This window comes from Barnesiella sp. WM24 (assembly GCF_004570975.1).
Lineage (GTDB): Bacteria > Bacteroidota > Bacteroidia > Bacteroidales > Muribaculaceae > Muribaculum.
Genome location: NZ_SPPC01000018.1, coordinates 1 through 43,453, shown reverse-complemented (window position 1 = coordinate 43,453; position 43,453 = coordinate 1). Strand labels below are relative to the sequence as shown.

Sequence of the window (43,453 nt, the reverse complement as noted above, 5' to 3'; positions counted from 1 at the left end):
TTCATCACCAATGCCTTGAGTGCTATCGCTGCTTACTGTTTTTTTCCAAAGAAACCGTCTATCTCTTTGGAGTTTGTGACAGATAACCAGCTAACTTTGTTCTGATTGCTTATATCGAACTCACGTTAATTAAGATGTATTGTGGGCTATGCCATAATAAGTACAACTATGACACAGCCCATTTTTTTAGTTACGGGGGGTATTGATGACAGCTTTATAGGCATCAATAAGGCCATAGCCATATTTAATATTCCATGTTCCATAAATTTTATTGGTGCTGTAAGGAATACTGCCGACCTTTTTCGTATTCTTAGCAATAATCTCACGGACTTTCTTTGCCGTCAGTGATGGGTTCCGTTCAAGAATCAATGCAGCTAATCCTGCAACGTGAGGACATGCCATGGAAGTTCCACTAAGTTTCCCGATTTTATTATCAGGCAATGTAGATAATATATTAGTACCCGGTGCGGCGACAAGTAGATTTGGACCATAACAAGAAGTAGTTGAAAGACTTCCATTCTCAGTCATATTGGATACAGCGATAACATCAGGACTATAATCTCCAGGGTAAGATATATCATAGGTTGGATGTAATCTTGTATAATTGCCAGCAGACTTAACGAATACACAGCCCTTGCCTTCACGTCCTTTTGTAACTGCGTTATCAATTGCTTCTTCCAACAATTCGTTCTTTTCACACCACCATGAGCAGGAAATGACATCCGCACTGTTTTCCCATGCCCAATTAATTCCATTTGCCAGATTGGATTCCAAATTAGAGGTCAAAGATAAGCTATTGCTGACAGACATGAGTTTAGCATCCGGCGCGACACCGGCAACTTGAATTCCATTGTTTCTTACAGCAGCTATAATACCTGCACAATGGGTTCCATGATAGTCATATAATTTGCTGGGAGATGTTTTTGTCTCTGTGTCGTAACTCAGTGGGTAGATATTGTCACGCAGATCCTGATGATTCAAGTCGATTCCCTGATCGATGACAGCGACCTTTATTCCTCTTCCTGTGGCGTAACTCCACGCCTGACTTAATGAAATATCCAGATCTTCGTATTGGGAATTATACAATCCCCATTGTTCGTATACGTTTGGGTCGTAGGAGATTTCAAGAGCGTCAAACGTAAAGCTTGGAAATGCTGAGGCGAATTTTCCTGTTTCGTATATCGCATTGGCGATTTCAACCGAATTATGTCCGGGAGCATTCTTAACCCGCAGATTATACCATAAGGGCATAAAGGGGTTCTGCTCTATGATTTCGCAGCCATTCTGTTGCGCTATAGTCTGAAGATTTGAATAATCTGTAGCTGATTTAAGCTTTACATTGATGTACCCGTTGGGGATAAGTTCATTCCCGCTTACTGACTTATAACAGGGCAGAATGTTTACCGATGCAGATGGATTTGTTGCAATGGCACGCTTGATTGTGGTGGATGAAGACAGTTCATACACCTTGATAAGACTGCGTGTGTCCGAAATTGTTTTGACAAGCGTGAACCCGTTTGACTGAGAGAGGGATACATTTTCTGTTTTTGGAGCAATCGATACAATCTTGGTCGCATCCTCGCTCAACGGCATTTTTGTGCCATGATAGTAGTAGAAACTATCCTGTGCAGAGATTGATAACGACAGACAGAATGCTGCTACCATGAAAGTGATGAACTTCTTCATGATGTGATTTATTTGATTGTTATTTTTTGAGTTGTTATTCTATTTCCTTTATCAGCATACGAAATGATATATATACCGTCTGCCAGTTTAGGCAACAGACAAGTGCCGTCCACGACGGAATCCGAGAAGGTCATTCTCCCGGAAAGGTCAAATACCTTTATCATTCCTTGGGAATGGTTTCCTGAGACATGAATACAACCATTATGGTAGGCTAAACGGACTTTATCATTCTCGGAAACTATATTGTCAATACCCGCCTCTTTAGGATTGACCACCGCACGGATGTTGAGACCGTAAGCTTTTTGGGACGAATGCCCTGAAGAAAATCCGGCTAAATCCACCAACATAGACATTCCTACATTGCTGGGTTCAATTGGTCTGCCGTTATAACCGTACTCCGGCATTTCAACCCCTGTCCAATAGGCTGCGTCGGTATTATGAAATGGATCCTGTTCGCCATTCCATAAACCGCCCCCACATATCGGCAAGAATATGCTGTGTTCATTTGGTCCATATATCCTTACGCCTCGGACGCCATTTTCTTCAGAAAGTCCGTTGCTCCAGCATAACATCTGCAACTCATAGCGTTCCTGTTCATTGGGAAGCCTCCAGCCGCTGCCCCACTGATAACGCGCCGCATCATATTCGGTTCCGCATATGTCAGCACCGATATTCTCAAGAACAACCCATTCGCCATTATTCGGGTCCACTTCATATCCTTCAAAGAACTTATAGCTTTCCCAAGAGAAATCTTCGCGAGGCTCCACTTCCCCCCATGCGAAGTAATGTCCCTTTTCATAAGGGGAAGTCGCTCCTACATTATAAGTAGCCCATAGTGTACCGCTTGGAAGCCCCAGATTCACATATTCATGTCCTCCGATGATTCCGTCCGGTTCGCTTGGAGCCGGTGGTTGCGGCTCCTCAGCAAAACAATTTATTGCCAGACTACAGATTAAAGGAGTAATTAAATACTTCATAAGCATTATTTTACGTAGTAGAGAGGCATTATATCTCATGCCCCACTACTACAATTCATTATTATTTAATAGCTACTTTCTTTGATATTACACCATTTGATGTCTCAACGCTTATGACATAGATTCCCGGATGATTTATATTAAGGGAGGATGTCGGTATAATCGCACAGGATTCATTACAGTTGACAGAACCAATGCGATTACCTGCCAATCCATATATCGAAACTTTATGAATAATCTCAGTCGTATTGATTGAGAACGAGTCATTTATATTCGCAGGGACGGCAATCTGTACAGATTCGTCTGTGATTGACATCTCAGTTACACCGGCAGTATTAGCGGCTTTGGCTCTTGCCTTAGCCACGGACTGCGCAGCCCCCTCTGATATTCGGGCTACTATATTACAGCGTGAAGTAGGCTTTGATGAACTGTAGTTGCTGACACTTATGCCGGATGTCTTCATGAAGTACTTCTGAGAAATGTAGGAATCCCATGTAGACAGATTGTATTGTTCTCTTTGTGCACTTGGCGCATCGTCATTGAAGCCTACGATTTTATCGACATCAGCTCCGTGGATGAACAGGTACGGATCATCTGTACCGAAGTTATTGCAGCAAGTAAATGTAGCGTAATAATTACCATCGGCCGGAATAACACATGATTTATATGACAAGGTTATAGGTGTGTTTTCATAATAGTACGCACCGTTTACATTGACATCAGCCAAAGCGGAGCCACCATTTACAGCATGACGTACTCGTACAAGATATTGACCGGATTTAGTAATTCTCATTTTTGCAGTAGCTACCTGCATTGATGAATTCAGGGTTTTCTGAGAAGGAAAGACCCAACTCAATCCCTGCATTTCCTCAGAAGTGGCCGGAGTATATAGAACTCGAAATTTTACATATGGTCGAATTATAACAGAACTCTCAGCCAATGGATTCAAACTTGTCAGATTGATAACGCCAGGATTAAGAATGCCAGAATTAATCGGCGTAATAATCGGATTGGTCGGACCAATGAGTCCAGAACTTTTAGGCTCAGAGCCGTAATATACTACATCAATCTTGTGTGCGGCTGAACTTGAGGAAGTGATGAAGATTTCCTGTCCCTTTGTGAAGCTGAAGGTCTTGTAGAATGTATAGTTCAGAGGTACATTTGAAAAATGCGCCGGTCCCACTCCCGTTGCATCACTTGCATACACCGTCATACCATCATCTTCTGGAATATCATAAGTGACACCAGCAGCAGCGTCATCAAGATATTCTTCGTAGGCCTCTGAGGAGAATGTTGCATCAGCATCATTCAAGGACACTTTGAGAGTCTCGACTTCTGGAAACTCAGGCGCCAGAGTTGCGATGGTGATTACATTTGTACCTTCTGTCATATCGAAGGTCTCATGTCCATCAACACGTACTGCCTGCCAGTTGCCGACAGTTGGAGTTATGGAGCCGATGTAATTGTCGTTCACGTAAATCATAAACGACGAATAGCTGTTGTTGGCATACTTGGATGGCAGAAGCCAGAATTCCGTGTAGTACGAACCCGCCTCGGAAGCCTCGACCTCGAAACTCTTGAAGTTGTAGTTGCCATCCGTAGATTCGGATACTCCCGTTATGGGGAGGACTGATGTTGGAGAGATTTCGATTCCCGCAACTTCTTGCGCCGCAGTTGTCGGCACATTCGCTGTTGCAAGCACTATGCCGGCAGCAATCATGAGTAGGCATTTCTTTCTCATTGTGTTTGTGTTTAAGGTTATTATTATGGTTTATTCTCAAAATACACACTTACAATCATTCCTTCTATGCGCGGCAAATGATGGTGTATTCATTCGTCATAGAGGTATCAGTCAATGATTTTTCCCGTAGCTACCCAATCCGCACCATCGATGCGTATTATGATTAGTCCATTATAGTTACTCGGAATATCCAACACCACATTGACACATGGAGAGTAGTCTAATGTATTACCGTTTTCATCACAGAGGTATATTTGTGCAATCATATCCTCATTACCGGCAACTTCTATCTGTCGTGCCACATTGTCGTAGAAAACATCAATTGGGAGTCGCATCGGAGAACGATGGACAGTTGTGTTTTTATCTACATGACCTTTTCGGTAAATGGTCATGAACACCCCGCTTTTGGCAGCGGTAGCCTGAATGGCAATGGAGATTAAGACTCCAATCAGAAGAAGATACTTTTTCATATCGTGCTTTTTTATTGGTTTATCTATAGCAAAATTACTGCTGAAAAAGTTTTCATGCAAGAAGAAAAGTTTGACGGTTGATATTTTTAACACATTAGTATTTAACTTATTACAACTATGGAGGTGCTTCTTTTCTGCTTTGGGAAGCCAAAAGTTTGACGGCAATAGTCCATGAGCCACATACATTGGGTTTCGTAGCTTGGTAATTATTCTTTTGCATTATCCAATCTTCTAAAATAATATATGCTGGAGTATGCTTTCCCCATTAGAACCCGGATATTGGGAAAAACACACTAACAAAAGAACCGTAAAAAATGAGACAAGCAAAAGCAATGTTCGCCAACTGATATAAGATATGCCCTTACATTTTATCATGTAGGTGTTTTTTCTGAAAAATGAAGTAATATTCATCATAACGTTATTTGTTGTTCATAAGTAAACACAAAATTACAATGGCCGTTATTTGCATTCAAGAATAAAAGTTTGACACAAGCCTACTGTATCCCTCTAAATAACAAGCAGATGTCTATTGTCTTAAATGGGCTTTCCGCGTGGTCAAGGTCAAAGTTTGACACACTGGATTTTAATGGGGCAAAATGAAGAAAACAGATAAAAAGACAGTCCATTTGCCTAACAAGGCAATGGACTGTCTTAATGAATGGGGTTAAAAGGAAGCCCAGCTGATTTATAATTGTTTCATCAGCTTTCGAATGTAGATTCCAATATTGGTCTGATGCTCGTCAATACCCAGTTTCTTGCGAACATCGCTACTAATATGATAATGTCGTTTCAACTGCATATATTCACCGGCTTCTTTTCCCCGAAGACCAATGGCATAAAGACAGACATAGTTGATTTCAGATTCAGTCAGTCCGTGAGCTTCCAGATATTCTATAAATTTGGGATGTGAAGCTTTGAACGCAAGACGAGTAGTATTCATAAACTCATCTTTGTCCTGAATGAGTTGGTCTCTCCAAGCCCCATAGGGTTTAGCATATGAATCATTTTCTGTAATCTTGGTGGCTAATAACCCGTTCAGCATCTCCATCCTTATCTTGATTGCATCTGCTATTGGTTTGGCAAGGTCTTTTCGCTTCTCCAAAATCTCTTTAAGAGAAGCACTCTCATCCTCCAACTGTTCAATTTTAAGATGAAGATTCTCTGCGACCAATGATTGACGCTCACAATCCAATTCGGCCGCTTGTTTTTCAAGAATTGCATTATGCCTTTCCAGCTCAAGCTTTTCATTAGCCTGTTGAAGATTCTGCCTTTCCAGTTCTGCCTGATGGTTTCTCAGTTCAAGATTCTCGTTTTCCTTTTTGAGATTGTCTTGCTCAAGTCGCAACCTTTTTTTCTCCTGATCATCCAATAAGCCTTTCGCTTTTCCCAATCTGTAATGATAGTAAATATATCCTGTAATACAAAGCAACACCAGAGCCATACAGAGACACAGCCATATTATTTTATCTCTCTTTTGCATCTTCTGCATATTGCATCTCTCCATCTCGTGGCGTTCTTTGGCAAACAGCAAATCGTGAGAAAAGATATTCAAGTGTATGGAGTCTATAGTAGTTAAAAAGTCTCGGTAGGCCGATAAAGCTCCTGCAAAATCACCATTTAGTTCAAGGATATCAGGCTTGATTGCCAAAAGTTTCAGAGATTTTGTCAAGTCTGAAACTGAATCTATTGAGTCTATAAAACGTTTGGCGTTATATGAATCTCCAATTTTACAATATGCCTCTGCAATATCTATTTTAACAGCATCGTCAATAGAATCCAATGAGTTACAATAATCAAGAAGTTCAATTATATCATCTTTATCTCCGAAATTAACTGCATAAGATAAAAGATATGGAGAAAATAAAGATCCCAACTCCTCATTTTCACTGACCCTCTGCTGAGCCACAAATAGGACGCTGTCTGCGAGTTGTTTGTTATTAGTAATTATACCTCCGTCCAATACATTGGCAAGGCATGACATTTCGTAGCCATCTTTACCAATACCCCTATACAACTTGGCTGCGTAAAGATTGTCATGAATGTAATCGTCGAATTTATATGTAGTATATAGAATCGTAGCTTTGGCTACCATAAGGTTTGCCATAGTAATAGAATCTTCTGATTGTCCAAAATACTCTCTACCGCGCATAAAACTTTGTATCGCTGAATCATTGTCTCCCTGATTTTGGTATATGCGACCTTGATAGTAGTAGGTCTTCAGTTTTTCGTCAGGGGAACCGTGTTTTAGATAGTAGTCTATAGCTGGTTGAAGGATGTCAAATGTTGTCGTGTCAATATAATTTTTATCCAAAGCTATGGATTTGAGCAAGGCATACCGTGCAACTTCCTCATTGCTGATAAAATCGGAAACTTTGACTCTGTCCAGCAACACAAGGGCAGAATCTGGTTTTGTCTCCATAAGTTGTTCTACCACATCCAGTTTTTCCCATACTTCGCTGTGTCCGACACAACCAACCGCTGTTATAATAATAGATAACAGCAGTACACAAACATAAAATTTTATTGGGCGTTTACTCATAAAAAGTTCATTATTCTACATTGGTCTGATATAGTCGTACAAGTTCTTCATCATAAAGGCTCATTACCTCTAAATCAAGAAGATGTGCGATTTTCAATAAGGTAAGGATATCTGGCTGAGAAGAGTTGGTACACCATTTGGAGACTGTGGTCGGATTCACCTCCAACTGGTTGGCAAGCCATTTGCTTGTCACTCCCTTTTCGTTCAGAACGGTCTTTAGCTTGTTGATTTTAGACATTATGATGATTTTTGGTTGCAAGTTTAATGAAAATATTTCATCTAAGCTAATTTTTCAGCCCATAAAACACATGATTAGTAGTGATTTGACCGGCAAAATCCTGCTCTAAACGGGCAAATGCAAAATTACCCGATTCGTAATGAACCGGGTAATTTGTAGGGTGTGTCGGGGTCTGAATTTCGGTGTGGCGATTATCTCGGTAGGGTGGAGTAATCGCGGGAATATCGCAACATCTGCGGGATATAATCCTCGCTGTAATCGACAGTCACGTCGGTCACATTGCCGTCGGCATCCTTTACAAGAGTGTAGACCGGGTTTACAAATCCCTTATAGGGAGCTATGTCAAGATGAGAATAGCGGTCGAGCACCTCCTTGTGGATTGCGGGGTCAACCTTTACCGCATATTTCTCCACCAGGTCACGGCCTGCCTCGTAATCGCCCTCGCTCTTGATGCGCTGTATCTCTCCGAGCAGCTGACCGAAGAGGTCGCGAAGTTTGCGATAGTCGTTGATTTTGATGAATGTCTTGCCATCTTTTTTCACATATTCCACTACATTGTCGGCTTTACCGTGTTCATATGCCCACTCTGCGATGAGCTTGCGGTTGCGCATGTGGGCTTCTTCGACATCTTTGCCCGGCTCTATGCGCATCAACTGGGTCATGAGTCCGTTGAGCATGTATTTGTAATATTCTGCCTTGTAGGCATCGGGATTGTCGAGCAGACCGAGCTCAAGCAGCTTCGGGTCGGCAAGATAGTATAGCGCAAACAGGTCGGCACGAGCCTCCTCAAGAGTTGAGCCGTGGGCTTTCAACGCATCCTGGTCAACACCGGGCAGCAGGCGGCCGGAGGCGTGTCCGAGACACTCGTGGAGGTCGGTGTGTAGATTATCTGTGATAAACAGATAGTCGTTTAGCAGCTGACGTGTAGGCTCGTCGATTACAAACTCTTCGTTGAATCCGTCGCCGTGGGATGCCTCGTCGTAAGCCTGGGTGATATTTTCCAGCGTAACTGATTTTGAGCCGTGGGCGGCACGAATCCAGTTGGCGTTAGGCAGGTTTATGCCGATAGGGGTAGCGGGATACGCGTCACCGGCAAGTATCGCCGCGGTGATTACCTTTGCAGAGACACCTTTCACCTCGTCTTTACGGAATGAGGGATTTACGGGGCTGTGGCTTTCAAACCACTGCGCGTTGCCGCTTAACGTCTCGGTGCGCGCCGACGCTTCTTTGTTTTTGAAATTGACGATAGACTCCCATGAGCCGGTCATGCCCAGCGGGTCGTCATATGACTCGATGAATCCATTTATGAAGTCGACCTGTGAGTCGGTTTCTTCCGACCACAATATCGAGTATTCATCAAATGTTTTCAGGTCGCCGGTGGTGTAAAACTCGATAAGTTTGTCGATATAAGCCTTCTGCGCCGGGTTTTCAGCATATTCCGCAGCCAGTCCGAGCTCTTTGACAATGCGCTTGATGGCATCGGAGTAGAGTCCGCCTACCTTGTAAGGCTGCTCCACTACTTTTCCGTCGATTTTTATCTTTCGGGTATTGAGTCCGTAAGATATCGGAGTGAGGTTGGTAGTGTCTTTGATTGCTGCATAATAAGCCTCTACTTCAGGCTGGGTAACGCCTTCATATATATTTGTCGCAGAGGTGAGAATAAGGTCTTCGCCTTCAGCCTGGTTTACTTTCTTGGGCTTGACAGCAGGGTCAAAGATAAGGGCGAGAAGTGTCTCCTGATTGGCAGGGCGCTTTTCCTGAGGGAGAAGATTGATCTGTGACACCAGAAACTCTTTGCTGAATCCTGGCGTGAACTTGTCCATCGAATAGTGATGGTGAAGACCGTTGGCAAACCAGATCTGTTTAAGATATTTCTCAAATTCCTTGTACTCACCGGAGTTTTTGTCGCCCTTATAGTTCAGATAAATGTTTTCCATAAGGTCGCGGACGGCAAGATTGTCTTTGCCGTTCTGATCCCAGAGGATGTCACGTCCGGCAAGCGCTGCTTCGGTAAGATGGTATATGAGGAGTTTCTGCTGCAGAGAAAGATTTTCAAAGTCGGGGACTTTGTATCTCAACACCTCGATGTCAGCGAAGCGGTCGGTAACATATTGGAACTGGTCTTTGTCTTTAGCCATTGCATTGATGCTTGTAGCCATTGTGAGCAGGGCCACGCCGGCGGTTTTTATCTTATTAATCATTATAGGTATAGGGTACTTCTTATTCGACATATAATATAAGCCCTTTCAGGTATTCACCTTCGGGATGATAGATGTTGACCGGATGGTCGGCAGGCTGAGTCAGCTGATGCAGGATGCGCACCTTCCTGCGGCTCTGCGCGGCAGCCGAAAACACTGCGAGCCTGAACTGTTCGCGGCTTACCGCCTGCGAGCATGAGAAGGTGAACAGGATGCCTCCCGGGGCAATCTTCTCAAAAGCCTTCGCATTAAGCTTGCGATAGCCTATAAGCGCGTTTTTCAGTGCGCTACGGTGCTTGGCAAACGCCGGAGGGTCAAGGATGATGAGGTCGTAGGGGGTGTCCATCGCCGATAGAAACTTGAACGCGTCTTCGGCATAAGAGCTGTGGCGGGTGTCATCGGGGAAGTTAAGCCTTACATTGTCATCGGTCAGGGCAATGGCCTTTGCCGAACTGTCGACAGAGTGGACAAGTTCCGCGCCGCCACGCAAGGCATATACAGAGAATCCGCCCGTGTAGCAGAACATGTTGAGCACCTTGCGGTTATGGGAATACTTCTCAAGCAATGCACGGTTGTCGCGCTGGTCGACAAAAAATCCGGTCTTCTGACCTTTCAGCCAGTCGACATGAAATTTGAGCCCGTTTTCCTCGGCGACGTTGGTTGAAAATTGTCCGATTATATACTGGTTCTGCGGGTCGAGATGAGCCTTGTAAGGTAAAGTCGTCTCCGACTTGTAGTAGACATTCTTTATGCCTGCGTCAGGGAGGTTCACGAGTTCGGCGGCTATGATGTCGCGCGCAAAGTGCATTCCCGGAGAGTGGGCCTGCAACACAGCCGTGTCGCCATACACGTCGACGACAAGTCCCGGCAGGAAGTCGCCTTCTCCATGAACAAGCCTGTAGGCGTTGTTGTGGCGGTTTATGAGCTTCAGGGCGCGACGCAGCTCATAGGCGGCGTTAAGGCGCTCGCCGTAAAGGGCGGCATCGACCGCCGCGTCGCCCCAGGCAAGTATCCTTACGGTTATGCTGCCTATCTGATAGTGTCCGGTGCCGATTACCTTGCCGGTAGATGACACTACTTTTACCGTGTCACCCTCCTCGACTGTTTCGGGCAGGTGTGCGACAGCACCTGAAAACACCCATGGGTGCAGGCGTTCGAGCGATTGCTCCTTGCCTTTTCTCAATACTATTTCAGGATAGTCCATATCGTTGTTTTATCGGAATATAAATCGGTAGATGTCATTGCCGTTGGCATAAAGCAGAAGCAGGATAAGGAATGCCATGCCCGCAATCTGGGCATATTCCATAAACTTCTCGCTTGGCTTGCGGCGAGTGATAATCTCGTAAAGAAGAAACATTATGTGGCCTCCGTCAAGCGCGGGAATCGGGAGTATGTTCATGAATGCGAGTGCGACTGACAGGAAAGCGGTGATTTCCCAGAATGCAAGCCAGCTCCACTTTTCAGGGAACATGTTTCCAATCGCCCCGAATCCGCCAAGGCTCTTCGCTCCTTCGGCGGTGGCTACATATTTCATCGAGCCGACGTAGGCCGACAGTTTGCCCGTGCCGATTTCCCATCCCTTGGGTATCGACTGGAGCAAGTTATAATGGCGGGTTACCACGGGATATATGTCGGTAATCGGCTTCAGCTGTATGCCGATTTTTCCTGCCGCCGTAGGCTTTACCGGCACAGTGATAGTGTCACCGTCGCGCACTACTCTCATCCCTATTGTCTCTTCGGGATGATTGGCAAGCTCGGCGGTAAATTCGGTGTAGGATGGTGTCGGCGCATCGCCTACGGCGACTATGTGGTCGCCTGCGAGCAGTCCGGCTTCCTTTGCCGGCTCGCCGTTTACCACACTTTGCACATAGACAGGCAGCCTGTAGTTAAGAAATCCCTTGTCATCGTTCAGCCGGAATATGAAGTTTTCGGGGATGGCTATGTCTACGGTGTCTTTATGGTTGCGCAGTACGGTGATTTTCTTAGCCTCCACCATTTTCATGAGGTGGTCACCGGTGGAGATGTCAATTTTCTCGCCGTCCACGAGCAATGGTATGTCACCGTTTTTAAAGCCTATCTTCTGCGCCGCCGGCACATAGTCAAAACCTTCATATGCCTGGTCGAAGGGGATATATTTTTCTCCCCAGTACCATGCGATGCCGGCGTAGATAAGGATTGCGAGAACAAAATTCATCAACACTCCGGCAACCATGACCAGAAGACGCTGATAAGCGGGCTTTGACCTGAATTCCCAAGGTTTTGCCGGCTGAGCCATCTGCTCTTTGTCCATTGACTCGTCAATCATTCCGGCGATTTTCACATATCCGCCCAGTGGCAGCCATCCGATACCATATTCGGTGTCTCTCCATGTGGCACGCTCGTTGCCGTCGGCGTCGGTCACGGCTTTCTGCTTTTTCGGCTTCCATTTCAATAGGGAAAACCAGGGGTCGAAAAACAGATAGAACTTTTCAACCTTTATGCCAAACATGCGGGCAAATATATAGTGTCCGAACTCATGGATTATTACCAGAAGTCCGAGCGCAAGGATGAGCTGTAGCGCTTTTATCAAAAATGTTTCCATTGTTAATAAGTGATTGTAGATATTTACGTTTTGAGTTGCTTATAAGAGAGATGAGGCATAGGCGCGAGTCTCGGCGTTGGTAGCCACGTAGTCGTCATATGACGGGGTCGCGATATAGGGTATCGCCTCAAGTGATTTCTCGATTATGCCGCGTATGCCGAGGAATGGAATCTGCCCTTTCAGGAAGGCGGCGACTGCTATCTCGTTTGCCGCGTTTACCACACACGCCACATTGCCGCCCTTTTCAAGCGAATGGTAGGCGAGGCGCAGCAACGGGAACCGCTCGAAGTCAGGCTCGAAAAATTCAAGCGACGCGTAGTCGGCTATCGTGAGTCCGGGGCGTTCCGATGGCAATCGGTTGCCGCAGCCGAGCGCGTAGCGTATGGGCAGGTGCATGTCGGGCAAGCCGAGCTGGGCTTTTATGGAGCCGTCGACAAATTCCACCATTGAGTGAATGATCGATTGCGGATGCACGACTGCATTGATTTTTTCAGCTGGAACATCAAACAGCCACCGCGCCTCGATGATTTCAAACGCCTTGTTGATCATAGTCGCCGAGTCAATGGTGATTTTTGCCCCCATCGACCAGTTGGGGTGGGCAAGGGCGTCTTTCACGGTCACGTGTTCCATCTCTTTGAGCGACATTTTGCGGAACGGGCCGCCCGAGGCCGTTATCAACAGCCGGCGTATCGACTCAGGGGTCTCGCCGGTGAGCGACTGATATATCGCGGAATGTTCGGAGTCGATGGGCATGATTGTCGAGCGCGATTTCGCGAGCCGACCTGTCACCAGCTCTCCCGCCACTACAAGTGTCTCCTTGTTGGCGAGCGCTATCTCTTTGCCATGCTCAATGGCTTTGAGCGTGGGCTCAAGTCCGCTGTAGCCTACCGTGGCTATCACGGCAGTGTCGATTCCGTCGACCGATACCGCTGCCTCAGCCACTGCCTTGCTGCCCGCCTCTACCTGTATGCCGAGCGGCGAGAGCGAGTCGCGCAGTCGTTCGTAGCCGCTTTCGTCGGCTATCACCACTTTGTCGGGGCGGTGTTCGATAGCTTGCTTTTCAAGCAATTCGACATTAGAGCCTCCGGCAAGCACCGATGCGCGGAACAATTCAGGGTATTCTGAGATTATATCAAGTGTCTGTACGCCAATCGAACCTGTACTTCCGATTATAGCGAGTTGTTTCTGTTTCATTATATATATTAATGTGTCTGCAAATTTACGGCAATTTCATTTAACATAAAAGCGAATAGGCTAAAAAACGATATATTCGCGCGGATTGAGCGCAGCGCCTTTATTCCACAGCTCAAATGTCACAGTCGTCTCTTGTCCCGACTCTTTGGGCGAGGTGATGCCTATCACCGCTCCCTTGGCTATTTTTTCGCCTGTCCTGGCAAAGGGTGTGTGTATGCCGGAATATTTTGACACAAAGCCGTTGGGATGCTGCAGGATAATGGTGTTGCGGCTTCCGCGTGTCATGTAAGAGTCCACGACAGTGCCTGCGTATATGGCACATACGGTTGATGACGGTGGTGCTGTCAGTGTTATGGAAAATTCATTCTGCCCTTCGGCGTTAAGCTCCGTGGCGCCGCTTACCGGAGGGTAAAACGAGATGCCGTCGGCGGCTATCGGCGACAGCACGTTGAGGTTGAACCGCTCGTTTTCCTCAAATTGTCTGACAAACTGGCGCTCGTTTTCCGACGCGGGCAGCAGTGAGTCGGGCGACATGGGCTCTCCATGCTGCACAGTGGCGGCGGATGGCAGCGAGTCGGCTGGGTTGGCGAGCAGCGACTCAAGATTGGAGATGTAGGCGTTGTTGATGTTGACGCGGGTTGTAAGCGAGTCGATGCGCATGGAGTTGACTATATTTTCCTGCCTCTGTCCTTCTTTAAGATAGCCGGGCAGGAGAGTGCGTATAGGCGACATGACGATTATGGTCGCCGCGAGGCAGCTTAATGCCGCCACGAGCAATATGCTGGCGATTACAATCTCCGTGCGTGTGAATTTCATTGTCCACACCTCATTAAACCGGTTTTCGTTAATAAACGATAGCCTGAACCGGCTTTTGGTCTTGAATGAATGTTTATGTTTCTTAATGTCGTCTTGTCGGTCAGCCATGTCTTGTCGGTTATTATGCAGAAAAATAGATTACAAATATAAGCATATTTTTCCGGTATTTAATATAACGTTAAATTTGCAAACCGATTGTGCTATCGCTAAATAACATGAAAATTAGCACATAAAGTAGTGTGAACTTTAACAATCACGTGTTAAATTGTGTCCAAAAAAGTTGCATGATATTCAACAAAACTATACCTTTGTGAAAAATTTTATTGAACAAAGCGAAATGTCTTTGTGTTAATATACCAAAACTTGTGATACCGACCGCTAATGAAAAGAGAGCCGGTTGAATGGTTAGAGACAATGAAGGGTTTAAAATAATTTGTATAAATTAAAATTAAAGAAGAATGAAAAAGAACATCCTTTTTGGTTTTGCTGCAGCGGGAGCTATGCTTCTTTCAGCAAACGAAGCTAAAGCTCAAGAGGCTATAGTAATTGAGGAAGCTACATTCAGCGAAGTAGAATGTGCTGACCACTACTATTCTGGAAAGAAGGATAACTGGTTTATCCAGATTGGTGCCGGTATGGAATTCCCTATCGTAGAACACGCTCCTCACGCTGCTAAGCGTCACATCACTGCTGCTTATGGTGCAGGATTCGGTAAATGGTTTACTCCCTATCTGGGATGGCGTATCAGCGCACAGGGTGGTGCTTACCACTTCAACGCATCAGGCGCTTACCGTAAGGCTAAGTTTGTTAACGCTAACCTCGACTTGATGTGGGATATGTTTAACAGCTTCAAGGTAAATGACAACCGTGTATTCAGCATCGTGCCTTTCGTCGGTGTCGGTGGTTCTTACTCTTGGGATTTTACCGGTCCTTACAACGCTTACGCTCCTGAAAACCACGGTCGCTACAAGACTAAGGTATGGCAGATCCCCGTATCAGTAGGTATGCAGTTCCGTTTCCGTCTTTGCGAGTATGTTGACTTCTTCGCTGAAGGTCGTTACTCATTCTACGGTGACCAGTTTGACGGCATCACTTACGGAACCAACTCTATCGACATGAACCTTACCGCAATGGGTGGTTTCACTTTCAACCTCGGTGGCAAGAAGTTCAAGTCATTCAACCCCTGCTCTTATCTTGGCTACATCAGCCAGCTTAACGGTCAGATTAACGACCTCCGCGGCGAGCTCGCCAACACCGGCGCACGTCTTGCAGCTGCTGAGGCTCAGCTCCCCTGCCCCGAAGTTGTAGCTGTTGAATGTCCTGAAGTAGGCGCTCCGTTGATGTCAACTGTACGCTTCACTATCAACTCTGCCAAGATTTCTTCTATGGAAGCAGTTAACGTATACAACATCGCTCAGTGGATGAAGGCTAATCCCGACACTAAGGTTGTCATCAAGGGTTACGCTGACAAGGATACCGGTACTGCTGACTACAACCTCAAGCTCTCTGAGCGTCGTGCACAGAACGTATTCAACATGCTTACCAAGGAATACGGTATCGCCGCTGATCGCTTGACAGTTAAGGCTGAGGGTAGCGCATCACAGGTATACGACACCAACAACTGGAACCGTATCGTAATCTTTTCACAGGACTAATTAAGGTAAAACCTGAATAAACCCTTTGCCTCCGCCCCTTTACGGGCGGAGGCTTTTTTTTGCCTGTACCTTGGCGGAGGCTTTTTATACACGTTGCCGTGCATTACATCTTTTTAATATAAGTTTGGCATAAGTTTTGCTATATTGATTGTTATAATTGCACATTAACAGTTACTTAGTTATATGATACAGCATTCAACAGGCGATCTGCCTGCCAAGATAGAGAATTATGTCATGCAGAAGCGTCTGCGCGACGCGTTTGGCTTGCTTCGCAGTTATAGCGCTTCTTTAGGCGACTGGCGCATAACCGACCGCATCGACCACCTTGAGCAATCTTACTCGATGATGCTCCGATATGCCGTAGAGGGTGTAGACGATCCTTCGCGCGATGAGATTTACCACTCGATTGTAAGAGGCATATTTGAGATTCTTGACAGGGTGTCGCGTGAGCTGCGCCGCCCTAAGTCGCCTGAGATATATTTCAACACTCTCCGCTATGAGAGCATGCAAAGCGACTCGTTAAAGTCGCTCTCCGACCGTTACGTAGCCTTGCTCTCCGACCTGTCGCTCTATAACATCGCCGCGGGCAATGCTAAGGCTGATGCCGGTGTTAAGGAGAAGGAGGAGACGGAGCGCCGTCTCTTCAACCGTCTGTGGGTGTCCTATCCGCTCTCTGCCGATGATGCGGCGGTTGTGTCATCCCTGATGTCGGGCGATGAGATTCCCCTCTATTTTAAGGAGATGCTTGTGTCGGCTCTGTTGCTCGGCTTGCTGCAGTATTATGACGAGCCCCGTCTTGACATGCTGCTTGACATCTATCAGTCGTCGCCGTCAAGAAGCATTTCTGTGCGTGCGCTCGTTGCGGCGCTGCTTGCCATGTATGTCAACCGGTCGAGGGTAGCGTCGTCGAAGCTGGCGCGGAGGATTGACGCCTTGCGTGACACCACGTCATGGCACGACGATGTGAAGGAAGTGTTTCTTGAGTTTATCCGTACGCGTGACACAGAGCGCATCAACCGCAAGATGCAGGAAGAGCTGCTGCCTTCAATGCTAAAGCTGCGCCCCGACATAGCCCGGCGCATGAAGGATAGCGTCGCCGATATTGCCGACATTGAGGAAAACCCAGAGTGGCAGGAGCTCCTCGATAAGTCGGGCATAACCGACAAACTCAAAGAGCTTACCAAGATGCAGGAGGATGGCGGCGATGTGTTCATGATGACATTTTCCAACCTCAAGTATTTCCCGTTTTTCTCTGATGTGGCTAACTGGTTCATCCCGTTTCACATGGATCACTCTGCCGTCAAGGATGCGCTCGGCAAGGACCTGTCGACAATAGGTGACATGGTGGCGTCATCACCGTTTTTCTGCGACGGTGACAAGTATTCGTTTGTACTCGCCCTGGCTTCGGTGCCCGCCGCTCAGAAACATATGATGCTGTCGCAGTTTGACTCTCAGCGCATCAATGAGCTTGAGCTGCAGGCTGCCGCTGTCTCTTCAGGCTCGATGTCGGCGGGGCGTATAGCTAACAAATATGTGCAGGACTTGTATCGCTTCTTCAAGCTGTTCCGTAGGAAGGGCGATTTTAAGGACCCGTTCATGCGCCCTGTCAATCTGCTCCAGTTGCCATTTCTTGCCGCCGACCTTACTGACGTTGAGACTCTCCCGGTAGTGAGCGAGTTTTATTTCCGGCGCGGTTATTATGAGGATGCCGCCCATGTGTTCGGGTTGCTTGCCGGCTCCATGCCTCCCGATGCGCAGCTTTACCAGAAACTCGGCTATTGTCACGCCAAGCTCGGTGACATGGCGCAGGCTCTCGACTATTACAAGCAGGCGGAGCTGCTTAACGGCGACAGCCTGTGGACACTGCGCCGCATTGCCAATTGCTACAAGGAGCTTGACAATCCCGCGATGGCGCTAGAATATTACCGTCGTGTCGAGGAGAAGAAACCCGATGACCTCGGCGTGGCGTTGAGCATTGGACACTGCTATCTTGAACTCGACCGTTACAACGACGCGTTGCGCTATTATTTCAAGGTGGAGTTTCTTGACGACAAGTCGACTCGTGCATGGCGTCCTATCGCCTGGACCTCTTTTGTGGCGGGCGATTTCAGCCAGAGCCGCAGTTATTATGAGAAGGTGCTCACTGACCGCCCTGACGCGTCAGACTATCTCAACATGGGGCATCTTTATCTTGCCTGCGGTGATATAAAGGAGGCGTTGAATTTCTACGGACTGTCGGTCGACAATGAGAGTGGGGGTGTCGAGGCATTCATTAAGGGCTTTAAGGCCGATGTCCCGAGGCTTCTTGCCGCCGGCGTGCAGGAGTCGCTGTTGCCGCTTGTCATCGACGCTCTGTTATATTCACGAGATTAAGACCCCGTTTATGGCAATGTGTCAGGATTTTTCCGTAAATTTGTGTGATTAATCGAAACAATATGACGAGCTTATGAGAAAAATAGCCCTGACTTTTTTAATTTTATGTATTAACATGATTCACGCAGAGCAAAAAGTAGAAGATATTTCAAACCCGTTTTTTACGGAGTTTGAGACAGTACATAACACAATCCCGTTTGACCGGATTTCCAACAAGGACTACGAGCCGGCTATCGACCGTGGCATGCAGTTGCAGAACAGCGAGATTGACGCTATTGTCAATTCTCCTGAAGAGCCTACGTTTGAAAACACCATCGTTGCCCTTGAACGCTCCGGCTCCGACCTTAACCGGGTGCTAAATGCGTTTTTCCCCATTCTCTCGGCGTTGAGCGACGATGAGATGATGGAGATTTCGCTACGTGTATCTGCCAAGCTGTCGCAGCACTCTACCGGCATAAGCCTTAACGAGGGCTTGTGGAAGCGCATCAAGGCTGTATATGACAAAAAAGACGGCCTCTCACTCTCTCCTGAAGACGAGATGCTGCTCTCTACGACCTACGACAGTTTTGCTCGCCAGGGTGCGGAGCTGCAGGGAGAGAAGCGAGATGCTTATCGCAAGCTTTCGGCTCAGCTTTCCGACCTTACCACCAAATTCGGACAAAATGTGTTGAAAGAGCTTAACACCTATGAGATATGGCTCACCGCCGACGACCTTGCCGGACTCCCTGCAAGCTCTGTAGAGGCTGCCGCTCTTGCCGCCCGTGAAAAAGGCAGAGACGGGGAATACCTCTTCACGCTTGCTCAGCCTGTCTACACGGCGTTTATGAAATATAGCGACCGTCGCGACCTGCGCGAGAAGTTTTACAAGCTATACAGCAGCCGCAATACAAAAGGCGAATACTCCAACATGGAGATTATGACCTCTATTGCCGACACCCGCCGTCAGATTGCCAATCTTTTCGGTAAATCGACTTATGCCGACTATAAGCTTGAAAAGACAATGGCGGAGACCCCGGAAAATGTCAATAAGCTCTTGCAGCAGCTTGCCGAGGCTTATCGTCCCGCCCAGTTGCGCGAGTTTGAGGAGATTGTGAATTTTGCTTCCGCGCGTGAGGGTGCCCCGGTCAAGCTTATGCCGTGGGATTACAGCTACTATGCCAATAAGCTGAAGGAAGAGAAGTATAAATATGACGAAGAAGAGCTTCGCCCCTACTTTGAACTTAACAATGTGATTGACGGTGTGTTCGGGCTCGCGACCCGTCTTTACGGACTCACATTCGAGCATAATCCCGCTGTCTCTGTCTATCACCCCGATGTAAAGGCTTATGATGTAAAGGATGCCGACGGTAGCTTTGTCGGTGTAATCTATACCGACTTCTTCCCCCGTGAAAGCAAGCGTCCCGGCGCCTGGATGACCAATTTCCGCGAAGAGTGGATTACTGCCGGGGGCGACTCCGTGCGTCCCCATGTGTCAATTGTCATGAACTTCACCAAGCCTACAGGCTCAAAGCCCTCGCTGCTTACACCCTATGAGGTGGAGACATTCCTCCATGAGTTCGGTCATGCGCTCCACGGGCTTCTCGCAGCCACTAAATACAGCTCGCTCTCCGGCACTAACGTCTATCGTGACTTTGTGGAGCTGCCTTCCCAGTTCAATGAAAATTATCTTACACAAAAGGAATTTCTTGACGGTTTTGCCCGTCATTACCTGACCGGCGAACCGATTCCTCAGAATCTTGTCGACAAGATTGTCAATACTTCCCAGTTTGGCGCCGGATATGCCTGCCTTCGTCAGCTCGCGTTTGGCTTGACCGATATGGCATGGCACATGACCACTGCTCCTGTCGCTGATCCTGTGGCGTTTGAAAATGAGGCTATGGCGCCTGTAAGCATGTTTGACGAGGTGGAAGGCTGCCTTTTCAGCCCGCAGTTCAGCCACATTTTCTCAGGTGGATATGCGGCAGGATATTACAGCTACAAGTGGGCTGAAGTGCTCGATGCCGACGCATTCTCGGTCTTCCTCAAAAACGGTCTGTTTGACAAGGCTACCGCTGACTCTTTCCGTGAAAACGTATTGACACGTGGGGGCACCGAACATCCCATGACGCTCTACAAGCGTTTCCGCGGACAGGAACCTACCATCGACGCTCTCCTCGAGCGCGACGGCGTAAAGGCTCCGGCAGAGATACCGTCGCTTCCACAGCCAATCCACTCCACAAAAGATTAACCCCACACCACAGCCGACCCCTCCGGGCCGGCTGTTTTATTTACGGCAACGCGCATGTGCGCCATGCATGCGCCGCACCCCGCAACCCCGGTGTATATTGTTGATGTAATCCGCGCCGTATTTTATTGATGTACAACATGCCGTGTAGGGCGAGTGGAAGCTCGCCCGCGGTGACAGCAACACCGGAATGTGCGTGGGCGCGCCATGCGGATGGGCGGGCGACCTCCCAGTCGCCCCTACAGCTACGCGATGTAACCCGTAGTGTATTTTTTGTTGATGTAATTCATGCGTATTCCGTTGATTTACAACATGCAATGTAGGGGCGAGTGGAAGCTCGCCCGCGGTGACAGCAACCCCGGAATGTGCGAGGGTGCGCCATGCGGATGTGGCGGGCGACCTCCCAGTCGCCCCTACAGCTACGCGATGTAACCCGTGGTGCATTTTTTGTTGATGTAATCCGCGCCGTATTTTATTGATTTACAACATGCAATGTAGGGGCGAGTGGAAGCTCGCCCGCGGTAACAGCAACCCCGGAATGTGGGTGGGCGCGCCATGCGGATGGGCGGGCGACCTCCCGGTCGCCCCTACAGCTACGCGATGTAACCCCGGTGTATATTGTTGATGTAATCCGCGACGTATTTTATTGGTGTACAACATGCAATGTAGGGGCGAGTGGAAGCTCGCCCGCGGTGACAGCAACCCCGGAATGTGGGTGGGGCGCCATGCGGATGGGCGGGCGACCTCCCGGTCGCCCCTACAGCTACGCGGTGTAACCCGTGGTGCATTTTTGTTGATGTAATCCGCGCCGTATTTTATTGATTTACAATATGCAATGTAGGGGCGAGTGGAAGCTCGCCCGCGGTGACAGCGACCCCGGGATGTGGGTCGGGTGCGCCATGCGGATGGGCGGGCGACCTCCCGGTCGCCCCTACAGCTACGCGGTGTAACCCAGGTGTATTTTGTTGATGTAATCCCTGTGTATTCCGTTGATTTACAACATGCAATGTGGGGGCGAGTGGAAGCTCGCCCGCGGTGACAACAACCCCGGAATATGCGCGTGGGTGCGCCATGTGGGTGTGTGGCATGGGTTGCATCCCCTTGGGGATGATCTTTCTTGTAGCCGTGGGTTGAACGAAGTGATACCCACGGAAAAATATGTACCAAGCGTGTGGTTTCCGTTAGGAATCATCATGTTACGGGAATTGACGATTCCTGCGGAAACGATATTTTTGGGGTTGCGGTTACTGTGGGTGTCGCTACGCTCAACCCACGGCTAAACATGGATTATCCCCTGCCGGGGATAGATTGCGTGGGCGCCATGCGGATGGGCGGGCGACCTCCCAGTCGCCCATACAGCTACGCGGTGTAACCAAGGTGTATTTTTGTTGATGTAATCCGCATTGTATATCGCTGATTTACAGTATGCAATGTAGGGGCGAGTGGAAGCTCGCCTGCGGTGACAGCAACCCGGGATGTGCGTTTGGGGTGCGCCATGCGGGTGTGGCGGGCGACCTCCCAGTCGCCCCTACAGCTACGCGATGTGCCCCGTGGTGCATTTTTGTTGAAGAAATGCGCCGTATTTTATTGGTGTACAACATGTAATGTAGGGGCGAGTTGAAGCTCGCCTGCGGTGACAGCAACCCGGGATGTGCGCTTGGGGTGCGCCATGCGGATATTGCGGGCGACCTCCCGGTCGCCCCTACAGCTACGCGATGTACCCCGTGGTGCATATCGTTGATGTAAACCCTGCGTATTTCGTTGATGTACAACATGCAATGTAGGGGCGAGTGGAAGCTCGCCCGCGGTGACAACAACCCCGGAATATGGGTGGGTGCGCCATGCGGATGTGGCGGGCGACCTCCCAGTCGCCCCTACAGCTACGCGGTGTAACCCCGGTGTATATTGTTGATATAATCCCTGCGTATTTCGTTGATTTACAACATGCAATGTAGGGGCGAGTGGAAGCTCGCCCGCGGTGACAGCAACACCGGAATGTGCGTGGGTGCGCCATGCGGATGGGCGGGCGACCTCCCGGTCGCCCCTACAGCTACGCGGTGTAAACCGTGGTGTGTTTTTGTTGATGTAATCCCTGTGTATTTCGTTGATTTACAACATGCAATGTAGGGGCGAGTGGAAGCTCGCCCGCGGTGACAGCAACCCCGGGATGTGGGTGGGTGCGCCATGCGGATGGGCGGGCGACCTCCCGGTCGCCCCTACAGCTACGCGGTGTAAACCGTGGTGTATTTTTTGTTGATGGGGCAAATGTTTTTGATTTGGGGCGGCTCTTTTTGATGATGGTGACTGATTTTTTTGTCAATCGGTTTGGTTTATGTTTTTAAACATAGTAATTTTGCAGTGAAAATCAAAAGAATATGCAGAACATAAGAAATATTGCCATTATCGCTCACGTCGATCACGGCAAAACGACGCTGGTCGACAAGATGTTGCTCGCGGGTAACCTTTTCAGAGAGAATCAGAATGCGGGTGAATTAATTCTTGACAATAATGACCTTGAGCGTGAACGAGGCATAACTATTCTGTCAAAAAACGTATCAATCAACTACAAGGGATATAAGATAAACATCATCGACACTCCGGGACACGCCGACTTCGGCGGAGAGGTGGAGCGAGTGCTCAACATGGCTGACGGCTGTCTGCTGCTTGTCGATGCTTTCGAGGGCCCGATGCCCCAGACCCGCTTTGTCTTACAGAAAGCCATACAGATGGGTCTGAAGCCTGTGGTTGTCATTAACAAGGTCGACAAGCCCAACTGCCGTCCCGACGAAGTGCAGGAGATGGTGTTTGACCTGATGTTTAACCTTGACGCGACAGAAGACCAGCTTGATTTCCCTACAGTCTACGGCTCGGCTAAACAAGGATGGATGTCGACCGACTGGAACAAGCCTACCGACAATATCCTTCCCGTGCTCGACGCCATAATCGACTATATCCCGGCACCGGAGACCCTTGAAGGCGACCCGCAGATGCTGATTACCTCGCTTGACTATTCAAGCTATGTAGGGCGTATCGCTGTGGGCCGTGTACATCGCGGCACACTCCGTGAAGGCATGGATATAGCCCTCTGCAAGAAAGACGGCTCAGTGGTGAAGCAGCGTATAAAAGAGCTCCACACCTTTGAAGGAATGGGTCGCAAGCGCGTGCAGGAAGTATCGTCGGGCGACATCTGTGCGCTTGTCGGTATCGACGGATTTGAGATCGGCGACACTGTCTCTGACATCAATAATCCGGAGCCGCTTCCGCGCATAGCCATCGACGAGCCTACCATGTCAATGACATTCACCATCAACGACTCGCCTTTCTTTGGAAAAGATGGAAAATATGTGACCTCGCGCCACATTGCCGACCGTCTTGAAAAGGAGCTTGACAAGAACCTTGCGTTGCGTGTCAGCAAGGCGGCGCATGAGGATGTGTGGACTGTGTTTGGTCGCGGTGTGCTTCACCTGTCGGTGCTGATAGAGACCATGCGTCGCGAAGGTTACGAGTTGCAGGTGGGTCAGCCTCAGGTAATCATCAAGGAGATTGACGGAAAGAAATGCGAGCCCGTCGAGCTGCTTACCATCAATGTGCCCGAGGAATATTCAAGCAAGATTATCGACATGGTAACCCGCCGAAAGGGAGAGATGGTGTCGATGACCACCCAGAATGACCGATTGCACATTGAATTCAATATCCCGTCGCGCGGCATCATAGGACTGCGCAACAATGTGCTAACTGCTTCGGCGGGAGAGGCTATAATGGCTCACCGCTTCCTTGAATATCAGCCCTGGAAGGGAGATATCGAACGCCGCACCAACGGCTCGCTTATAGCAATGGAGGCGGGCACCGCCTATGCCTATGCTATCGACAAGCTTCAGGACCGAGGACGATTCTTCATCTTCCCGCAGGAAGAGGTGTATGCCGGACAGGTAGTGGGAGAGAATGCCAAGGACAACGACATCGTGGTCAATGTCACCAAGTCAAAGAAGCTTACCAACATGCGTGCGTCGGGAGCCGACGACAAGGCGCGTATCATTCCCCCGGTGGTATTTTCGCTTGAAGAAGCACTTGAATATATCAAGGAAGATGAATATGTCGAGGTGACCCCCAATCACTTGCGCCTGCGTAAAATTATCCTTGACGAGATCGAGCGCAAGAGAGCTAATAAAGCCTGATATTACACTGAACAATATCATCCGAACAAGTGTCTTATGGTTAGATTGCTAACTGTAAGACACTTTTATTATGTATCGTTTTGTCCAGAAAACAGTACTTGCGATAACAGCCGCGCTGAGTGTGGGCTGCATGTCGCTGAGGGCGCAGATCCCGGCATCGGTCGAAAGTTCCGGACTGCCTGTGGCCGCAAAGTCTTTTATCAAAAAGCATTTTGAAGGAAAGACGATTGTAAAGTATGAAAAGAAGTTCTGGTCCAACTCCTACGAACTGGAACTCTCCGACGGCACTGACCTTGACTTTGACTCACAGGGCAAATGCACGGAGGTAAGTGCCCCTGACCGAGGAGTGCTGCCGGCGGTCCTGGTGCGCGATATGCTGCCTGCCGAGGCGTGTCGCACCCTTTCCGACCAGGGTGCGCTTGACTCGGTAGAGGAGATTCAGTTTCATCCGGTAAAGGGCTATAAAGTGGAGGTAAGACATGACCGCATTGATGATTACCGGTTTAATGCTGCGGGGCAGATGACACGTGTCACCCGCGACGACTGACCCCTTGCTCAGGCTCTAAAAAGAACAGAGAGGCGTGACTCCCGCTGCGGAATCACGCCTCTCTGTTATAACAAACCGTTTCGGTTTATTCGTTGATTTCACCTTCAGAGGCAAATATCTCTTCTTCCCTGCTCGGGGCGATATTGGGCAGCTCAAGACCATAATGTTTCCTTGCATCGAGAGCCTTTAGCCATATTCCGAATATCAGTGCAAGCACGCCGAGACCGGCAAAGAGAAGCATAGGGTTGGTATAGTCATACTTCATCGGGTCGGTGACTCCGGGGTTGGACGACGTAAGCACTATGCCGATAAGAATCGGGAAAAGCGACAGACCGATGTTCTGAACCCAGAATATAAGAGAATAGGCACTTCCGAGGAATCGTGAGTCCATGATCTTGGGCACCGAGGGCCACAGAGCCGCAGGAACGAGAGAGAACGAGACTCCGAGCACGATAATGGCGGTGAAAGCGAGGGCCTTGCTCGGATAAGCCGGAAGCAGAAGGGCAAATGTCAGGTGACATACAATCATCAGGATGGCTCCGAGGATAAGCATCGAGGCACCCTTTCCCTTACGGTCAAGGAAATAGCCGAGGAAAGGTGTCAGGACTGCCGCGCCGATGGGGAACCAGCGGAATATGTCGGCTGCCGTCGTGGCGTCAATACCGAGGTTACACTGAAGCATGTTGGCTGCATAACGCTGGAACGGGAAAATAGCCGAATAATATAGCACGCAGAGCATCGCGATAATCCAGAAAAGCTTGCTTGTGAGGATGTTTTTGACATCGCTGAGCTTGAACTCCTCTTCAGCGGTGTTGTCTTCTTTTGACGAGCCGAGTTCTTTGTCAAGCTTGGTGTCAAAGAATGTAAACACGATGTAGCATATAAGACCGATGAAAAGCAGCGCGGTACAGAATCCTACCGGAACGACCACTGTCTCGTCGCCCATCCAGTTGGCGAGGCGCGGAGAGATGGAGAACACTGCAAACACGCCGAAGCGGGCGATTGCCATCTCTGCACCCATGGCAAGAGCCATCTCCTTGCCCTCAAACCACTTTGCAAGAGTCTTGGACACGGTGATACCAGCCATCTCGCATCCGCATCCGAAAATCATGAAGCCGAACGCCGCAAGCTTTGCGCTTCCCGGCATTGCGGTCCACCAGGAGCTAAGCCAGGTGTCAAGTGCCGAGCCTTGAAACATGTCGCTGATGGCATATAGTTTGATACACGCTCCAATCACCATTACTGAAGCCGATAGCGTGCCTGTGAACCTTACCCCCATCTTGTCAAGGATAATACCCGCAAGAATCAGAAATCCGAATACATTCAGGATATATTCCGCTCCGGCATAATAGCCGAACGCGTCGGGCGACCATCCGCGTTCAGTCTCGATAAGTGACTGTAAGGGTGACATTACGTCTACAAACATGTAGGCGAAAAACATCATCGACGCTACGAGCACGAGTACGGTCCATCGTGCCCACGCCTTGTCGTTGAGTGTCTGTTTGACTTGTTCTGTCATAGTTTGTTTTGCGTTTAATGTGATAATTATTTTCTACAAAATTACACAAAAAACATGATTTTCCGCCCCTCGTGGTTAAAAGAATGACTTATATCGTCATCTTTGGCTCAACATTCACGACATTTCCCGTCATTATTTTATGAGGAATTTTGTCAGAAATCATCATAATGAGAGAAATTATAGCTAATTTCGTGACATTATTAGAAGAGAAAAAATGTTTTCAAGGGAACCTTACACGTTTGACCGTGTCGTACGCATCATTATCACATGTGTCGTAATCATAGGAATTATCTGGCTAATCGGCATCCTGAAAGGAGTGTTGCTGCCATTCTGCGTGGCATGCCTTGTAGCCTATCTGTTTGAGCCTTTTGTTCAGTTTAACCGCAGGCTGCTCAATCTGAAGGGCAGGGTGGTGGCTATATTTGTCACGCTGTTTGAGGCTACATTCCTTTTCGGCCTGTTGTGTTATCTTCTTGTGCCGTTGATAATAGGTGAGATGCACCACATGGGGCATCTGCTGAAAGTGTATTCCGACTCCGAACTCGAGATTCCGTTTATGCCGGAGGGAGTCCACTCCTTCATAAAGAAATATGTCGATTTTGACTACCTCGCCGGGCTGATGCAGCGGGAAGACCAGATAAAAATGGTGGAAAATCTCATCTCTTCGACCTGGAACATTGTCACGAGCGGTATCAGCATGATAATAGGACTCCTCAGCTGGTTTATCGTGTTTCTCTATGTGATATTTATAATGCTTGATTATGAGAAGCTTACTCTGATGGTGAGGCATATGGTCCCCCCTGTCTACCGGCGCACGGTATTCCGCATAGGACGCGACATACAGCGGTCTATGAACCATTATTTCCGTGGTCAGGCGTTGGTGGCATTTTGTGTCGGCGTGCTTTTCAGCATCGGTTTTCTGATTATTGACATGCCGCTTGCCATAGTGCTCGGCATGTTTATCGGGCTTCTCAACATGGTGCCTTATCTACAGTTGATTTCGATAATCCCGACTACGATACTGTGTCTTGTATGTTCAGTGGATTCAGGGGTTGATTTCTGGGTCATATTCTGGGAGTGCATGGCAATCTATGCGGTAGTGCAGGCAATCCAGGACCTGTATCTCACTCCTAAGATAATGGGAAAGGCAATGGGGCTTAATCCGGCGATAATATTGCTGTCGCTCTCGGTGTGGGGAAGTCTCCTCGGCTTCCTCGGGCTTATAATAGCGTTGCCGCTGACGACTCTCCTGCTTGCTTACTATGACGATTACATAACGCTACAGACAAAGCGACGTGAACATCACTCCGGCGCCTCAGAGCGGTCGTGACTCCATTATGCTGACCGCCTTCTCAAGGTCATGCCTGAAGACGAGCAGTTTTATCGCGCCCCAGGGCGACAGGGTGACGGGATATACCGACGAGAATATCTCATTGTTGATTATACACGGCACTCCGTTGGTCTCTAGCACGCCCTTTGCGATATAGGCATCGGCATCGGAAGTGTAGGTGTCAAAGACCACAAGTTCGTCTTTGTCGTCAGGTCGGTTCAGGGTCATGGCTATTTGATGTTTCGTGAGTTCAATGCTCTATGATAACGCGCGGCATTCTGTTGGTGTTCGGCATAGGTCACGGCAAAGTTGTGGCGTCCGGAGAAATCTTCCTTTGCACACATGTACAGATAGGGGTGAGGCTTTGAATCAAGAATTGCGTTAATTGTCTCTCTGTCGGCTATGCGTATCGGGCCGGGCGGAAGTCCGGCGTTTTGATATGTGTTATAGGGCGATTGTATGGCAAGATGCTTGCCTGTGATGCGTCGCAACGAGAAATCGCCGACCGCAAATTTTACAGTCGGGTCAGCCTGAAGCTTCATGCCTTTTTTTACGCGGTTCAGATACAGGCGTCCTACTGTACCGCGTTCAGCGCGGTCATTGGTCTCCTCTTCAGCAATTGAGGCTATTATCGCCACCTGCACCGGTGACAGTCCGAGTCCTGACGCCTTGGCGCGGCGCTCGTCATTCCAGAAACGGTCACGGTAACCGCAGAGTGTGGTCACTACTTTTTCAGGCGATGCCGTCCAGTAAAATTCATAGGAGTCAGGTAGAAATGCCGCGGCATATTGCTGCTTTTTAAATCCCTTTTCCGGCAGGATTGAGTCGCAGGCGCTTAAAAAGGCGGCGGAGTCGGTTTCGAGACGTCGGCCCACAAGTCCTGCAAGCTGGTTGACTGTACGGACGTTGTTGAAAGTGAGTTTTACAGGAGTCTGTGCTCCACGTGAAATCTTGCGGTATATTTTTGCGGCGCTCATGCCCGGCTCTATACGGTAGGCACCATGCGCGCGTGATGCGTCACCGCCGGCGAGCGACCATATCGTTGCCGCCTTTTTACCGGTTGCGCCAAGCTCGGAGCCAAGTATTTGCCCGATACTGTCAGATGTCATCTTGTCGCCGATGTATATCCATTTTGCTTCGTTTCCATCATAGCCGGTGATGAAATAACTGCGATATACAAGAAGAGCCGTAGCGATTGCGGCTATCGACAATGCGGCTACGACGATGCGTATAGTCTTTTTATTGGAAGAGTTATGTATCATACATGGCAAAGTTACATAAATTATCGGTATAATCCATATCGCGCCGGAGCAAAGTACGGGAGACATGACAAACGAGCTGTTGTCATGTCTCCCGTACTTAAATACTATGTTTATTGTTGCTTATTATTGGTATGAGGTCTCAACGTCAATGAATGTATCGACAGAGGGAGTGCCAAACTCGATTGCGCCCATGTCATCGTTAGAGTTTATGACAAGGTTATAGATGTAGTGACATCCCGGTTGCCATTCAGAGTACTTGCTTGTCGACAACGGAAATCTAAGAATGCCGTCGCCGGTAGTGCTTCCCTGTGCAAGGTCATCTTTAGGTGTATTTTCATTAGGCCACAGCTTTTCACCGCTTGCCACGTCAGAGATGGAGCATTGTACAGCGATGTATGTGTCATTTCCGTTTCCGTTGCTGCGATAGGTAAGCGGCTGCGGCAAGACAAACATAGTGCCGCCTCTTCCCATTCCGCTTGCAGCGATGACAGTCGGTGTCTGCGTAAGCGTAAGCATTTCCGACAGAGCCTGTGACCAGTGCAGGATATAAGAGTAGGGGGTATTCTGGTCGGTCCATGTGCCAACAGTCTCAGGTGATGCAGGGTCGGCTGTCGAAGCCGACGGGAAATTGAAGTTGCCTTTGGTCATTATATTTGACATTGCCACATTTGTTACTACCACCTTTAGCTTGGCGTCTGACGAGCTAAGCTTTATGGTAAGCTTCGACAGGGCATGTCGGAAATTAAAGATGACCTGTGCGTTTGGCTGTCCGGTATTTCCTTTCTGGTCGGGAATTACTGCATACACGATATCCTCGTCGCCTGTAATAGCGTCGTAGGCAATGGGAAGCAGCGGCCCGGTCTCGCCTACCCATGTTGTCGGGGCATATGCATAAAAGTCGACTGACTCGTTTGCCGGCCAATACTGCAACGGGGAGTAGGTCCATGTATTTGTGCCGGTCTTGCTGACTGTCACATTATTCATGAACAGGTTAGGACCCGACGACTCGTCAGTATAGGCATATACGTTAAATTCAGTCAGGTTATTGGTGGTTATGTCTCCGGCACGGGAGAATTCGGTGCCGGCGGCAAATCGTATCGCGTTGTCGCTGCTTGTGTTTACATAGGGCACATCATCGTCATCGCTACAGGATACGGCTGTAGCCGTAATCACCGTAACCGCCGTAACCGATAATGCCATCAATAAGTTCCTCTTTTTCATGTCTGATGATGCTTAATTATATTATACTTTCCAATTATTGTAAGTGTTATAAATGTCGATGACAATGACATTCCATCCGTCTACTGAAACATTGATGTCGCCTACATCTTCCGGCGGAGAGTCGCTTTCATCGGGAATTTCAAAGTCATTTACATTTATTATAACATTGTGTCTTGATAATATGTTTATGTTTTCGGGTGTCAGAGTGATTGTTTTTTTCAACGACTTTCCGGTGTCGAGCATTACGATTATCGACAGGATGTAAGGCTCCATGCGCCCGTCATCATAGTTGAATGCGCATCCCGAACCGTAAAGTCGGTTGTCAGTCCTGTCGGCAAGAAGTCCGAATGACAGTTCTTGTCCGAAGCCTGACGGCAAATGTTCGGCAAGGGTGAGAGCCGAGGCTTCCCCCGAAAGGAGCGCCGATACCGACCTGACATGTTCGAGCCCGGAGACATTGGTAATGCTCACGGTATATTGTGTCGAAAGTGAGTCGGGAAAGCATCTGACAAGACTGTGGTCACATTCCTTTGTCTCGCCTGATGGTGTCTCGTAAGCGACTCCGCATGGTGTCACATAGATGTCATCTACCGTGCTTCCGTAAAGCATGCCGGTTGAGGTGAAGGTGCCGGTGGTAATCCATCGGCGTGCCGTGGCGCTGATTGAACTGTATTGGTCGGCGTTTTCAATTTCTATGCCCGGCAGGTCATTGTTGCATGCGACCATATGGTATCGACCTATAGGAATCTCGATTTTGCCTCCATCGCGTCCCGCTATATCGAAACGCCAGTTTTTGGAGATTCCGTCGGCAGAAAAGAAGTATAGCGTCATTCCGTCGACAGAGGCTTCTTCAGCGTGGTCCCACATGAATCTCACAGAAACAGTAGCCATCTCCTCACCCGGAAAAACAAGCTCTTTCTGGGTGCAGCCATAAACTGAAATGGCACATAATATGCCGGCTATGATTCTGATACAGGTTGTCATGTCAATCAGCAGTGGAGTCATGCCATATTCCTCGGGCTGTGGCACACGTGAAAGCGTGAAAGCATCGTGGCACACAGTACAATGACAGACGAATATGTAATAAGACTATTCACTCAAAACATTATTTTGCGGGTTGTTTACAGATAATAAACAATGATAACATGCCTAATGTTTAAGTGTGTTAATGCAGGAGACGGGGCATGCTGATTATAATTGCCCTGACTCCGGTAAACAAAATCGATTAGTCATTTGTTTGCCTCATAAGATAACTTTTGCTAATTTTGTGGAAACCGCGTAAAAACTGACTATCTGAATGACCCTACATACAACCGAGATAACCCCGGCGCGCATCGAAAATGACCGCCGTGTGCTTGAACTTCTGTCACAGACTTTCCGTAATATAAGTGCCGCCAGCACCGAAATAATAAATCTTGAGGCGATACTCAACCTTCCTAAAGGGACAGAGCATTTTGTCGCCGACATACATGGCGAACATGAAGCTTTCAGGCATATACTGAAAAATGCCTCAGGCAATATAAAGCGTAAAGTGACTGAAATATTCGGCACCTCGTTGCGCGAGCAGGAGATACGTGAACTCTGTTCGCTCATTTATTATCCTGAACAAAAACTTGAGTACATACGTGCTTCCGAGAGCGACCTTGACGATTTTTATAATGTCACGCTGCATCAGCTCGTGCGTGTGTGTCAGACTGTCTCTTCAAAGTACACGCGCTCTAAGGTGAGAAAGGCGCTCCCTAAGGAATTTGCCTATATTATTGAGGAGCTTCTCCACGAGTCTCCGTCAGATGACAATAAGCAGGCTTATTTCAACCGTATCGTCGAGACAATCATCCTTACCGGTCAGGCTGATTCATTTATAATAGCCTTGTGTAATGTGATTCAGCGTCTGAGCATCGACCAGCTGCACATACTCGGCGACATATATGACCGCGGTCCCGGCGCTCATCTTATCATGGACACCCTTTGTGACTACGGTAATTTTGACATCCAGTGGGGCAATCATGACGCCCTGTGGATGGGCGCGGCAGCAGGCAACGATGCCTGCATAGCCAATGTGCTGAGGCTGTCGCTGCGTTATGGCAACATGGCTACTATAGAGGACGGTTATGGCATAAACCTGGTTCCGCTCGCAACATTTGCTATGGAGACCTACGGCGATGACGAGTGCAACGGGTTTGGTCCGCGTCTTGATCCGGAAGACACGACCCACACGGAAAAGACCCAGCGGCTTATAGCCAAGATGCACAAAGCCATAAGTATAATCCAGTTTAAACTTGAGGCGGCTCTTGCCGACAAATATCCGGAATGGGGCATGCAGGACAGGAAGCTGCTCGGCCACATCGACTTCGGGCGCAAAGTGTTCACTCTTGACGGGAAGGACTACGAGATGAAGGATACGCATTTTCCTACGGTCAATCCCGATGACCCGTATAGTCTCACCACTGAGGAAGCAGAGCTTGTAAAGAAACTGCATCATTCGTTCCGCATCAGCGACAAGCTGCGCAAGCACATACAATGCCTGTTCTCCCACGGCAGCATGTATGGCGTATATAATTCCAATCTGCTTTTCCATGCATCTATGCCATTGAATGCCGACGGCTCCCTGAAAGAAGTTGAGCTGCGCGGACAGAGATATAAAGGGAGCGAGTTGTTCCGGCGTATAGGCATGGTCATGCGCTCGGCGTTTAATGATGATGCCGATGCCGCCGACCGTGAATTTGCACGCGATTACTACTGGTATCTTTGGTGTGGTCCCGACTCTCCGCTTTTTGACAAGTCCAAGATGGCTACATTTGAGCGCTATTTCCTTGTCGATCCCGCCACACACAAGGAGGAGAAAGGTCACTACTACACTCTTCGTGACAGTGAACAGGTGTGTGACATGATTCTTGATGCGTTTAAAGTCGGGGGCGAGCACCGCCATATCATAAACGGGCATGTACCGGTCAGAATCAATAAGGGGGAGACACCGATAAGAGCCAACGGCAAGCTAATGGTAATAGACGGCGGTTTTGCAAAGGCTTACCACGGCACTACGGGCATTGCCGGATACACCCTGGTCTATCATAGCCGCGGACTGCAGCTCGTGCAGCATGAGCCATTTACCTCGGCGGCCGAGGCCATATCAACCGGGACTGACATTGTAAGCACCACACAGATTGTTGAGCTTAGCCAGAAGCGAATGCGTGTGCGTGACACCGACAAGGGCAAGGAATTGCTGAGCCAGATTGATGAACTTACCGAATTGCTTTACGCCTACCGCAACGGCATAATAAAAGAGCATTAAAAAAGTATTGGGGAAGGTTGTCATGAATATGGTTATGAATATTAGTGTAAAATCATTATATTTGTAACCTGATTAACCTTCTTAGCATGAAACATTTTTTAGCGGCACTTTCATTTCTTGCCATGACCGGTATTGCCGGTGAAGCTTCGGTCACGGGGTATGTCAACCCGGTGATTCCCGGTTTTTATCCCGACCCGAGTGTATGTCGTGTAGGCGATGACTATTATCTGGTAAACAGCAGCTTTCAGTTTTTTCCCGGAGTGCCGGTATTTCATAGTAAAGATCTTATTCACTGGACACAGATAGGCAATGTGCTTGACCGCGAGTCGCAGTTGCCTTTGAAGGGAGCTTCTGCATGGCTGGGGATATATGCCCCAACGATTCGTTACAACGATGGCACATATTACATGATTACTACCAATGTCGGCAACGGTGACAATGGCAGAGGTAATTTTTTAGTGACATCGACCGATCCTGCCGGACCCTGGAGCGAGCCGGTGTGGCTTGACCAGGGAGGTATTGACCCGTCGCTCCTGTTTGCCGACGGAAAGACTTATTTTGTGTCAAATCCCGACGGGGCGATATGGCTTTGCGAGATAGATCCTGCCACGGGACGGCAGTTGACGGAGTCGCGCCGCATATGGGGCGGCACCGGCGGGCGTCATCCTGAAGCGCCTCACATATATAAAAAGGACGGATGGTATTATCTCATGATTGCTGAGGGTGGCACAGAGATGGGACACATGGTCACGATTGCCAGAAGCCGTGACATATATGGCCCCTATGAGGCAAACCCCGATAATCCGATTCTATATCATCAGCGTCAGATTGCGCAGGATAACCCAATCCAGGGCACGGGACATGCCGATCTTGTCGAAGCTCACGACGGCTCGTGGTGGATGGTGTGTCTTGCCTTCCGTCCGCAGACCAACAACATGCATCTGACAGGACGTGAGACTTATCTTGCCCCGGTGACTTGGAACTCCGACGGTTGGCCCGTGGTGAATGGCAACGGCACGATTGCTACTGAAATGAATGTCGCGACACTCCCGCAGACTGCCGGCACTGAGAGGAGCATATTCTGCAATTTTACCGAAATGGACCGGTTCCCTTATAATTGGGTGTTTTTGCGTAATCCCGTGACTGATAACTATGCCTTTACTGCTGATGGATTGTTGCTGAAGGGTAGCGCGGAGACACTTAACGGTCTTGGCAGCCCAACATTTGTAGCTGTAAGGCAGCAGGATATAGATTTCAGCGTCACGGCGGAGATGGAGCTTGTCGGTTCAGCCGAAGGTGCCGAAGGCGGTGTCTCGGTCTACATGGATGCGATGTCTCATTACGACATATTCCTTGAACAGCGTGCCGATGGAAAGCAATATCCCGTGTTGCACTATCAGCTTAACTCCATAAGCGGTTCGCGTTCGCTGCCCGTTGGCATAGCCCCGGGCACAGCCGTCAAGCTGAGGGTCAAGGGCACAGCCGAAAGATATGATTTCTCCTGTATTATCGGAGACGAAGCATATTCGCTCGGTCAACTTGACACCCGCTATCTGTCTACCGAGACAGCCGGAGGGTTCACCGGCATTACAATAGGACTTTTTGCTACCGGCGACGGCACAGCCGTGGTCAAATCATTTACATATCAACCTGAATAATTATGAAAAAACTTTTGATTGCAGTCACCGCTATCAGCGGCGTTGCTGCAAATGCCTTGCAGGCAAAGGAATATAAACTGTCATCGCCCGACGGACATCTTGTCGTGACGGTTGACGCAGGCAAGAGGCTTACATGGTCGCTGTGTCATGACTCGGTAAGTGTAATCACGCCTTCTCCCGTCTCCCTGTCGCTGGGTGAACGTAAATTGCCGGGTGAAAATCCGAGAGTGAGCAAAGTGAGCCGACGTAGCGTCGACAGCTCGTTTGCTACCCCGTTTTATAAAAAGGCAGAGGTAAAAGACGCTTATAATGAGATGACATTGCGCTTGTCGGGCGGACTTTCGGTCATATTCCGCGCTTATGACGATGGTGCGGCTTATCGTCTGCGGCTCTCCGGGAAGGGCGAGCGTCATGTGACCTCGGAGGAAGCCGTGTTTAACTTTGCGGGCGATTACAAGGCTTTTGTGCCCTATGTCAATGACCTGCGTGATAGCGGCTATCCTTACAGTTATTCGTTTGAGTCTTATTATGATGAGTCGCCGCTGTCAGAGATGTATGCCGACTCGCTTGCGATAGTGCCGCTTATGGTCGAGTTGCCGGGCAATCGAAAGGCGCTTCTTATGGAAGGTGACCTTCAGGGCTATCCGGGCATGTTTTTAGTCAAAGGTAAGGATGCCAACTCGGTTGAGGCGCGGTTTGCCCCGGTGCCTCTTTCGGAAAAGGTAGGCGGTTTTAACCGTCTTAACCTCATACCGACAGAGACCGCACCCTATATAGCTGAGATCGATGGAGATGTAGAGCTGCCATGGCGAGCTGTAGTGGTGACATCAGATGACGGCAGCCTTGCCGACTGTGACATGGCACAGCGTCTTGCCGCGCCGTCGCGAATTGCCGACACCGGCTGGATAAAGCCCGGTAAAGTGGCATGGGACTGGTGGAATAATTGGAACGTGACCGGAGTGGATTTTGTGGCCGGCGTAAATACACCGACCTATAAGCATTATATCGACTTTGCCGCAGAAAACGGTCTTGAATATATCATAGTGGATGAAGGATGGAGCCGCGAGTCATTGATGCAGCCGGTCAGTGACATTGACATCGCCGAAGTGGTGCGTTATGGCAAGGAAAAAGGTGTAGGGGTGATTTTGTGGGCTCGCTGGCGCGATGTCGACAAAGAAATGGCTGAGGCATTTCCTCATTATGCCCGACTCGGGGTCGCAGGATTCAAGGTTGACTTCTTTGACCGTGACGACCAGCGCGTGGTTGAATCGATGACACGTATAGCCGACCTCGCGGCCGCCAATCATCTTCTTCTTGACCTTCACGGAATGAAGGCTACCGGCATACAGCGCACATATCCTAACGTCGTGAATTTTGAAGGAGTCAAGGGACTTGAAAACTATAAATGGCTTCCTGTGGTGGATGGCAAGCCGGGTGTTGACGTGATGCGCTATGATGTGACCGCTCCGTTTATACGCATGGCTGCCGGTCCGATGGACTATACACCTGGAGCCATGGTGAATGCGGCTCCCGGAAATTACCGTAGCATAAACGACACGCCGATGAGTTTTGGCACACGTGCCCATCAGATTGCCATGTATGTGGTCTATGAGGCTCCGTTGCAGATGCTTGCCGACTCACCCGGTGCTTATCGCTCCAATCCTGAGAGCCTTGAATTTATCTCTGAGATACCTACGGTGTTTGACGAGACTCAGGTCCTTTCAGGGAAAGTGGGCGAGTATGTCGCGATAGCCCGTCGTAAGGGCGATACATGGTATGTCGGTGCGCTTACGTCGATGACCCCGCGTTCTTTGGAGTTGCCGCTTTCGTTTCTTTCTCCCGGAGTGGGATATGAGGCGGTTACCATGAGCGATGGAGTCAACGTGGCGCGTAACGGTGCTGACTGCCGCCGCAACAGTGTTAAGGTCGATTCATCGTCGTCGCTTGACGCGGTAATGGCTTCGGGAGGAGGCTTTGCCGCTATAATCAAACCGCAAAAATAGTCATGCCTTCACGTTCGGCTTCACGTTCACTTCACGTTCTGCGAACAATATTAGAAAGTTAGATGGCAAATGTTTTGCAGTTTCATTCAAAATGTTTACCTTTGCACCGCATTTTGCAATACAAAACCACTTAATTCAATTTAATCAATGGCAACTAAAATCAGATTACAGCGTCATGGTCGCAAGAACTATGCGTTTTATCCTATTGTAATCGCCGATAGCAGGGCACCACGAGATGGTAAATTTATTGAAAGGATAGGTTCTTATAATCCGAACACTAATCCTGCTACAGTAACTTTAAACTTCGAGCGGGCTTTGTATTGGCTTAACGTTGGTGCTCAACCAACCGACACAGTGCGTTCAATCCTTTCTCACGAAGGCGTGCTCCTTATGAAGCACCTTCAGGGTGGTGTCAAGAAGGGCGCTTTTGACGAGGCTGAGGCTCAGCGTCGTTTCGAGGCTTGGAAGACCAACCGTCAGGCTACCGTAGACGCTGCAAAGGCAACTATGGCAAGCAAGAAGGAACAGGAAGTAAAACAGCGTTTTGAGGCTGAGGCTGCCAAGAATAAGGCTAAGGCTGAAGAAGTTGCAAAGAAGAAGGCTGAACTCGCTGCCGCTAAGGCTGAGGCTGAGGCCGCTGCTGCCGCTGAGGCTGCTGCAACTGAAGAAGCTCCCGCTGCTGAGGCTGAGGCTCCCGCTGCAGAATAATCTTTACTTTAAGATTTACAATTTAGAAGAGGCTGTGTCAAAGCAGCCTCTTTTTTTGTATATTTGCAAGTATTATGGATATATTTTGTTATATAGTGAGCCTGCTTATGTGTTTCGGTGGAGTGGTCGGCTGCTTTTTGCCGGTCATTCCCGGTCCTCCGCTTGCCATGGTGGGTTATCTGATTTTGCTTCTTACTCCGGCAGCAGCTCATATAGGATGGCTTACTGTCCTTGTGCTGGGGGTGCTTGTCTTGTTTACTCTTGTTGCCGACTATATTATACCGACGCTTGGAGTAAGATGGTTTGGCGGGACACCTTACGGTAAAAGGGGGAGCATTGCCGGCACGTTTGCCGGATTGTTTTTCTTGCCATGGGGACTGATTGTCGGTCCGTTTGTCGGGGCATTCATCGGCGAGCTCATCGGGAGGAGCAGTGTGACCGACGCTTTCAGGTCGGGAGCAGGTTCGCTTGCGGGATTTGTGTGTGGACTCTTGTTTAAGCTTGTAGTGACGGTTGTCATTACATGTTACTCAATTGCAGCGATTATATAAGCTTTGATATTTTTATAAAAAATGACAGCGGCAACAGGAGCATGATGACTTCTGTTGCCGCTGTTGTCTATTTGTTTAGCCGGTTTTTAGAGCAGGCTGTTTATTTTTTCATCAAGAGTGGCTTTTGACTGAGAACCGGCGAGGCGGTCTACAAGTTTGCCGTCTTTGAAAAAGAGTATTGTCGGTATTGACATGATGCGATACTCTGACGACAGGTCGTTTTGCTCATCGACATTGTATTTGCCTATGATTGCCTTGTCGCCAAATTCTTCAGCTACTTCATCGATAATGGGGCTCATGCGCACACAGGGTCCACACCAGGTCGCCCAGCAGTCTACCACAACAAGCTTTCCGCTTGCAATTGATTCTTTTACGTTTTCGTCAGTAAATTGAAATGCCATAATTGGATATGTTTTTTATATTATTGTGAATAATTTCCGATGACAAATTTAAAAAAGATTACGCTTTTACGCAACATTGACTTTACACAATGTCATACTCTAGGTTCATGTCGCTGAGAGCTTTCAGGAATTTGCGTTCAAGTGACACCATTACCGATGCTCCAAGCCTTACAGAGCGGTTGAGCTCCGGTTCGCGCACTCGGAAATATAGCTGTTTCCCGTCGTCGGCCTTGCTCTTTACATAGTCCTTTATCACTTTGTGGAGATTCTCGTTAAGGCGGTCGGCGCTGACATCGATGGTGATGCGTGACACAAGGTCGCGTTTTACATCTTCCATCAGCGAGATATTTATTATCTTGAATCTTACACGGTCGTAGATGTTTTCATATTTGCCGATTAAGCGTACAATCGTGCCCGGCACACCAAACTTCTGGAAGCTCAGGAAGTCGTTGCCAAACATCATAAACTCGGCTGCCGAGGAGTAATCTTCGATTTTCATGATGCCGAAAGGTCCTTTTTTGCCCTGCTTTACAGCAAATTCCGTGACCATTCCGCCGAGCGTGATCTCCTTTCCGAGAGCTATGTCTTCTTCCGAAGAGAAATCTTTCAGGGTGGTGCATCCGTATTGCAGCTCCACATAGTAGGGGTCAAGAGGATTTGCCGACAGGTACATCCCGACAAGCTCTTTCTCCTTCTCAAGCTTTACGGCAAGCGGAAGTTCCGGTGCCGGTTTTACCGGCGGTCGGCCGGCTACGGTAAGATTGTCGTCGAAGTCGCCAAAAAGGGAGTTTTCATTTTTGCTCTTGTCGTTCTGGAAGTTTTGTCCGTAACGCACAAGCAGTTCGGCAAGGGTCTCTCCCTTGTTGTTTTGTTCGAAATAGTCTTCCCGCTTTATGTCGGTGAAGCAGTCAAACGCGCCTGCGTTGGCAAGGTTTTCGAGTGTGCGCCTGTTTATTGCCGAGCGGTCGACGCGTTCTACAAAGTCATATATGTCAGTAAAGGTGCCCCCTTCGTTTCGGGCGCGTATAATCTCATTTACCACATTCACTCCTATGCCCTTGATGGCAGCGAGTCCGAAGCGTATGTTTCCGTCCTTGTTCACACCGAATGCCGAGAACGATTCATTTACATCGGGGCCGAGTACATCTATTTTCATCGACTTGCACTCATCCATGAAGTTGGTGAGTTTTGTGATGTCGGCGAGGTTGCGGCTTAACACCGCTGCCATGTATTCGGCGGGATAATTGGCTTTGAGATAGGCGGTCTGGAACGCAACCCATGAATAGCAGGTCGCATGACTCTTGTTGAAGGCGTAAGAGGCAAATTTTTCCCAGTCGGCCCATATTTTTTCAAGCACCTCTTTTTTATGTCCGTTGGCTTGACCGCCTTCAAGAAATTTAGCCTTTAGGGCGTTCATCTTGTCGATGAGCTTTTTACCCATGGCCTTACGGAGTGTGTCGCTCTCGCCTCGGGTGAAATTGGCAAGCAGTCTTGACAGGAGCATGACCTGCTCCTGATATACAGTGACGCCATATGTGTCTTTGAGATACTGCTCCATGATGGGGATGTCGTAGACGATTGGCGACTTGCCGTGTTTACGGGCGATGAAGTCGGGGATGTAGTCCATAGGCCCCGGACGGTAAAGGGCGTTCATCGCGATCAGGTCCTCAAACACTGTCGGCTGGAGTTCGCGGAGATACTTCTGCATGCCCGCCGACTCAAACTGGAATGTGCCGGTGGTCTTTCCCGCACAGTAAAGTTCATAAGTCTTTTTGTCGTCGATGGGCACAGTGTCTATGTCTACGTCAATGCCGCGGGTCTGCTTGATATTGGCGATGGCTTCCTTTATGATGGACAATGTCTTTAGTCCGAGGAAGTCCATTTTTATAAGACCGGTGTCCTCGATTACGCTTCCTTCATATTGTGTCACAAGCTGCTTGGAGCCGTCTTTATCGGTGGCGGTGCTGACGGGTACCCAGTCGGTTATGTCGTCGCGTCCGATTATGACTCCACAGGCGTGTACGCCCGTGTTCCTGACATTGCCTTCGAGTTCTTTGGCATATCGTAATGTCTCTATTATGAGCGGATTATGGCTCTTTAGTTCGGCTTGAAATTCCGGCACATGCTCGTAACAGTTTTTAAGCGTGGGTTTTAGCTCCTTTCCGTTGACTTCAGGCATGTGCTTGGGTATGAGCTTTGTCAAACGGTTGCTTTCGGAAAGCGGAAGCTGTTCTATGCGCGCCACGTCTTTTATTGCCGATTTCGCAGCCATGGTGCCGTAGGTGATGATTCGCGCCACCTTTTCTGCACCATATTTTTCGGTTACGTATCTAAGCACGTCGGCGCGTCCGTCGTCGTCGAAGTCAATATCGATATCGGGCAGCGATATACGGTCGGGATTGAGGAAACGCTCAAAGAGCAGGTCGTATTTAATCGGGTCTATCTGGGTTATGTCAAGGCAATATGCCACCGCCGAACCGGCAGCCGAGCCACGTCCCGGACCGATTGACACTCCGCGCTCGCGTCCGGCTCTGATGAAGTCCTGCACGATGAGGAAGTAACCCGGGAAACCCATGTTTTTTATCGTGTCGAGCTCGAAATCAAGTCTTTCGCGGTGTACCTCTCCAAGATTGTCGCCCCAGCGCCTCTTTGCGCCCTCATAAGTGAGATAGCGCAGATAGTCGTCATTGTCGGTAAATCCGTCGGGCAACGGGAAGTTTGGCAATATCGGCTTATGGTCGATAGAGTAGGTGGTCACCTTGTCAAGAATCTCAAGCGTGTTGGTAAGCGCGTCAGGCAGGTCGGCAAAGACTTCGTTCATTTCTGCCTGGGTCTTCATCCACTCCTGCTTTGTGTAGCGCATGCGTGTCTCGTCGGTGAGATTTTTGTTTGTACTCACGCATATGAGGCGGTCATGAGCCTCGGCGTCGGTCTCGTTGACAAAATGCACGTCATTAGTGGCGACTATCTTTATATTATATTTACGCGCGATTCTTATTAGTTCGGGGTTTACCGACTCCTGCACTTCATATGTCGAGCGGTTGGCGCCGGGCTTGTTGGTCTTGTGGCGTTGCAGCTCTATATAATAGTCATCGCCGAATACGCTTTGAAACCACTGCACCTGTTTTTCGGCCTCCTCGATTTCTCCGGCTTGTATAAGCCTTGGTATTTCGCCGCCTAAGCATGCCGAACATACGATCAGACCCTCGTGATGTGCCGCGAGCGCTTCTTTGTCAGTACGCGGGTGAGAATAAAATCCCTCTGTCCATGCCTGCGACACAATCTTGATCAGGTTGTGATAGCCGGTCTCGTTTTTGGCAAGCACGATAAGGTGGCGTCCGGTATCCTTTTTATCAACATGCTCATGCAGCGATTTTAGGGCGACATACATCTCGCAGCCGAAAATAGGCTTGAAAATTTTCTTTTTCAAGTCTTCTATCTTTTGCTTGTTTTCTGTTGCAGCCGTTTCATCACCGTTTTCTTCAGCTTCTTTTAGCGCTTTTTCGGCTTCTGCTATCTGGTCTTTTACTTTACCGTTTTTCTTTTTTACATAATTATAGAACTCTTTTATGCCAAACATGTTTCCATGATCGGTGATAGCAAGTCCCGGCATTCCGTCGGCGATAGCCTTGTCGACAAGCGCCGGCACCGACGCCTGTCCGTCAAGCACCGAAAATTGGGTGTGTACGTGGAGGTGTATAAATGGTAGCATCTGTGTTTTTTTCTTTTTGTCAAAGATACGGATAATTATTGATAAAAGGGCGGCTTGAGGATAATTTAAGAAAAGCCAATTGTTAACCAAAGTTAAATATATAATCGGTAAAATCGCGTAAAATGTTATAAAACATACTTTTGTGACAAATTGTTCATTTTGCCTTGAAAAATTCTTTGCAAAAATATTTGGAGGGTTCAAAAATATCGCATAACTTTGCACTCGCTTTTGAGAACGAAACGAAAGTGATTCGATAACGAAAGCGCAAGAACATTGAAATGATTAAATAGACAAGAAACAGTACAAGAGCATTAATGAAATAATGCCTCAAGTCAATTCAAGTCCAAATAAGTCGAGCGACGAGTCGGGGGCTTCGTATACA

29 protein-coding genes and 1 pseudogene are annotated in these 43,453 nt (G+C 48.6%); 12 read left to right on the top strand and 18 right to left on the bottom strand.

Going from position 1 to position 43,453, the window contains the following annotated elements; all coding sequences use genetic code 11:
* Positions 1 to 105 (top strand): annotated as a pseudogene (locus E4T81_RS15970) (IS982 family transposase); the annotation flags it as partial.
* Between the two features lie 81 nt (positions 106 to 186).
* Here E4T81_RS15970 and E4T81_RS15050 read toward each other — a convergent pair.
* From E4T81_RS15050 to E4T81_RS15000, 11 genes are all read right to left on the bottom strand, one after another.
* Positions 187 to 1,686 (bottom strand): S8 family serine peptidase, encoded by a 1,500-nt coding sequence (locus tag E4T81_RS15050; protein ID WP_135046006.1) that lies wholly within the window; start codon positions 1,684 to 1,686, stop codon positions 187 to 189.
* Positions 1,687 to 1,694: 8 nt separating this feature from the next.
* On the bottom strand, positions 1,695 to 2,663 hold the full coding sequence (locus E4T81_RS15045) for a T9SS type A sorting domain-containing protein (RefSeq protein WP_135046004.1): 969 nt from the start codon (positions 2,661 to 2,663) through the stop codon (positions 1,695 to 1,697).
* Positions 2,664 to 2,724: 61 nt separating this feature from the next.
* Positions 2,725 to 4,404, bottom strand: coding sequence for a T9SS type A sorting domain-containing protein (locus E4T81_RS15040; protein ID WP_135046002.1), 1,680 nt, complete (start codon positions 4,402 to 4,404; stop codon positions 2,725 to 2,727).
* Positions 4,405 to 4,511: 107 nt separating this feature from the next.
* Positions 4,512 to 4,874 carry a hypothetical protein gene (locus E4T81_RS15035; RefSeq protein WP_135046000.1) on the bottom strand — a complete coding sequence of 121 codons (363 nt, stop codon included), beginning with the start codon at positions 4,872 to 4,874 and terminating at the stop codon, positions 4,512 to 4,514.
* 685 nt (positions 4,875 to 5,559) lie between these two features.
* Complete coding sequence (locus tag E4T81_RS15030; protein ID WP_135045998.1) at positions 5,560 to 7,413, bottom strand: hypothetical protein; 1,854 nt, start codon at positions 7,411 to 7,413, stop codon at positions 5,560 to 5,562.
* A 10-nt stretch (positions 7,414 to 7,423) separates the two neighbouring features.
* Positions 7,424 to 7,651 (bottom strand): helix-turn-helix transcriptional regulator, encoded by a 228-nt coding sequence (locus E4T81_RS15025; protein WP_135045996.1) that lies wholly within the window; start codon positions 7,649 to 7,651, stop codon positions 7,424 to 7,426.
* A gap of 191 nt (positions 7,652 to 7,842) precedes the next feature.
* Positions 7,843 to 9,852 (bottom strand): dihydrofolate reductase, encoded by a 2,010-nt coding sequence (locus E4T81_RS15020; protein ID WP_135045994.1) that lies wholly within the window; start codon positions 9,850 to 9,852, stop codon positions 7,843 to 7,845.
* A gap of 19 nt (positions 9,853 to 9,871) precedes the next feature.
* Positions 9,872 to 11,053: a class I SAM-dependent rRNA methyltransferase gene (locus E4T81_RS15015; RefSeq protein ID WP_135045992.1), complete on the bottom strand. Its 1,182-nt coding sequence runs from the start codon at positions 11,051 to 11,053 to the stop codon at positions 9,872 to 9,874.
* Positions 11,054 to 11,062: 9 nt separating this feature from the next.
* On the bottom strand, positions 11,063 to 12,430 hold the full coding sequence (gene rseP, locus E4T81_RS15010) for an RIP metalloprotease RseP (protein WP_135045990.1): 1,368 nt from the start codon (positions 12,428 to 12,430) through the stop codon (positions 11,063 to 11,065).
* A 39-nt stretch (positions 12,431 to 12,469) separates the two neighbouring features.
* Positions 12,470 to 13,624 carry a 1-deoxy-D-xylulose-5-phosphate reductoisomerase gene (gene dxr / locus E4T81_RS15005; protein WP_135045988.1) on the bottom strand — a complete coding sequence of 385 codons (1,155 nt, stop codon included), beginning with the start codon at positions 13,622 to 13,624 and terminating at the stop codon, positions 12,470 to 12,472.
* 60 nt (positions 13,625 to 13,684) lie between these two features.
* Positions 13,685 to 14,548, bottom strand: a complete 864-nt coding sequence (locus tag E4T81_RS15000) for a murein hydrolase activator EnvC (protein WP_135045986.1) — start codon at positions 14,546 to 14,548, stop codon at positions 13,685 to 13,687.
* Between the two features lie 350 nt (positions 14,549 to 14,898).
* Here E4T81_RS15000 and E4T81_RS14995 point away from each other — a divergent pair, with 350 nt between their 5' ends.
* The 5 genes from E4T81_RS14995 (at position 14,899) to E4T81_RS14975 (ending at position 25,414) form a co-directional block, all read left to right on the top strand.
* Positions 14,899 to 16,095 (top strand): OmpA family protein, encoded by a 1,197-nt coding sequence (locus tag E4T81_RS14995; protein WP_135045984.1) that lies wholly within the window; start codon positions 14,899 to 14,901, stop codon positions 16,093 to 16,095.
* Positions 16,096 to 16,278: 183 nt separating this feature from the next.
* Positions 16,279 to 18,468: a lipopolysaccharide assembly protein LapB gene (locus tag E4T81_RS14990; protein WP_135045982.1), complete on the top strand. Its 2,190-nt coding sequence runs from the start codon at positions 16,279 to 16,281 to the stop codon at positions 18,466 to 18,468.
* A 115-nt stretch (positions 18,469 to 18,583) separates the two neighbouring features.
* Positions 18,584 to 20,695, top strand: coding sequence for a M3 family metallopeptidase (locus E4T81_RS14985; RefSeq protein ID WP_245207107.1), 2,112 nt, complete (start codon positions 18,584 to 18,586; stop codon positions 20,693 to 20,695).
* A gap of 2,372 nt (positions 20,696 to 23,067) precedes the next feature.
* Positions 23,068 to 24,867, top strand: a complete 1,800-nt coding sequence (typA, locus tag E4T81_RS14980) for a translational GTPase TypA (protein ID WP_135045978.1) — start codon at positions 23,068 to 23,070, stop codon at positions 24,865 to 24,867.
* Positions 24,868 to 24,937: 70 nt separating this feature from the next.
* Positions 24,938 to 25,414 (top strand): PepSY-like domain-containing protein, encoded by a 477-nt coding sequence (locus tag E4T81_RS14975; protein WP_135045976.1) that lies wholly within the window; start codon positions 24,938 to 24,940, stop codon positions 25,412 to 25,414.
* A gap of 85 nt (positions 25,415 to 25,499) precedes the next feature.
* Here E4T81_RS14975 and E4T81_RS14970 read toward each other — a convergent pair whose 3' ends face one another.
* Positions 25,500 to 26,933, bottom strand: a complete 1,434-nt coding sequence (locus E4T81_RS14970; protein ID WP_167761989.1) for an MFS transporter — start codon at positions 26,931 to 26,933, stop codon at positions 25,500 to 25,502.
* Between the two features lie 214 nt (positions 26,934 to 27,147).
* Here E4T81_RS14970 and E4T81_RS14965 point away from each other — a divergent pair, with 214 nt between their 5' ends.
* Entirely contained in the window at positions 27,148 to 28,263 is a 1,116-nt protein-coding gene (locus E4T81_RS14965) for an AI-2E family transporter (RefSeq protein WP_135045974.1), read from the top strand.
* Here the strand turns inward: E4T81_RS14965 and E4T81_RS14960 are convergent.
* The 4 genes from E4T81_RS14960 to E4T81_RS14945 form a co-directional block, all read right to left on the bottom strand.
* Positions 28,249 to 28,491, bottom strand: a complete 243-nt coding sequence (locus E4T81_RS14960) for a putative signal transducing protein (RefSeq protein ID WP_135045972.1) — start codon at positions 28,489 to 28,491, stop codon at positions 28,249 to 28,251. The genes E4T81_RS14965 and E4T81_RS14960 overlap by 15 nt on opposite strands.
* 2 nt (positions 28,492 to 28,493) lie before the next feature.
* Positions 28,494 to 29,525 carry an endolytic transglycosylase MltG gene (mltG, locus tag E4T81_RS14955; RefSeq protein WP_167761988.1) on the bottom strand — a complete coding sequence of 344 codons (1,032 nt, stop codon included), beginning with the start codon at positions 29,523 to 29,525 and terminating at the stop codon, positions 28,494 to 28,496.
* Between the two features lie 123 nt (positions 29,526 to 29,648).
* Positions 29,649 to 30,746, bottom strand: coding sequence for a fimbrillin family protein (locus tag E4T81_RS14950; protein ID WP_135045968.1), 1,098 nt, complete (start codon positions 30,744 to 30,746; stop codon positions 29,649 to 29,651).
* Between the two features lie 21 nt (positions 30,747 to 30,767).
* Positions 30,768 to 31,805, bottom strand: a complete 1,038-nt coding sequence (locus E4T81_RS14945) for a DUF5119 domain-containing protein (RefSeq protein ID WP_135045967.1) — start codon at positions 31,803 to 31,805, stop codon at positions 30,768 to 30,770.
* Positions 31,806 to 32,043: 238 nt separating this feature from the next.
* Between E4T81_RS14945 and E4T81_RS14940 the strand changes: the two genes are divergently transcribed.
* The 5 genes from E4T81_RS14940 to E4T81_RS14920 all read left to right on the top strand — a co-directional run bounded on the left by E4T81_RS14940 (position 32,044) and on the right by E4T81_RS14920 (position 38,958).
* On the top strand, positions 32,044 to 34,038 hold the full coding sequence (locus E4T81_RS14940) for a fructose-1,6-bisphosphatase (protein WP_135045965.1): 1,995 nt from the start codon (positions 32,044 to 32,046) through the stop codon (positions 34,036 to 34,038).
* A gap of 122 nt (positions 34,039 to 34,160) precedes the next feature.
* Positions 34,161 to 35,696: a glycoside hydrolase family 43 protein gene (locus E4T81_RS14935; protein ID WP_209308211.1), complete on the top strand. Its 1,536-nt coding sequence runs from the start codon at positions 34,161 to 34,163 to the stop codon at positions 35,694 to 35,696.
* A 2-nt stretch (positions 35,697 to 35,698) separates the two neighbouring features.
* Positions 35,699 to 37,699: a glycoside hydrolase family 97 protein gene (locus E4T81_RS14930; RefSeq protein WP_135045961.1), complete on the top strand. Its 2,001-nt coding sequence runs from the start codon at positions 35,699 to 35,701 to the stop codon at positions 37,697 to 37,699.
* A 147-nt stretch (positions 37,700 to 37,846) separates the two neighbouring features.
* A complete protein-coding gene (locus tag E4T81_RS14925) occupies positions 37,847 to 38,407 on the top strand; it encodes a 30S ribosomal protein S16 (protein WP_135045959.1) in 561 nt (186 codons plus the stop codon).
* Positions 38,408 to 38,481: 74 nt separating this feature from the next.
* Positions 38,482 to 38,958, top strand: coding sequence for a DUF456 domain-containing protein (locus E4T81_RS14920; RefSeq protein WP_135045957.1), 477 nt, complete (start codon positions 38,482 to 38,484; stop codon positions 38,956 to 38,958).
* Positions 38,959 to 39,044: 86 nt separating this feature from the next.
* On the opposite strand, the gene trxA is transcribed toward E4T81_RS14920, so the two are convergent.
* Positions 39,045 to 39,359, bottom strand: a complete 315-nt coding sequence (gene trxA, locus E4T81_RS14915) for a thioredoxin (RefSeq protein ID WP_135045955.1) — start codon at positions 39,357 to 39,359, stop codon at positions 39,045 to 39,047.
* An 82-nt stretch (positions 39,360 to 39,441) separates the two neighbouring features.
* Positions 39,442 to 43,071: a DNA polymerase III subunit alpha gene (dnaE, locus tag E4T81_RS14910; protein ID WP_135045953.1), complete on the bottom strand. Its 3,630-nt coding sequence runs from the start codon at positions 43,069 to 43,071 to the stop codon at positions 39,442 to 39,444.
* Between the last annotated feature and the right edge of the window lie 382 nt (positions 43,072 to 43,453).

Excerpts from the sequence above, each read along its gene's own strand:
- E4T81_RS14985 (WP_245207107.1), top strand. The coding sequence starts at position 18,584 with ATGATTCACGCAGAGCAAAAAGTAGAAGATATTTCAAACCCGTTTTTT.
- E4T81_RS15045 (WP_135046004.1), bottom strand. The coding sequence starts at position 2,663 with ATGAAGTATTTAATTACTCCTTTAATCTGTAGTCTGGCAATAAATTGT.
- E4T81_RS15020 (WP_135045994.1), bottom strand. The coding sequence starts at position 9,852 with ATGATTAATAAGATAAAAACCGCCGGCGTGGCCCTGCTCACAATGGCT.
- E4T81_RS14960 (WP_135045972.1), bottom strand. The coding sequence starts at position 28,491 with ATGACCCTGAACCGACCTGACGACAAAGACGAACTTGTGGTCTTTGAC.
- E4T81_RS15015 (WP_135045992.1), bottom strand. The coding sequence starts at position 11,053 with ATGGACTATCCTGAAATAGTATTGAGAAAAGGCAAGGAGCAATCGCTC.
- dnaE (WP_135045953.1), bottom strand. The coding sequence starts at position 43,071 with ATGCTACCATTTATACACCTCCACGTACACACCCAATTTTCGGTGCTT.
- E4T81_RS14930 (WP_135045961.1), top strand. The coding sequence starts at position 35,699 with ATGAAAAAACTTTTGATTGCAGTCACCGCTATCAGCGGCGTTGCTGCA.
- E4T81_RS15000 (WP_135045986.1), bottom strand. The coding sequence starts at position 14,548 with ATGGCTGACCGACAAGACGACATTAAGAAACATAAACATTCATTCAAG.
- E4T81_RS14965 (WP_135045974.1), top strand. The coding sequence starts at position 27,148 with ATGTTTTCAAGGGAACCTTACACGTTTGACCGTGTCGTACGCATCATT.
- E4T81_RS14950 (WP_135045968.1), bottom strand. The coding sequence starts at position 30,746 with ATGAAAAAGAGGAACTTATTGATGGCATTATCGGTTACGGCGGTTACG.
- E4T81_RS14970 (WP_167761989.1), bottom strand. The coding sequence starts at position 26,933 with ATGACAGAACAAGTCAAACAGACACTCAACGACAAGGCGTGGGCACGA.
- rseP (WP_135045990.1), bottom strand. The coding sequence starts at position 12,430 with ATGGAAACATTTTTGATAAAAGCGCTACAGCTCATCCTTGCGCTCGGA.
- trxA (WP_135045955.1), bottom strand. The coding sequence starts at position 39,359 with ATGGCATTTCAATTTACTGACGAAAACGTAAAAGAATCAATTGCAAGC.
- E4T81_RS14940 (WP_135045965.1), top strand. The coding sequence starts at position 32,044 with ATGACCCTACATACAACCGAGATAACCCCGGCGCGCATCGAAAATGAC.
- E4T81_RS14995 (WP_135045984.1), top strand. The coding sequence starts at position 14,899 with ATGAAAAAGAACATCCTTTTTGGTTTTGCTGCAGCGGGAGCTATGCTT.
- E4T81_RS15030 (WP_135045998.1), bottom strand. The coding sequence starts at position 7,413 with ATGAGTAAACGCCCAATAAAATTTTATGTTTGTGTACTGCTGTTATCT.
- E4T81_RS14935 (WP_209308211.1), top strand. The coding sequence starts at position 34,161 with ATGACCGGTATTGCCGGTGAAGCTTCGGTCACGGGGTATGTCAACCCG.
- E4T81_RS14925 (WP_135045959.1), top strand. The coding sequence starts at position 37,847 with ATGGCAACTAAAATCAGATTACAGCGTCATGGTCGCAAGAACTATGCG.
- E4T81_RS15050 (WP_135046006.1), bottom strand. The coding sequence starts at position 1,686 with ATGAAGAAGTTCATCACTTTCATGGTAGCAGCATTCTGTCTGTCGTTA.
- typA (WP_135045978.1), top strand. The coding sequence starts at position 23,068 with ATGCAGAACATAAGAAATATTGCCATTATCGCTCACGTCGATCACGGC.
- E4T81_RS15040 (WP_135046002.1), bottom strand. The coding sequence starts at position 4,404 with ATGAGAAAGAAATGCCTACTCATGATTGCTGCCGGCATAGTGCTTGCA.
- E4T81_RS14975 (WP_135045976.1), top strand. The coding sequence starts at position 24,938 with ATGTATCGTTTTGTCCAGAAAACAGTACTTGCGATAACAGCCGCGCTG.
- dxr (WP_135045988.1), bottom strand. The coding sequence starts at position 13,624 with ATGAAACAGAAACAACTCGCTATAATCGGAAGTACAGGTTCGATTGGC.
- E4T81_RS15035 (WP_135046000.1), bottom strand. The coding sequence starts at position 4,874 with ATGAAAAAGTATCTTCTTCTGATTGGAGTCTTAATCTCCATTGCCATT.
- E4T81_RS15025 (WP_135045996.1), bottom strand. The coding sequence starts at position 7,651 with ATGTCTAAAATCAACAAGCTAAAGACCGTTCTGAACGAAAAGGGAGTG.
- mltG (WP_167761988.1), bottom strand. The coding sequence starts at position 29,525 with ATGATACATAACTCTTCCAATAAAAAGACTATACGCATCGTCGTAGCC.
- E4T81_RS14920 (WP_135045957.1), top strand. The coding sequence starts at position 38,482 with ATGGATATATTTTGTTATATAGTGAGCCTGCTTATGTGTTTCGGTGGA.
- E4T81_RS14990 (WP_135045982.1), top strand. The coding sequence starts at position 16,279 with ATGATACAGCATTCAACAGGCGATCTGCCTGCCAAGATAGAGAATTAT.